Annotated in this window: 51 protein-coding genes, 1 tRNA gene and 3 pseudogenes; 40 read left to right on the top strand and 15 right to left on the bottom strand. The window is 44.1% G+C overall.

Going from position 1 to position 57,671, the window contains the following annotated elements:
• Positions 1 to 431: 431 nt before the first annotated feature.
• Both clpS and clpA read left to right on the top strand, forming a co-directional pair.
• Entirely contained in the window at positions 432 to 752 is a 321-nt protein-coding gene (gene clpS, locus QTN94_RS08515) for an ATP-dependent Clp protease adapter ClpS (protein WP_006879492.1), read from the top strand.
• 42 nt (positions 753 to 794) lie between these two features.
• Positions 795 to 3,065 carry an ATP-dependent Clp protease ATP-binding subunit ClpA gene (gene clpA / locus QTN94_RS08510; protein WP_331427442.1) on the top strand — a complete coding sequence of 757 codons (2,271 nt, stop codon included), beginning with the start codon at positions 795 to 797 and terminating at the stop codon, positions 3,063 to 3,065.
• A gap of 67 nt (positions 3,066 to 3,132) precedes the next feature.
• Here clpA and QTN94_RS08505 read toward each other — a convergent pair whose 3' ends face one another.
• From QTN94_RS08505 to QTN94_RS08495, 3 genes are read right to left on the bottom strand one after another with little or no spacing between them, the layout of a single operon-like run.
• Positions 3,133 to 3,768, bottom strand: a complete 636-nt coding sequence (locus QTN94_RS08505) for a YdcF family protein (protein ID WP_331427441.1) — start codon at positions 3,766 to 3,768, stop codon at positions 3,133 to 3,135.
• Positions 3,769 to 3,783: 15 nt separating this feature from the next.
• On the bottom strand, positions 3,784 to 4,605 hold the full coding sequence (locus QTN94_RS08500) for an NAD(P)H-binding protein (protein WP_331427440.1): 822 nt from the start codon (positions 4,603 to 4,605) through the stop codon (positions 3,784 to 3,786).
• Positions 4,605 to 4,958 carry a LysR substrate-binding domain-containing protein gene (locus QTN94_RS08495; protein ID WP_331427439.1) on the bottom strand — a complete coding sequence of 118 codons (354 nt, stop codon included), beginning with the start codon at positions 4,956 to 4,958 and terminating at the stop codon, positions 4,605 to 4,607. The genes QTN94_RS08500 and QTN94_RS08495 overlap by 1 nt, the downstream gene beginning before the upstream one ends.
• A gap of 38 nt (positions 4,959 to 4,996) precedes the next feature.
• Between QTN94_RS08495 and QTN94_RS08490 the strand changes: the two are divergent.
• Together QTN94_RS08490 and QTN94_RS08485 are read left to right on the top strand one after the other, a co-directional pair.
• Positions 4,997 to 5,215 (top strand): annotated as a pseudogene (locus QTN94_RS08490) (chlorhexidine efflux transporter); the annotation flags it as partial.
• A gap of 85 nt (positions 5,216 to 5,300) precedes the next feature.
• Positions 5,301 to 5,486 (top strand): hypothetical protein, encoded by a 186-nt coding sequence (locus QTN94_RS08485; protein WP_331427438.1) that lies wholly within the window; start codon positions 5,301 to 5,303, stop codon positions 5,484 to 5,486.
• On the opposite strand, the gene QTN94_RS08480 is transcribed toward QTN94_RS08485, so the two are convergent.
• Positions 5,479 to 5,712, bottom strand: a complete 234-nt coding sequence (locus tag QTN94_RS08480; protein WP_138972437.1) for a TIGR02647 family protein — start codon at positions 5,710 to 5,712, stop codon at positions 5,479 to 5,481. The genes QTN94_RS08485 and QTN94_RS08480 overlap by 8 nt on opposite strands.
• Before the next feature lie 545 nt (positions 5,713 to 6,257).
• On the opposite strand from QTN94_RS08480, the gene focA reads away from it, so the two are divergent.
• Positions 6,258 to 7,100 carry a formate transporter FocA gene (gene focA, locus QTN94_RS08475; RefSeq protein WP_269377350.1) on the top strand — a complete coding sequence of 281 codons (843 nt, stop codon included), beginning with the start codon at positions 6,258 to 6,260 and terminating at the stop codon, positions 7,098 to 7,100.
• Positions 7,101 to 7,158: 58 nt separating this feature from the next.
• Here the strand turns inward: focA and QTN94_RS08470 are convergent, their stop codons facing one another.
• Complete coding sequence (locus tag QTN94_RS08470; RefSeq protein WP_331427437.1) at positions 7,159 to 7,284, bottom strand: hypothetical protein; 126 nt, start codon at positions 7,282 to 7,284, stop codon at positions 7,159 to 7,161.
• A gap of 220 nt (positions 7,285 to 7,504) precedes the next feature.
• Entirely contained in the window at positions 7,505 to 8,005 is a 501-nt protein-coding gene (locus tag QTN94_RS08465; RefSeq protein WP_331427436.1) for an ABC transporter permease, read from the bottom strand.
• A gap of 441 nt (positions 8,006 to 8,446) precedes the next feature.
• On the opposite strand from QTN94_RS08465, the gene torE reads away from it, so the two are divergent.
• The 3 genes from torE to torA are packed head-to-tail and all read left to right on the top strand — an operon-like array spanning position 8,447 to position 12,347.
• Complete coding sequence (gene torE / locus QTN94_RS08460; RefSeq protein ID WP_004413423.1) at positions 8,447 to 8,626, top strand: trimethylamine N-oxide reductase system protein TorE; 180 nt, start codon at positions 8,447 to 8,449, stop codon at positions 8,624 to 8,626.
• Between the two features lie 49 nt (positions 8,627 to 8,675).
• Positions 8,676 to 9,860 carry a pentaheme c-type cytochrome TorC gene (torC, locus tag QTN94_RS08455; protein ID WP_331415999.1) on the top strand — a complete coding sequence of 395 codons (1,185 nt, stop codon included), beginning with the start codon at positions 8,676 to 8,678 and terminating at the stop codon, positions 9,858 to 9,860.
• A gap of 24 nt (positions 9,861 to 9,884) precedes the next feature.
• On the top strand, positions 9,885 to 12,347 hold the full coding sequence (gene torA, locus QTN94_RS08450; RefSeq protein ID WP_331415998.1) for a trimethylamine-N-oxide reductase TorA: 2,463 nt from the start codon (positions 9,885 to 9,887) through the stop codon (positions 12,345 to 12,347).
• Between the two features lie 64 nt (positions 12,348 to 12,411).
• On the opposite strand, the gene QTN94_RS08445 is transcribed toward torA, so the two are convergent.
• Positions 12,412 to 13,119, bottom strand: coding sequence for a substrate-binding periplasmic protein (locus QTN94_RS08445; protein WP_443088788.1), 708 nt, complete (start codon positions 13,117 to 13,119; stop codon positions 12,412 to 12,414).
• A gap of 508 nt (positions 13,120 to 13,627) precedes the next feature.
• Between QTN94_RS08445 and ruvC the strand changes: the two genes are divergently transcribed.
• The 16 genes from ruvC to QTN94_RS08365 all read left to right on the top strand — a co-directional run bounded on the left by ruvC (position 13,628) and on the right by QTN94_RS08365 (position 27,416).
• Positions 13,628 to 14,149 carry a crossover junction endodeoxyribonuclease RuvC gene (gene ruvC, locus QTN94_RS08440; RefSeq protein WP_138972445.1) on the top strand — a complete coding sequence of 174 codons (522 nt, stop codon included), beginning with the start codon at positions 13,628 to 13,630 and terminating at the stop codon, positions 14,147 to 14,149.
• 165 nt (positions 14,150 to 14,314) lie between these two features.
• Positions 14,315 to 14,932 carry a Holliday junction branch migration protein RuvA gene (gene ruvA, locus QTN94_RS08435; protein WP_138972446.1) on the top strand — a complete coding sequence of 206 codons (618 nt, stop codon included), beginning with the start codon at positions 14,315 to 14,317 and terminating at the stop codon, positions 14,930 to 14,932.
• Between the two features lie 12 nt (positions 14,933 to 14,944).
• Positions 14,945 to 15,949, top strand: a complete 1,005-nt coding sequence (gene ruvB, locus QTN94_RS08430; RefSeq protein ID WP_269377207.1) for a Holliday junction branch migration DNA helicase RuvB — start codon at positions 14,945 to 14,947, stop codon at positions 15,947 to 15,949.
• 457 nt (positions 15,950 to 16,406) lie between these two features.
• Positions 16,407 to 17,993: a cytochrome ubiquinol oxidase subunit I gene (gene cydA / locus QTN94_RS08425; protein ID WP_331427435.1), complete on the top strand. Its 1,587-nt coding sequence runs from the start codon at positions 16,407 to 16,409 to the stop codon at positions 17,991 to 17,993.
• Positions 17,994 to 18,008: 15 nt separating this feature from the next.
• On the top strand, positions 18,009 to 19,145 hold the full coding sequence (gene cydB / locus QTN94_RS08420) for a cytochrome d ubiquinol oxidase subunit II (RefSeq protein ID WP_331415994.1): 1,137 nt from the start codon (positions 18,009 to 18,011) through the stop codon (positions 19,143 to 19,145).
• Positions 19,146 to 19,157: 12 nt separating this feature from the next.
• Complete coding sequence (gene cydX / locus QTN94_RS08415) at positions 19,158 to 19,265, top strand: cytochrome bd-I oxidase subunit CydX (RefSeq protein ID WP_000270284.1); 108 nt, start codon at positions 19,158 to 19,160, stop codon at positions 19,263 to 19,265.
• A complete protein-coding gene (gene ybgE / locus QTN94_RS08410; protein WP_331415993.1) occupies positions 19,258 to 19,560 on the top strand; it encodes a cyd operon protein YbgE in 303 nt (100 codons plus the stop codon). Before cydX ends, ybgE begins: the two co-directional genes overlap by 8 nt.
• A gap of 168 nt (positions 19,561 to 19,728) precedes the next feature.
• The gene (gene ybgC, locus QTN94_RS08405) at positions 19,729 to 20,148 is read left to right on the top strand and encodes a tol-pal system-associated acyl-CoA thioesterase (protein WP_331427434.1); all 420 of its coding nucleotides are present in this window, start codon (positions 19,729 to 19,731) and stop codon (positions 20,146 to 20,148) included.
• Entirely contained in the window at positions 20,138 to 20,833 is a 696-nt protein-coding gene (gene tolQ / locus QTN94_RS08400; protein ID WP_138972451.1) for a protein TolQ, read from the top strand. Before ybgC ends, tolQ begins: the two co-directional genes overlap by 11 nt.
• 5 nt (positions 20,834 to 20,838) lie before the next feature.
• Positions 20,839 to 21,282, top strand: coding sequence for an ExbD/TolR family protein (locus QTN94_RS08395; protein ID WP_138972452.1), 444 nt, complete (start codon positions 20,839 to 20,841; stop codon positions 21,280 to 21,282).
• Positions 21,283 to 21,294: 12 nt separating this feature from the next.
• Positions 21,295 to 22,362 carry a cell envelope integrity protein TolA gene (tolA, locus tag QTN94_RS08390; protein WP_331427433.1) on the top strand — a complete coding sequence of 356 codons (1,068 nt, stop codon included), beginning with the start codon at positions 21,295 to 21,297 and terminating at the stop codon, positions 22,360 to 22,362.
• Between the two features lie 52 nt (positions 22,363 to 22,414).
• Complete coding sequence (gene tolB, locus QTN94_RS08385) at positions 22,415 to 23,728, top strand: Tol-Pal system beta propeller repeat protein TolB (protein WP_443088787.1); 1,314 nt, start codon at positions 22,415 to 22,417, stop codon at positions 23,726 to 23,728.
• A gap of 34 nt (positions 23,729 to 23,762) precedes the next feature.
• Positions 23,763 to 24,290 (top strand): peptidoglycan-associated lipoprotein Pal, encoded by a 528-nt coding sequence (gene pal, locus QTN94_RS08380; protein ID WP_138972454.1) that lies wholly within the window; start codon positions 23,763 to 23,765, stop codon positions 24,288 to 24,290.
• 14 nt (positions 24,291 to 24,304) lie between these two features.
• On the top strand, positions 24,305 to 25,078 hold the full coding sequence (gene ybgF, locus QTN94_RS08375; protein ID WP_331427431.1) for a tol-pal system protein YbgF: 774 nt from the start codon (positions 24,305 to 24,307) through the stop codon (positions 25,076 to 25,078).
• 136 nt (positions 25,079 to 25,214) lie between these two features.
• A complete protein-coding gene (gene nadA, locus QTN94_RS08370) occupies positions 25,215 to 26,276 on the top strand; it encodes a quinolinate synthase NadA (protein ID WP_331427430.1) in 1,062 nt (353 codons plus the stop codon).
• Between the two features lie 105 nt (positions 26,277 to 26,381).
• Positions 26,382 to 27,416 (top strand): potassium channel protein, encoded by a 1,035-nt coding sequence (locus QTN94_RS08365; RefSeq protein ID WP_331427429.1) that lies wholly within the window; start codon positions 26,382 to 26,384, stop codon positions 27,414 to 27,416.
• Positions 27,417 to 27,460: 44 nt separating this feature from the next.
• Here the strand turns inward: QTN94_RS08365 and QTN94_RS08360 are convergent, their stop codons facing one another.
• Positions 27,461 to 28,030: a UPF0149 family protein gene (locus QTN94_RS08360; protein ID WP_331415987.1), complete on the bottom strand. Its 570-nt coding sequence runs from the start codon at positions 28,028 to 28,030 to the stop codon at positions 27,461 to 27,463.
• Positions 28,031 to 28,157: 127 nt separating this feature from the next.
• On the opposite strand from QTN94_RS08360, the gene QTN94_RS08355 reads away from it, so the two are divergent.
• The 3 genes from QTN94_RS08355 (at position 28,158) to QTN94_RS08345 (ending at position 31,519) form a co-directional block, all read left to right on the top strand.
• The gene (locus tag QTN94_RS08355; RefSeq protein WP_331427428.1) at positions 28,158 to 30,590 is read left to right on the top strand and encodes an ATP-binding protein; all 2,433 of its coding nucleotides are present in this window, start codon (positions 28,158 to 28,160) and stop codon (positions 30,588 to 30,590) included.
• Positions 30,591 to 30,818: 228 nt separating this feature from the next.
• Positions 30,819 to 31,268, top strand: a complete 450-nt coding sequence (locus QTN94_RS08350; RefSeq protein ID WP_138972460.1) for an L-alanine exporter AlaE — start codon at positions 30,819 to 30,821, stop codon at positions 31,266 to 31,268.
• A gap of 163 nt (positions 31,269 to 31,431) precedes the next feature.
• Positions 31,432 to 31,519, top strand: a tRNA-Ser gene (locus QTN94_RS08345).
• Between the two features lie 502 nt (positions 31,520 to 32,021).
• Here QTN94_RS08345 and QTN94_RS08340 read toward each other — a convergent pair.
• The 5 genes from QTN94_RS08340 to QTN94_RS08320 all read right to left on the bottom strand — a co-directional run bounded on the left by QTN94_RS08340 (position 32,022) and on the right by QTN94_RS08320 (position 38,878).
• Positions 32,022 to 32,432 (bottom strand): hypothetical protein, encoded by a 411-nt coding sequence (locus QTN94_RS08340; protein WP_138972463.1) that lies wholly within the window; start codon positions 32,430 to 32,432, stop codon positions 32,022 to 32,024.
• Positions 32,429 to 33,568, bottom strand: a complete 1,140-nt coding sequence (locus QTN94_RS08335) for a PAAR domain-containing protein (protein ID WP_138972464.1) — start codon at positions 33,566 to 33,568, stop codon at positions 32,429 to 32,431. The genes QTN94_RS08340 and QTN94_RS08335 overlap by 4 nt, the downstream gene beginning before the upstream one ends.
• Before the next feature lie 38 nt (positions 33,569 to 33,606).
• Positions 33,607 to 33,975 carry a hypothetical protein gene (locus QTN94_RS08330; RefSeq protein WP_331427427.1) on the bottom strand — a complete coding sequence of 123 codons (369 nt, stop codon included), beginning with the start codon at positions 33,973 to 33,975 and terminating at the stop codon, positions 33,607 to 33,609.
• Between the two features lie 255 nt (positions 33,976 to 34,230).
• Positions 34,231 to 37,989 (bottom strand): hypothetical protein, encoded by a 3,759-nt coding sequence (locus QTN94_RS08325; RefSeq protein WP_331427426.1) that lies wholly within the window; start codon positions 37,987 to 37,989, stop codon positions 34,231 to 34,233.
• A 115-nt stretch (positions 37,990 to 38,104) separates the two neighbouring features.
• Positions 38,105 to 38,878, bottom strand: coding sequence for a helix-turn-helix transcriptional regulator (locus QTN94_RS08320; protein WP_331427425.1), 774 nt, complete (start codon positions 38,876 to 38,878; stop codon positions 38,105 to 38,107).
• A gap of 350 nt (positions 38,879 to 39,228) precedes the next feature.
• Here QTN94_RS08320 and QTN94_RS08315 point away from each other — a divergent pair, with 350 nt between their 5' ends.
• Positions 39,229 to 40,653 (top strand): ubiquitin-like protein, encoded by a 1,425-nt coding sequence (locus QTN94_RS08315; protein WP_331427424.1) that lies wholly within the window; start codon positions 39,229 to 39,231, stop codon positions 40,651 to 40,653.
• A 285-nt stretch (positions 40,654 to 40,938) separates the two neighbouring features.
• On the opposite strand, the gene QTN94_RS08310 is transcribed toward QTN94_RS08315, so the two are convergent.
• Positions 40,939 to 41,436, bottom strand: coding sequence for a lecithin retinol acyltransferase family protein (locus QTN94_RS08310; protein WP_331427423.1), 498 nt, complete (start codon positions 41,434 to 41,436; stop codon positions 40,939 to 40,941).
• A 95-nt stretch (positions 41,437 to 41,531) separates the two neighbouring features.
• Between QTN94_RS08310 and QTN94_RS08305 the strand changes: the two genes are divergently transcribed.
• The 12 genes and pseudogenes from QTN94_RS08305 to QTN94_RS08250 form a co-directional block, all read left to right on the top strand.
• Positions 41,532 to 41,921: a helix-turn-helix domain-containing protein gene (locus tag QTN94_RS08305; protein WP_331427422.1), complete on the top strand. Its 390-nt coding sequence runs from the start codon at positions 41,532 to 41,534 to the stop codon at positions 41,919 to 41,921.
• Between the two features lie 79 nt (positions 41,922 to 42,000).
• Complete coding sequence (locus QTN94_RS08300) at positions 42,001 to 42,906, top strand: restriction endonuclease (protein WP_331427421.1); 906 nt, start codon at positions 42,001 to 42,003, stop codon at positions 42,904 to 42,906.
• A gap of 28 nt (positions 42,907 to 42,934) precedes the next feature.
• Positions 42,935 to 45,751 (top strand): type I restriction endonuclease subunit R, encoded by a 2,817-nt coding sequence (locus QTN94_RS08295; protein WP_331427420.1) that lies wholly within the window; start codon positions 42,935 to 42,937, stop codon positions 45,749 to 45,751.
• Positions 45,748 to 47,490 carry a restriction endonuclease subunit S gene (locus tag QTN94_RS08290; RefSeq protein WP_331427419.1) on the top strand — a complete coding sequence of 581 codons (1,743 nt, stop codon included), beginning with the start codon at positions 45,748 to 45,750 and terminating at the stop codon, positions 47,488 to 47,490. Before QTN94_RS08295 ends, QTN94_RS08290 begins: the two co-directional genes overlap by 4 nt.
• Positions 47,490 to 49,241 (top strand): AAA family ATPase, encoded by a 1,752-nt coding sequence (locus tag QTN94_RS08285; protein ID WP_331427418.1) that lies wholly within the window; start codon positions 47,490 to 47,492, stop codon positions 49,239 to 49,241. Before QTN94_RS08290 ends, QTN94_RS08285 begins: the two co-directional genes overlap by 1 nt.
• Positions 49,241 to 50,116, top strand: a complete 876-nt coding sequence (locus QTN94_RS08280; RefSeq protein WP_331427417.1) for a hypothetical protein — start codon at positions 49,241 to 49,243, stop codon at positions 50,114 to 50,116. Before QTN94_RS08285 ends, QTN94_RS08280 begins: the two co-directional genes overlap by 1 nt.
• Positions 50,117 to 50,159: 43 nt before the next feature.
• Positions 50,160 to 51,698 carry a class I SAM-dependent DNA methyltransferase gene (locus tag QTN94_RS08275; protein WP_331427416.1) on the top strand — a complete coding sequence of 513 codons (1,539 nt, stop codon included), beginning with the start codon at positions 50,160 to 50,162 and terminating at the stop codon, positions 51,696 to 51,698.
• Between the two features lie 560 nt (positions 51,699 to 52,258).
• On the top strand, positions 52,259 to 52,867 hold the full coding sequence (locus QTN94_RS08270; RefSeq protein ID WP_331427415.1) for a class I SAM-dependent methyltransferase: 609 nt from the start codon (positions 52,259 to 52,261) through the stop codon (positions 52,865 to 52,867).
• A gap of 2 nt (positions 52,868 to 52,869) precedes the next feature.
• Complete coding sequence (locus QTN94_RS08265) at positions 52,870 to 53,997, top strand: HNH endonuclease (RefSeq protein ID WP_331427414.1); 1,128 nt, start codon at positions 52,870 to 52,872, stop codon at positions 53,995 to 53,997.
• Positions 53,998 to 54,231: 234 nt separating this feature from the next.
• Positions 54,232 to 54,705 (top strand): Hcp family type VI secretion system effector, encoded by a 474-nt coding sequence (locus QTN94_RS08260; protein WP_138970264.1) that lies wholly within the window; start codon positions 54,232 to 54,234, stop codon positions 54,703 to 54,705.
• Positions 54,706 to 54,770: 65 nt separating this feature from the next.
• Positions 54,771 to 55,481, top strand: coding sequence for a DUF4225 domain-containing protein (locus QTN94_RS08255; RefSeq protein ID WP_331427413.1), 711 nt, complete (start codon positions 54,771 to 54,773; stop codon positions 55,479 to 55,481).
• Between the two features lie 1,052 nt (positions 55,482 to 56,533).
• Positions 56,534 to 56,650, top strand: a pseudogene (locus tag QTN94_RS08250) (LysR family transcriptional regulator); the annotation flags it as partial.
• Between the two features lie 62 nt (positions 56,651 to 56,712).
• Here QTN94_RS08250 and QTN94_RS08245 read toward each other — a convergent pair.
• A pseudogene (locus tag QTN94_RS08245) lies at positions 56,713 to 57,522 on the bottom strand (methyl-accepting chemotaxis protein); the annotation flags it as partial.
• Positions 57,523 to 57,671 lie beyond the last annotated feature (149 nt).

The raw sequence follows: 57,671 nt of genomic DNA, 5'->3' as shown, positions 1-57,671 counted from the left end.
GTTGTTTGAATGTTTACATTGATTCCTTGTAAACAGAAAGTGAATTTCCATTCAGCCGCTGCCAAATTTTCAGTCACTATTTGACCAATGTAGCCAATGATTGAGCACAGTCAATAGGAAAAAGGTATTACAGTCTACATATTTACAAACAAATCACTTTTGAGATTTACATTTTTGCAACGATTTGGCTTGATAAATATCGATAATCTATAAGTGGCTGTTATTGTTTTTGGTTTCTTTTTAATCAATTAGATACATCTCTTACGCCGATAAAAATCTTTTATTTGCAGCGACGCAATTGCTGCATTAGTCTCTAAGTAAGAACAAAATTTAATTGCAGCGTTTTGTTCGGAATAGTAAGAACTAAATTCAAAACTTCTGCTCTGTGAAGTGGTAAAATTAAAAGAGTCAAACATCAACGTCTAATAGTCATGAGCAAACATTTTGAATGGGTTACTCCAGATTCAGATCTGCTGGAGTTAGAGAAAACAAAAGTTAAGCCACCGTCCATGTATAACGTTGTCCTAAACAACGATGACTACACACCAATGGACTTTGTGATTGAGATCCTAGAGCGCTTTTTCTCTATGGATATCGACAAAGCAACGCAGGTGATGCTCCAGGTGCATTATGAGGGAAAAGCAATTTGTGGCACGTATACTGCAGAAGTTGCTGAGACCAAAGTAGCGCAAGTTACAATGTATTCTAAGGAAAACGAGCACCCTTTGCTTTGTACAATGGAACAAGCCTAGCGCTTGTTCGAGCAACCTAAGTTGTTCTTATAGGAGGTACTTATGCTGAATAAAGAATTAGAGTCGAGTCTAAACGGCGCATTTGCTCGCGCTAGAGACAAACGACATGAGTTTATGACTGTCGAGCACCTCCTGTTAGCATTGTTGGAAAACGATGCAGCGAGAGAGGCTTTGCAGGCATGTCAGGCAGATGTAGATTCGCTTCGTAGTGAACTGGATGTTTTCATTGATCAAACTACCCCTCTCATTCCAGAAAACGACGAAACTCGCGAAACGCAACCCACTTTGAGTTTTCAACGCGTTTTGCAACGCGCAGTATTCCATGTTCAATCTTCTGGCCGCAGTGAAGTAACAGGGGCAAACGTCCTTGTGGCGATTTTTAGTGAACAAGAGTCTCATGCGGCTTATCTACTCAAGAAAAACGACATTAGCCGCCTAGATATTGTTAACTTTATTTCTCACGGTATTACCAAAGCGTCGAGTTCGAGTGATGACTCTCATTCCTCTGACTCTTTCAGCGACAACGTCGAGGATACTGGTTCAGAGGAGCGCCTAGAGAGCTTTGCAACGAATCTTAACCATATTGCAAAACAAGGGCAGATAGACCCACTGATTGGTCGCGAGAAAGAACTAGAACGAACGATTCAGGTATTGTGCCGTCGTCGTAAAAACAACCCATTACTGGTCGGTGAGGCAGGGGTTGGTAAAACGGCGATCGCTGAAGGTCTTGCATGGCGAATTGTGGAAGGCCAAGTGCCTGAGATTATCGCTAACAGTGTGATTTACTCGTTGGATATTGGCTCGCTACTTGCGGGTACTAAATACCGTGGTGACTTTGAGAAACGTTTTAAAGCGATTCTTAAACAGCTAGAAAAAGAAGACGATGCCATCCTGTTTATCGATGAGATTCACACAATTATCGGTGCAGGTGCCGCCTCTGGTGGTCAAGTCGACGCGGCAAACCTAATCAAGCCATTACTAAGCAGCGGCAAACTGCGTTGTATCGGTTCGACAACTTATCAAGAGTACAGCAACATCTTTGAAAAAGAGCGTGCGCTATCGCGTCGCTTCCAAAAAATCGATGTGGTTGAACCGTCTCTTGATGACACCACTAAGATACTTATGGGCTTGAAACCTAAGTATGAAGCACACCATGAAGTGCGTTACACCAATAAAGCGCTTCGTGCGGCGGTTGAGCTATCGGCTAAATACATTAATGAGCGTCATTTGCCAGATAAAGCGATTGACGTTATTGATGAAGCAGGTGCTCGCAGTCGTTTGGCTCCAGCGAGTCGTCGCAAGAAAACCGTAGGTGTTGCGGACATTGAAGCTATGGTTGCTAAAATGGCACGTATACCTGAAAAATCTGTCTCATCTTCAGATAAAGAGATACTGCAAAAGCTCGATGAGAAGATGAAGATGCTGGTGTTTGGTCAAGATGATGCCATCGATGTACTTAGCGAAGCGATCAAGTTGACTCGCGCGGGTCTTGGTGCAGACCATAAACCAGTGGGTTCATTCTTGTTTGCAGGCCCGACGGGGGTAGGTAAGACTGAAGTCACGGTTCAATTATCGAAATTACTTGGTATCGAGCTACTTCGCTTTGATATGTCTGAATACGGTGAACGTCATTCGGTGAGCCGTTTGATTGGTGCGCCTCCGGGTTACGTCGGATATGATCAGGGTGGTTTGCTGACGGACGCCGTCATCAAACATCCTCACTCAGTCGTTCTGCTCGACGAAATCGAGAAAGCGCATCCAGACATCTTTAACCTGCTACTGCAAGTTATGGATAATGGTACCTTGACGGACAACAATGGCCGTAAAGCTGACTTCCGTAACGTTATTTTGGTGATGACCACCAATGCCGGTGTTCAGGAGACCGTTAAGAAATCTATCGGTTTGATCCAACAAGATCATAGTCATGATGCGATGTCGGAGATCAAGAAGGTCTTTACGCCAGAATTCCGTAACCGTTTGGATAACATCATTTGGTTTAACAGCTTAGATGAACATGTGATCCATCAGGTTGTCGACAAATTCATTGTTGAGCTACAAGCGCAGCTTGATGCTCGTGGTGTATCGCTCGAAGTTTCGGATGATGCTCGCCATTGGCTGGCAGTTAAAGGTTATGACAAAGCCATGGGTGCTCGTCCTATGGGGCGTGTTATCCAAGAGCAACTGAAGAAACCACTCGCGAATGAACTGCTATTTGGTTCTTTAGTGGATGGTGGTACAGTGAAAGTTGATCTCAATGATGATGAGCTAAAGTTCGAGTATCACAGTGAGAAAGAAGCGGCCATTCATCCTTAAGACGCGGAAATGTTAACAAAGCCAGAGCATTGCTCTGGCTTTTTGTTTATCGGCTTAAAGCTGGTCGTTAACCAAAAACAGATTTCACCGCCTGATAAGCACTTTCTACACTCGTTGGAATGGATTGTTCAATTTGGAAACCGAGCTTGGGGTAGTCTTTAATTCGCTCGAAATCTCCCAGCATTGCTGTCACTGTCGTTGTCAGGTCAATGTCCTCGTTGAAGTAATCACAGAAAGTGGTTTTGGATGACGTGACACAAATGTGCTGACAAGAAGCAGGCCATTGCTTAACGAAAGTCGCGTAGGTACGTCGCTCCATGTACGGTTTTTGAACCAAGATAAACGACTTAAAATTTAGCCCTAGATTTTGCAATAACTGGTAGGTGAAACGAACATTTTCACCGGTGTTGGTCGCTTTATCTTCAACAATAATGTCAGCCGCTGGTACACCAAGATCTTTCGCGTAATCGGCAAAAGTCTGGGCTTCACTTGAAGTAAAAACACCTTCAGTCAATCGGCCAGTGCCCCCCGAAAAGATGATTTTAGACGCCCATCCTGCAAGGTAGAGATGAGCCGCATACTCCGCAACGCGGATATCGTTACTTCCAAGCACAAAGATGCAATCAGACCGCTGTAAGGTGTCTGAAAGCTGCATGTACTGCCATAAATGTTCAATCTGCTGGTAGAGTTTTAATTGACTCATAAGAGGTTGACCTTTCTAGAGTGCATCTAAGGTGTGTTGAAAATGAAAGCGATAACCTAACGAAACAAGTTTATCAGCGATGATGCGTTTGTCTGGGACATGCACGAGAGTGGGTAACTTGTTATCGCTTGCGACACTGTCTAACGCCGCCTGATAGTATTCTGCCTTATTCACCGTGTTCGGGGTGGTGGCGTTGACGGTGGTATCTATGCTGTTCAAGGCCATAAAACTTACGACACCTACAGCATCGTGCAAATGAAGCATGTTAGCAGGAGCTTGGTCGCTAACTTGTTTTAACATCGCCGCAAATCGAGAGGGATGTCGGTTGGGGCCAACCAATCCACTGCAACGAACAATTGCGTAGCTGAGTCTAGAATCAATTAGGTGCTGCTCAGCCTGCAACATGATCTTGGCATTGTCACTAAACTCAGGATTATCGATACTTTTATCGAGAGTCGCATCCGCCTCGATCATCTCTTGAGCTAGGTTAGGGTATACAGTGGTGGAACTAACCATAACAACCCGTTGAACCCCATTGTTTTGCGCAGATGCAATCAGCGTTTGCCAGTTCCCAACGTAGTCTTGACCACTCTGTTTGCGAAACCCCGGAGGAAAACAGCCAATCACGATGTCAGTTGGAGTTGAGCTAAGCTGTTGGTCGAGATCGTTACTGCCATTCGCTAGGTTCGCGACGAAACTATTGATACCGAGTTGTTCAAGTTCCTTAACGCCTTCTGGTGTCGTTTTACTGACATAGACACTGTGTCCAATAGAGGTCAAGTACTGGCCAAGCGGCTTACCTAACCATCCTCCACCTACGATAGTTATCTTTTTCATTATTTCGTCCCTGATAGGAGCGTACGAAGCTCTGTACGAAGAAGCTTGTGTACTGGTTTATTTGCGAACCCTTGGTGCTGAACCACATCGACATTGGCTTGCCATTGCAGCCGCTCAAACTCGATCGGAATTCGCTTAATCTGATTTTCTTCACAAGCATTGGCGGCGATATGAGTGGGTAAAAATCCCCAGCCAAAGCCTTGAGCGATTAAGCCTAATAATACGTGGTAGCTATCTGCGTACCAAATATCGGGGCTGTATGCCTGCTGAAATCCACTGACTTTGTTATTTCTAGAGCGTAACAACAATTGGCGGTGAAGCAACAGTTGATCGACATTAGCAGATGTTTGCATTGCAAGTGGATGTTTCTAACTCACCGCAGACTGCACTTCAACGAACGTTACGAGTGCGCTTGCTACATACATGCGGTTTTGAAGGAGGGCTGATTTTTATTACGGTGCCGAGCATTGCGTGGTTTTTAGCCATAGGAGTTCTAGAAGCGATAATGTTGGAAGCAGGATTTCTCGTGTTCTTCTTTTTCTACGCGACTGGATTTAACAGGTGTTATGACCGAGTGCAACCTTATAGATGGTTAACAGCAAGAGTTTAGCGCAATGCGGAGAGCGTCCTATTATTTAATCCGTATTGACCCGCGTGAGAAGATGTTGTCGAAGATGATTAGGATGAACAGTAGGATGTTGGAGAGTAAGTTACTCTATCTTGCATTCAAAAACACGCCAGAAGGGAACAACTGGCGTGCTATCTTCAATCAAGGTCTAGAGAAGATCGATGTTGAGGCAATCATAGAACAACATAACCAGACCCAACTACTTGGGGTCACATTGCCTGCCTCAGAGCAAAGGATGCAAGAAACTAACTAGAAAGTACGCGCAGAGCTTTGTCTGCGTGTTCAGCCATTTCAATACCTTCGTCAGTTAAGTAGCCACCATCAGGAAGTGTGCACAACCCTTTCTCATATAGGCGCTGTACAGCCGCCTGCATCTCTTCAGAAGCGTCATGGTGAACTTTAATACCGGTTGCAGCACTACTGATATCAAACTGAAGCAAGAGATTAAGTTCAGCCATATGGTCAGGCGTAAATTTCATAATTAATTCCTTATCGAACGTACTGGATTCAAGGTAATCAGGATGATGTGAATCGGCAACTCAATGAGTTGAGAAATGTTATCCAAGCCTTACTTTAACAACAGGATAGAACGAAATTGGTTATCTGCTGTGCAATCGAAGAGAGACTAGATCAGAATCAAAGAATTATCTGCTAAGCGGAATATTGGCTTGTCATTATTAGGGGTAATCTTCCTAATGTTAGGGATTTAAGTTATGGCGAAATGGGTCAGTATACTAATGTCTAATAGCCAACAAGCATAATAAAGTTTGTTATTATGGATATTCAAACTAAAACAATAATCAGCTCTCTACTTTAGTAGTAATTGATGTTTAAGCTATTGATTTTGAATGCTATTTTCAATTGATTTAATGAGCATTTATCTAAATTTATCTTTGTATTAGCCTTAGTTTTCATGAGGTGAAAAAGATTTTGTCTACTTGAATGATTTAACGCTTGAATTTGATCACAATTCACGTAATTATCCGCGCCCACTAACCCATATGTTGCAAAATGTTTCCCGATGATAAATCTCAATCAGTTTGATTCATTATTACCTCCTCAAATGGCTGAGCGTGCGGCAGAAATTGGCGTAGGCAAAGCAACCAAAGACCCTGTTAAATCATTCCTATTGGCGATCTCCGCAGGTATCCATATTGGTATCGCATTTGTGTTCTATACCATAGTAACGACAGGTGCAGGTGACCTGCCTTGGGGCATCACACGCCTGCTGGGTGGCCTTGCCTTCAGCTTAGGTCTGATCCTTGTGGTGGTGACGGGTGGAGAGCTGTTTACCAGTTCTGTTTTGACCTTAGTGGCGCGTGCCAGTGGCAAGATTACGTGGAAAATGCTGTTTAAGAACTGGCTGGTTGTCTACGGTGGAAATCTTATTGGTGCCTTGTTGCTTGTTGTTTGTATGTTGATGACCAAACAGTACATGTTTGACCATGGGCAGGTTGGTCTTAACGCAATGGCGATTTCCCAGCATAAGCTACATCACACGTTTTTATCCGCTGTTGCTTTGGGGGTAATGTGTAACGTACTAGTCTGTGTCGCTGTATGGATGACCTTTAGTGGACGTACACTTACCGACAAGATTGCAGTGATGATTTTACCTGTCGCGATGTTCGTATCTGCCGGATTTGAACACTGTATTGCGAACATGTTCCAAGTGCCAATGGCTATCGGCATCAAGTATTTTGCGCCAGCTGAGTTTTGGCAGATGACGGGGGCGAATATTGCTGATTATGCCGACCTCAACATGATCGATTTTATTACTAACAACCTAATTCCAGTGACACTAGGTAACATTATTGGCGGCGGAGTGTTTGTCGGAATGTGGTACTGGTTGATCTATCTAAGAGACTAACCGCATATCTCTTGATATAAGGCTCACATTTGTGAGCCTTTTTTAGTAGCAAAACCGCTTATCGATATTCGATACCCAGCCATTCATCTAACGCCTGAATCTCTCTTGGCTCATCTTTTAGCCAGTCACGAAAATCACTATTCTCGCTATCAGTATTGGTAGCGTCACTGCCATTGAAATACATTACTTTATCCCTCTAGTAAGTCCTGAGTGACAACCTAAGTGGGTCAGATGACAAGATTATTACGTTGCGTGAATTAAATTTTATGCGCATGAATGCAAAGAAATTTTTTTATTGACCTCTCTGTAAGCTCTGGATAGACCAGTTGTAATGGATGTATCACCACGGTTATCCACAGAATCTGTGGATAAGATCTAAAATCCCATTGAGACAACTTACGAGATCATTTAGTAGATGGGATGTGAACCAGTATACGTCCTTCCTTGCTAATACAGTTTCTCACCGTCAGCTTGAGCGCAGAGACGATAGAAATCGTCATCATCACAAAGATCGCAACCATGATCATTAACTGATATTTAATGGCGATAATAGGACTTGCGCCGCCTAAAATTTGCCCAGTCATCATTCCCGGTAGGGTAACCAAACCTGTCGTGATGGGCAGCATGAGCCTAGAGGCGGGTAATTTGGCTTTGCTAATGATGGCACTGGAACCAATGAGCAACATGAGTATCAGCCAAAGTAAATTTACAATTAAGCTATTGATAGTAAATAAGTATTCTAGATAGATGCCGACCAGTATAAGCTGCAATGTCATACGTGCCACACTGATGAAAATATCCTTTCCTAGATCAAGCTGGTAGTAGCGATCGCAAAGTAGTGGGACAGCTAGCAAGCTGAAGAATATCGCCAAAACCAGCCAATCTATGTCTATAACACTGTCCATAATTTTCCCTCAATTAGTCCGTCGCTAGTTTATCAGACTACAGAACAACCTCACCTTGTCTTGAATTCGGTAAACATAAGAAAAAGCACTCATTTTAGCTACATCACCGTTACAAATGGGCTAAAATTGGCACGATAGATGTGTGCCTCTAAAGTGGTATATGTTAATAAATGTTATCTAAATGATGCGCATAATAGGATGATTTAACAGTTTGTTTACTGTTAATAATTCTTCATATTTAGGCGTATATTGACACATCAGAATGCAATTAAACACAACTCTGGATGAGCTCAAAAAAGTGTTGGATAACAAGGGCAGAACGTCCGGAATTGATTGAACCCTACTTATAGTATGGTCTAACATTTCTGCTTAGAGATAGAAGAAATTTAGCTCAATCATAAGAGCTATCCAAATAACACTAGATACAAAATAGGCAAATGTATGAGTGATGTTAATAAAATCGAGAGTGGTGAAAAACGCTCTTTGGAGTGGAAGTCATTCCTCTTCATTGCGGTCGTTCTCTTCCCTGTTTTAAGTGTGGCATTTGTTGGTGGTTACGGATTCCTTGTATGGGCAATGCAAGTGTTCTTCTTCGGACCTCCAGGTGCACACGGCATGTAAGCCGTGTGCTCATTTCCACATTTTTGAACAGATTTTAAGAGAGCAAACTATGAAATCATTTATCATCAAGCTGTGGCGTACAATGACGCGCCCTGCAGTTCATATCAGCCTTGGTGTGCTGACTATGGGCGGCTTTATTGCTGGTGTTATTTTCTGGGGTGGCTTTAACACAGCACTGGAAGCGACCAACACAGAAGAGTTCTGTATCAGTTGTCACACAATGCGTGACAACGTATACGTTGAGCTACAAGAAACCGTTCACTGGAAAAACAACTCTGGTGTTCGTGCGACATGTCCTGACTGTCACGTACCACATAACTGGACTGACAAAATTGCACGTAAAATGCAGGCATCTAAAGAAGTATTCGCTCAAGTATTTGGTAATTACGATGAACCAGGTGCGTTTGAAGAGCGTCGTATCGAACTTGCTAAACACGAATGGGATCGTTTCTCTGCAAACAAATCTCTAGAGTGTAAAAACTGTCACAACTACGAATCGATGGATTTCGAGCAAATGTCTCCTACTGCTCGCATCCAAATGAAGCAAGCGGCTGAGAAAGATCAAAGCTGTGTTGACTGTCATAAAGGTATTGCACACAAACTTCCAGCTGGCATGGACAGCATCGGCGGTATCGTTGGCGATTTAGAAGCATTGGCATCAAATACCAACTATGGTGTTGGTCAGTCATTAGTGAGTGTTCGTCACTTGCCAGTGTACTTCGATGCTGAAGGTACTCAAGAAGCGGGTCTACTAAACCCTGCATCTACGGTAAAAGTGATTGCAGACAAAGGTGACTTTGCTGAAATCGAAATCGATGGCTGGCGCAAAGCGAAAGGCTTTGGTCGCGTGATTCAAGAAGATTTCGGCAAAAACATTGCGGTGGCTTCACTTCTTAAAGAAGCATCAACTGACAGCAACGTGGTGACAACAGGTGAGAAGCGAGTAGACGAGCTAACGGGTCTTCCTTGGGAGAAAGTGGCTGCGAAAGTATGGATCAAGAAAGAATCTATGCTGAACGATATCACTCCAGTGTGGGAAAAATCGAAGGAAGCGTACAAGACAAACTGTTCAGTCTGTCATACACAGCCAGCTGAAGCGCACTTTGATGCCAACACATGGCCTGGTATGTTCGACGGTATGCTTGCGTTCGTTAACTTGGATACAGATAGCGAAGCACTTATCCTGAAATATCTACAGAAGCACTCTTCAGATTATGCTGAAGGTCACCACTAATAAGCGTCGGATGGAGTAATTTAAATGGCTATTACACGAAGAAGTTTTCTTAAAGGCGTTGCAACGACAAGTGCGGCGTCAGTAATCGGTCCGAGCTTATTAGCGTCTGCTTCTGCAAACGCAGCTGAGACCGTAGGTACTTGGAAAGTAACAGGTTCACACTGGGGCGCGTTCCGCGCCCACATCTACGCGGGTAAAGTTCAAGAGATCAAGCCGCTAGAGTTAGATAAGAACCCAACAGAGATGCTTAACGGTATCAAAGGCATTATCTACAGCCCATCACGTGTGCGTTACCCAATGGTACGTCTAGATTGGTTGAAGAAGCACAAATACAGTGCGGAGACACGCGGTAACAACCGTTTTATCCGAGTGACTTGGGACGAAGCGTTAGACTTGTTCTACCGTGAGCTAGAGCGCGTACAGAAAGACTACGGTCCATGGGCTTTACACGCGGGTCAAACTGGTTGGAACCAAACTGGTTCGTTCAACAACTGTACAGCACACATGCAACGTGCGGTTGGCATGCATGGTAACTTCATCACTAAAGTGGGTGACTACTCTACAGGTGCAGGTCAAACCATTCTGCCATACGTTCTAGGTTCTACCGAGGTATACGCGCAAGGTACATCTTGGTCAGAGATTTTAGATAACTCTGACAACATCATCTTGTGGGCAAATGACCCAGTGAAAAACCTCCAAGTAGGTTGGAACTGTGAGACTCACGAGTCATACAAGTACCTCGCTCAATTGAAAGAAAAAGTCGCTAAAGGTGAGATCAACGTTCTGTCTGTTGACCCAGTTAAGAACAAGACTCAACGTTACCTAGAAAACGACCACCTGTACATCAACCCGATGACAGACGTTGCATTCATGCTGGCTGTAGCGCACGTGCTTTACAACGAAAACCTTTATGACAAGAAGTTCATTGAGACTTACTGTCTAGGTTTCAACGAGTTTATTCAGTACGTTCAGGGTGAGACAAAAGATAAAGTTGTTAAGACGCCTGAATGGGCAGCGGAAATCTGTGGCGTTAAAGCAGACAAGATTCGCGAATTTGCTCGTATGCTGGTTAATGGTCGTACTCAGATCCTTATGGGTTGGTGTATTCAACGTCAACAACACGGTGAGCAGCCATACTGGGCAGCGGCTGTTGTTGCCGCTATGGTCGGTCAAATCGGTCTACCTGGCGGCGGTATCTCTTACGGTCACCACTACTCAAGTATCGGTGTACCTTCGACTGGTTTTGCTGGCCCTGGTGGTTTCCCACGTAACCTTGACCAAGGTATGAAACCGAAATGGGACAACAACGACTTCAATGGTTACAGCCGTACTATTCCGGTTGCGCGTTGGATCGACTGTCTACTAGAACCAGGTAAAGAGATCAATTACAACGGCGGTAAAGTTAAGCTACCAGACTTCAAGATGATGGTGATTTCGGGTAACAACCCTTGGCACCACCACCAAGATCGCAACCGCATGAAGAAAGCATTCAAAAAGCTTCAAACTGTGGTAACGATTGAGTTTGCTTGGACAGCAACGTGTCGTTTCTCAGATATCGTGCTACCTGCTTGTACGCAGTGGGAACGTAACGACATCGACGTGTACGGTTCATACTCAAGCAAAGGTCTGATTGCGATGCACCGCTTAGTGGATCCTCTGTTCCAATCTAAGCCTGACTTCCAAATCATGAGTGAGCTGACTCAACGTTTTGGTCGCCGTGAGGAGTACACTCGTGGCATGAGCGAAATGGAGTGGATTGAGAGCCTTTACAACGATTGTCGTGATGCCAATAAAGGTAAGTTCGAAATGCCAGAATTTGCAGAGTTCTGGGAGAAGAGCGTACTAGACTTTGGTGAAGGTCAGCCTTGGGTTCGTCACGCAGATTTCCGTAAAGATCCGGAGCTCAACCCTCTAGGTACTCCTTCAGGTTTCCTAGAGATTACTTCTCGTAAGATCGGTCGTTACGGTTATGAACACTGTCAAGAGCACCCAATGTGGTTCGAGAAGACAGAGCGTTCTCACGGCGGTCCAGGTTCAGACAAACACCCGTACTGGCTGCAATCGTGTCACCCAGATAAGCGTCTTCACTCTCAGATGTGTGAATCGGAAGAGTTCCGTGCGACTTACGCGGTTCAAGGCCGTGAACCTATCTACATCAATCCTGCCGATGCGAAAGCAAAAGGCATTAAAGATGGCGATTTAGTTCGTGTATTCAACGACCGTGGCCAACTTTTAGCGGGTGCGGTTGTTACAGATAGCTACCCTCGTGGTGTTGTTCGTATCGAAGAAGGTGCTTGGTATGGTCCTCTGAACGAGAAAGAGGGCGCAATCTGTACTTACGGCGATCCAAACACATTGACCATGGACATCGGCTCATCTGAGCTTGCTCAGGCAACATCTGCGAACACATGTATCGTAGACTTTGAGAAGTTCACAGGCAAAGTACCGCCAGTCACCTCATTCGGTGGTCCAATCGAAGTGGCTTAATCGCGTCGAAGAGATAAAAAATACCAGCCAAAAGGCTGGTATTTTTTTGCTCGTTTTTTAACATTTAGCGCTTATTGTTCAGTCCGTAGCGCGTTTTTAGGCTCTGCAATTCTTGTGCGGCTTGTTGGTCGAAGTATTTGTTCAGTACCTCGACAATTTGTTCTGCTTGTGGGTGGCTCTTGCGCACCGCAGCGTACAAGGGTGTCGAGTCGAGGTAGACGTCGCTAAAAGCGAGTTGCCCTCTATCAATCCCCATTTCTTTAATCGTCCATTCTCCTACCACTTCATCGGTAACCAAAGCATCGGCTCTTTCTGTCAGGACAAGGCGAATGCTGTTCGGAAGGTCGATCGATATAACTGGCTTCATTTGGTCATACTCAAGTAGGCTTCCCGCATAGGCGTAGCCGTTAATCAGAGCAACGCGCTTATCTTTAAAGCTCTCTAAGGACTTGAACTTGAAGTCGCTCTTTCGTAACGAAACAACGGCCATTTGGTTATACATGTAAGGTTGCGTAAACAGAAAGGTCTTTTCTCGCTCTTCCGTTTTCCATATTGCGATAATGACGTCGTTTTTGCCTTTGATGGTCTCTTTAAGAATTCTTGCCCAAGGTTTCTGGGTAAATTGGACTGTGTAACCTGAAGAGGTGAGCGCATTAACGACCATGTCATGGGCGATGCCTTTGCCAATGGGAGAATCCATAATAAATGGAGGCCAAGCTGTTTGGGCTGCATGCAAGGTCTCTGCCGCAGTGGAGCTTGCCCATAGACTCAATGTGATGCAAACGGTGATCTTAAGACGGCTTGTAAACAAAAGGGTTACTCTTTATTGACTGTACTTTGAGTTTAGTCGACGCGTGTCAAACGAAAGAGTTTTTCTTGATTGTCTCATTGGCTGAGAAAATGAATTAATTAATTTTGAACTTTACCAACCCATTGGTTTTTTAAATGTTTAGATAAAAACTTACAATTATTGTGATCTTTATCTAAATTTATTGCCATTAATGGCGAAAAGGTGAGCTATTTTTAGCTTTTGTTAGGTTTTTATCGATTGTTTTATTTGTTAATTATCAGCAAGCGGCACGTGACATCACTTTAACTGCGGATCAACCTGTCTATTGGTACGACTACTGGAGCGGAGAGAAGCTGGTGGCAGAGCCAACCCCTGTTATTGAAGTGAGTCTTGAGTCTGGCTTATCAAGCCGAGCGATAATTACCTCGATATAGCACAAAGAGTGCTTTAACATGTGTCACTGAACAAAAAACATATCGATTAGGTATCAATGTCAGTAATACTTGGTATTGACCCTGGCTCTCGAATCACGGGATACGGGGTCATACGTCAAAATGGTCGTCATCTCCAGTACCTTGGTAGTGGATGTATACGCACCTCAGAAAAAGAGCTCTCTGGGCGATTGAAGCAGATTTACGCCGGAGTTTCAGAAATCATCACTCAGTTTCAACCGGACGTTTTTGCCATTGAACAAGTCTTTATGGCACGAAACGCGGATTCAGCATTAAAGCTTGGTCAAGCTCGTGGTAGCGCTATTGTGGCTGCAGTTAATGCTGAACTGCCCGTTTATGAATACGCGGCAAGATTGATCAAACAAGCGGTGACAGGAACGGGCGGGGCAGACAAAGAGCAGGTTCAGCACATGGTACAACAGATGCTGAAGTTACCTGGTCGTCCGCAAGCTGATGCTGCCGATGCACTGGGCGTGGCAATTTGTCATGCCAATACCAATAAAACCCTGATTGCAATGGCAGGAAAGGCAAGCAGTGCCCGTCGAGGTCGTTATCGATAGACCTACCAATGGTGCCGAGCTCAACATACAGGTCGATGCAGTCCGCACACTGACCTCTCAACTTGATCAAGTTGTCTCAAAAATCTAGTCAATAATGATAAAGAACTGGATGTCTATCCAGTTCTTTATTATCCTGTCGCAAATTCATTTCTAAGAGTATCCACTGTGATTGGACGTCTGCGCGGCATTCTAATTGAAAAACAACCACCTGAATTATTGATTGAAGTTAACGGCATTGGCTACGAAGTTCAGATGCCGATGAGCTGTTTCTATGAGCTACCAAATGTTGGTGAAGAAGCAATCATCTATACTCACTTCGTGGTACGTGAAGATGCGCAGCTACTCTACGGTTTTAATACAGTCAAAGAACGTGCGTTGTTTAGAGAAGTGATTAAAGCAAATGGCGTTGGTCCTAAACTGGGTCTGGGCATACTATCGGGTATGACGGCGAGCCAGTTTGTTGCCAGCGTCGAAAGAGAAGATATCTCGACACTGGTTAAGCTACCAGGGGTGGGTAAAAAGACGGCAGAGCGACTTGTGGTTGAGATGAAAGACCGTCTCAAAAGTTGGAGTGCTGGTGATCTCTTTACACCTTACACTGACGCCGCACCAATTGACTCAGTGCCAGAAGCTGCTCAGTCGAGCGCAGAAGAAGAAGCGATCAGTGCACTGCTCGCGTTGGGTTACAAACCCGTCCAAGCCTCAAAAGTGGTTTCTCAGGTAATGAAACCAGAGATGAGTAGCGAGCAATTGATTCGTGAAGCCCTGAAGTCGATGGTTTAAAAGGTATCAGTCATGATTGAAGCGGATCGCTTAATAGCACCAGACAATACGATCTACAAAGAAGAAGATGTTATCGATCGTGCGATACGCCCTAAGAAGTTAGAGGACTACAAAGGGCAAGATCACGTCCGTAACCAGATGGAAATCTTTATTAAAGCGGCTCAGTTGAGAAATGAAGCACTGGATCATCTGCTGATATTTGGTCCTCCGGGTTTAGGTAAGACGACCTTAGCCAACATTGTCGCGAATGAAATGAACGTAAATATCCGTACAACTTCCGGCCCTGTGTTGGAGAAAGCGGGCGATTTAGCCGCCTTATTGACCAACCTTGAAGAGAACGACGTGCTCTTCATCGATGAAATTCACCGCTTGAGCCCAATGGTTGAAGAGGTACTCTACCCAGCGATGGAAGACTATCAGTTAGACATCATGATCGGTGAAGGCCCAGCGGCTCGCTCAATTAAAATCGATTTACCACCGTTCACATTAATCGGTGCGACGACGCGTGCTGGCTCTCTGACCTCTCCTTTGCGAGATCGTTTTGGTATTACGCAGCGTCTTGAGTATTACAAGATCCCAGATCTACAAAACATTGTTCAACGCAGTGCGGATTGTCTCGGTCTTTCGATGGAAGCTGAAGGTGCTCTAGAGGTTGCGCGTCGCGCACGTGGGACACCGCGTATTGCTAACCGCTTGCTTAGACGTGTACGTGACTACGCGGAAGTGAAGGGGAACGGTCACATTTGTGCTGAAGTGGCAGACAAAGCGCTCAACATGCTTGACGTGGATGCTCAAGGATTCGACTACATGGACAGGAAACTGCTCTTAGCCATTATGGAAAAATTTGGCGGTGGTCCCGTTGGGCTCGATAACATGGCGGCCGCGATTGGCGAAGAAAAAGATACGATTGAAGATGTTCTTGAACCTTATCTTATTCAACAGGGTTATCTGCAACGGACACCAAGAGGGCGAATCGCTACCGATAGAGCGTATCTTCATTTCGGAATTGAAAAATAAGTTTTCACGGCCAGCAAATTCTTGCTGGCTTTTTATTATTAGTGATCTAAATCACATTAAACTAAATTGCCTACCACTAAATAGGTAATGTAAATGAGTGATTTGTTAACCACTTGTTTTGCATAAATAGTAATTTACAGCCGTATGCAACCCTCTCTTAACAAATGAGTTTTAAAATGCTTGATTCAGATCAAGGTGATGCTTTTTTAATCACAAATGCCGTGCAAAAGTTGATGTAAATCAAAGCGAACTCTGTCCATAAATCTTTTGAAACAACCTGTTTTTAGCAGTAATATTAGTCCTAGCTATATTAGCTGATGCTTAACAATTAACTAACCGTTACGGTACATTTTTGCAACACATTACCTATAACTGGTAACACGGGTTAAGTTCGTTCAACGATTAATAACAATGCATTAATGGAAAGAGTGTCTTCAGCCGACACATAGGAGTAAACATGATTGACGTAGTTGATCTGTCGCGATTGCAATTTGCACTGACAGCGATGTATCACTTCCTCTTCGTACCACTGACTCTAGGTATGGCCTTCCTATTAGCCATCATGGAATCTCTGTACGTAATGACGGACAAGCAAATCTACAAGGACATGACAAAGTTCTGGGGTAAGCTTTTCGGTATTAACTTCGCTCTAGGCGTGGCTACCGGCCTAACCATGGAGTTCCAGTTTGGTACCAACTGGTCTTACTATTCACATTACGTAGGTGATATTTTCGGTGCACCTTTGGCGATCGAAGCACTAGTAGCCTTTTTCCTAGAATCGACATTTGTTGGTCTGTTCTTTTTTGGCTGGGATCGCTTATCAAAACGTCAACACTTAGCCGTAACTTGGCTTGTAGCCCTTGGGTCTAACTTCTCAGCACTTTGGATTCTCGTGGCAAACGGCTGGATGCAAAACCCAGTTGGCGCGGAATTTAACTTCGAAACCATGCGTATGGAGATGGTGAGCTTTGCTGAGGTTGTTCTAAACCCAGTTGCTCAGGTTAAGTTCGTTCATACGGTTGCTTCTGGTTACACGACTGGCGCAATGTTTATTCTAGGCATCAGCTCATACTACCTATTAAAAGGTCGTGACATTGCGTTCGCTCGTCGTTCATTTGCTATCGCTGCCTCTTTCGGTATGGCTGCGATCCTATCCGTTATCGTCCTAGGTGATGAATCTGGTTACGAGCTTGGTGAAGTTCAGAAAGTGAAACTTGCTGCGGTAGAAGCAGAGTGGCACACAGAACCTGCTCCAGCAGCATTCACTCTGTTTGGTCTGCCAAATCAAGAGACAATGCACACCGATTACGCCATTAAGATCCCTTACGTGATGGGTATCATTGCGACTCGTTCATTCGACGAGCAAGTGACTGGTCTACGTGATTTACGTGACCAGCACGTTGAGCGTATCCGAACGGGTATGTACGCGTACGAGTTGCTAGAGAAACTGCGTGCTGGCGACAAGACTCCAGAAAACATGGCAGCGTTTGATGAAGTGAAAGGTGACCTTGGTTACGGTCTACTTCTGAAACGTTACACCGACCAAGTTGTTGATGCGACAGAAGAACAAATCCAAGCGGCAGCGGATGATTCTATCCCTAAAGTTTGGCCACTATTCTGGTCATTCCGCATCATGGTCGCGTGTGGCTTCATCATGCTGTTCGTATTCGGCGCGGCGTTTATTCAAACATGTCGTCAGAAGATCGAACAAAAGCCTTGGATTCTTAAAGCGGCACTATTTAGCATCCCACTACCTTGGATTGCTGTAGAAGCTGGGTGGTTCGTTGCCGAGTACGGTCGTCAGCCATGGGCAGTGGGTGAAATCTTACCGACCCACGTAGCCTCTTCTGCGCTCACTGTTGCGGAACTATGGACGTCACTGTTCGCCATTCTGGCGCTCTACACGGTGTTCCTCATCGCTGAAGTTTACCTAATGGTTAAGTTCGCGCGTAAAGGGCCGAGCAGCCTGAAAACAGGCCGCTACCACTTTGAACAAAACGCTAGCTCTGTTGAAGACAAAGTCGGCCGTTCAGTCGAAGTTTAAGTGAGGGATGATTAAATGTTTGATTACGAAATCTTACGCCTTATCTGGTGGATCCTAATTGGTGTCCTAATGGTAGGTTTCGCTGTGACCGATGGTTTTGATATGGGTGTTGCTGCGCTTTCACCTGTTATCGGTAAAAGCGACACTGAGCGTCGTATTATGCTCAACACGATTGCCCCTCACTGGGATGGCAACCAAGTTTGGCTAATCACTGCTGGTGGTGCGCTATTTGCGGCGTGGCCATTAGTGTACGCAACGTCGTTCTCTGGTTTCTACCTAGCAATGTATGTAACTCTGGCTGCGCTTTGGTTACGTCCACTTGCTCTTGATTACCGTTCAAAGATCGAAGAACCAAAATGGCGTAAAGCTTGGGACTACGCACTTTGCTTTAGCGGTACCGTACCACCAATCATCTTTGGTGTGGCATTTGGTAACCTGCTACAGGGTGTACCATTTGAGCTGAACGATCTGCTAATGTCTCAGTACAAAGGGACTTTCTTCGCGCTACTTAACCCATTCGCTCTGCTCTGTGGTGTGTTAAGCCTGATGCTATTTGTCCTGCAAGGTGCAACATGGCTACAGATGAAAACCACTGAAGCGTTACATGAGCGCGCACGTAACGTTGCTCAAATCGCAGGCCTTGTTGCGGTGGCACTATTTGTTGCTGGTGGCTTCTGGGTGCAAAACATCGAAGGTTACGTGTTAACGAGCACAATCGATACGTTTGCAGACTCTAACCCACTAAACAAAGAAGTGGCTCTACAAGCAGGTGCTTGGATGACCAACTTCGAAACTTACCCTGCAATGTGGATTGCGCCAGTTCTTGGTGTATTCATGCCATTGCTCGCGGTAGTAGCATCTCGTTTTGAGCGTGGTGGTTTTGCATTCCTATTCTCAAGCTTGTCTAACGCAGGTGTCATTCTTACTGCTGGTTTTGCAATGTTCCCATTTGTCATGCCTTCAAGTTTGGTACCAAACCACAGCTTAACCATGTGGGATTCAACGGCTAGTGAGCTCACTCTCGGTCTGATGACGGTGGTTGCGGCGGTAATGGTTCCTGTGATTCTTGGCTACACGACTTGGACTTACTACAAAATGTTCGGTCGTCTAGATAAGAAACATATCGAAGACAACGACGTTTCAGCTTACTAAGGAGCATTGACTATGTGGTATTTTGCATGGATTTTAGGTGTACTACTCGCGTGTGCATTCGGAATCATCAACGCTCTTTGGTTAGAGCACTCAGAAATGATGGACAAAGACAGTGAGTAATCTCGCTGCGCAGGTCGCTAAGTTACATGCACCTGTCGATAAGACTCTGTTTAGAGTCTTATCCCTAGTTCTGGGTTTCTATCATGTTGCTATGGTAATGTGGGATCCAGAACTCTATTCCGCCTCAATTGGTGGCTTTAATGCGATTATCTCTCCACTGATGATCTGGGCGATCTGCTCTAGCATGGTGTTTGGAGTAGGATTTAAACCACGCAATTGGTACTGGCAGCTTTTGTTCAGTCCATATTGCTCATTGACGATACTGATTTACTTAACGGTTATTCGTCTCTTGTAGTGAGGTGGGGTTAAACTCCATACATTTTGTATAAAAAAAGCGCGACTCCTTGAAGGGGTTGCGCTTTTTTTTGTTTCAAGCATTGAAAACACTCAATTACGCTTGCACAGGTAGTGACGAGTTGCGTTATAGTATCCCTTTAGCAAAAACCAAGTTGTGGACACAAACGTGCAGGATACCAACACAAAGTTTGAGTGGCCGGTGACGGTTTATTATGAAGATACCGATGCGGGAGGAGTGGTTTACCATTCTAACTATTTAAAGTTTTTCGAACGTGCTCGTACCGAGCTACTTCGTACAATTGGTGTATCGCAACAACTGTTATTGGAACAAAACCTCGGCTTTGTAGTCCGACACATGGACATCGATTTTTTACAAGGTGCTCGTCTTGATGATCACCTGACGGTAACAACTCAAATTGCTGACCTTAAAAAAGCATCCTTAACCTTCTGTCAGGAGATCGTTAATCCTGACGGTAAAATATTGTGTAAGGCAATGGTTAAGGTAGCATGTATCGATAATAAGAAAATGAGGCCAAGAGCTATGCCTCAATCAATAGTTATGGAGTTAACTAATAGTGACCGCTGATATCTCGATGCTTGACCTATTCTTACAGGCCAGCCTGTTAGTCAAAATGGTTATGCTGATTTTGTTAGGTATGTCGATCGTCTCTTGGGCGATGATCATCAAGCGTAGTAAAGTGCTTTCTCAGGCTTCTAAAGAAGCAGAAACGTTTGAAGACAAATTCTGGTCTGGTACTGATCTTTCGATCTTGTACCAGAACGCAAAGAAGCGTAAGGACGAACTGGGGGGTACAGAAGAGATTTTCTATTCTGGCTTTACCGAGTTTGCTCGTCTACGCAAATCCAATGCAGATTCTCCTGACTTTATTATGGAAGGAACAGGACGTGCAATGCGCGTTGCGGTTTCTCGCGAAGTGGATGAACTTGAGACTAATCTGCCGTTCCTTGCGACGGTAGGCTCAATCAGCCCGTATATCGGTCTTTTTGGTACGGTATGGGGTATCATGCATGCCTTTATCGCGCTAGGTGAGGTGAAGCAAGCCACGCTCGCTATGGTTGCTCCGGGTATCGCAGAAGCATTGGTTGCAACGGCAATGGGTCTATTTGCTGCTATTCCAGCAGTGATGGCGTACAACCGTCTAAGTAACAAAGTCGGTAAGTTAGAACATAACTACGCGACCTTCTCAGAAGAGTTCCACAGCATCCTACACCGTCAGGCTATGGCGGGCAGAGAATCGGGTAAGGAATAACTGCGATGGCTGGTTACCAACCCAAAAAGCGCAAAATGACTGCCGAAATCAACGTGGTGCCGTACATCGATGTGATGTTAGTACTGTTGATTATTTTTATGGTGACGTCACCTTTTGTTACCCAAGGCGTTGATGTTGAATTGCCAAAAACAGCAACAGCACAGCCCGCTTCCGAATTAGCGGGCGATAGTGATGCGAGCTTTATCATTGTCGAAATCGACAGAGAGGGTAACTTGGGCTTGAGCGTGAATGATGAAGAAGTCATGCGTGGTATTTCACTGCAAGATCTTATTGTCCGTGTCAAAGCGGAACTGTCACTCAAACCCGATTCGCCTGTTGCCGTAGGTGGTGACGCTGCAACGCCATATGCTGACGTTGTTTTGGTACTGGATGAATTAAGCCGTGCTGGTATTCCTAAGGTTGGATTGCTAACGGACATAAAGGAATAGCTTTCGTTGTCCATGAAAGAAACTAAATCTAAACAGAACGACTACAAGAAGCCGATAGCGATATCGGCGGCTTTGCACGCACTCTTAATCGTCGCCTTGATCTGGGGGACTGATTTTACCATGTCGAAACCTGAGCCAACGGGCAATATGGTACAGGCTGTGGTGATTGACCCAAGCCTTGTTAGGCAGCAAGCGCAGCAAATTCGTAGTCAGCGTGAAGAAGCGGCGAAAAAAGAGCAAGACCGTTTGGATAAGCTTCGTCGTGAAAGCGAGCAGTTAGAAAAGAACCGCAAAGCTGAAGAAGAGCGGATCCGTAAGCTAAAAGAGCAGCAAGCGAAAGAAGCGAAAGCCGCTCGTGAGGCTGAAAAACAACGTATTGCTAAAGAGAAAGAGCGCAAAGCGGAAGAGCAACGTGCGCGTGAAGAGAAGCAACGTGTCGCTAAGCTCGAAGAAGAGCGCAAAGCAAAAGAGCAAGCGATCAAAAAAGCGGAACAAGAACGATTAGCCAAAGAAGCGGCGATTGCCAAAGCAGAGCAAGAGCGAATCGAACGTGAAAAAGCGGCCAAAGTGGCTGAAGAGAAAGCACGTCGTGAGCGTGAAGCAGCGGAAAAAGCGGAACAAGACCGCATAGCCAAAGAAAAAGCAGCGAAAGAAGCCGCGGAGAAAGCTCGTCAAGAGAAAGAACGCTTAGAGCGAATTGAACGTGAGCGTAGAGAGCAAGAAGCGGCACTGAACGATATTTTTGCTGGCCTAGAGACGGAGGCTGAAGCCAATACTTCAGCTCGGTCAAGCCACGTTGCAAACGAAGCGCAGCGCTATGGGGCGATCTATAGCCAACTTATTCAGCAAAATCTCCTACTGGAGGACAGCTTTAGGGGAAAGTCTTGTCGAGTTAACTTGCGTCTGATCCCTACTGGAGCAGACGCAATATTAGGTAATTTGTCGGTTTTAGGCGGAGACAGCCGTTTGTGCGCAGCTACGAAGCGCGCGGTGGCACAGGTGAACAGTTTCCCGCTGCCTAAAGACCCTGACATTATCGAAAAAGTTAAGAATATCAATTTAACCGTAGTACCTGAGTAATAAGGAAAAGCTTGTGTTAAAGCGACTAGTATTAGGATGTATGCTCACCGTGATGAGTGCGTTTCACGTAGCCAATGCGGCACTGGAACTTGTGATTACAGATGGTATCGATTCGGCTCGTCCAATCGCTATTGTGCCGTTTAAATGGGAAGGCAGCACTAAGTTACCTGAAGATGTCTCTGCGGTGATCGCATCGGATCTTCAACGCAGTGGTAAATTTAGCCCAGTGGCGACCAGCAAAATGCCACAAACACCCTACAGCGATGCCGAAGTAGACTTTAATGCTTGGACTGGTTTAGGCGTGGATGCTTTAGTTACCGGCTCAATCTCGCAAGATGCCAAAGGCGACTATGTGATTAACTACCAACTTGTTGATGTGGTTCGTGGTCAACTGACTCAAGGTCAAAGCAAGGCGCTTAGCGATGATGGTCAGTTGGTACTATCGAAAGATCATGTACTATTTAACAAGCGAGCGACGGTACCGGGTAAACGCATGAGAGAGTATGCTCACCGTATCTCTGATCTGGTTTATGAGGCACTTACTGGTGAGAAGGGCGCGTTCCTGACTCGTATCGCCTATGTGGTGGTGAATGATAAAGATCAGTTCCCGTACCAGTTACGTGTTTCTGACTATGACGGTTACAACGAGCGCCTTGTGCTTCGTTCTAAACAACCTTTGATGTCACCAGCATGGTCACCAGATGGTAAAAAACTGGCTTATGTTAGCTTCCAAAATGGCCAAGCTGAAATCTTCATCATGAACATCTACACAGGTGAGCGTGAGAAAGTTACGTCATACCCTCGTCACAATGGTGCGCCAAGATTCTCTCCGGATGGTTCTCAGCTCGCACTCGTGTTGTCGAAAACAGGCAGCTTGCAGGTATACACGCTAGACCTGAATACTCGTAAATTGACTCAAATTACCAGCGGTCGAGCGAACAATACTGAACCGTTTTGGCATCCAGATGGTAAATCTCTCATCTTTACTTCGGATCGGGGTGGAAAACCTCAGATTTATCAAGTAGATTTGGCAAGCGGCTCAACCAAACGTATTACATGGCAGGGGAGCCAGAATCTAGGTGGTCAAATTACCCCTGATGGTCGCTTCTTGGTAATGGTCAATCGTAGCAACACAGGTTTCAACCTAGCCAAGCTAGATCTTGAAACGGGCGCTATGCAGACGTTGACTAAAACGTTGCTAGATGAGTCACCAAGTATCGCTCCGAATGGTGGCATGGTGATTTACAGCTCTATCTACAACAAAACCAATGTTCTTTCTATGGTGTCTATTGATGGACGCTTTAAAGCAAGGTTACCGGCAACAAATGGTCGAGTTCGTGCTCCAGCATGGTCACCGTTTTTGTAGCAAGTAAGTATCAATAATAAAGGAAACTATAACAATGCAACTAAACAAAGTTCTTAAAGGGCTTCTAATTGCGCTACCAGTTCTAGCGGTTACAGCATGTAGCTCAAGTGACGATGCGGCAAATGCTTCTGGTTCTACTGAGACAAACCAAACTCAAACTGTAGACAACACAGTTGTTTCACCAATCGACCAAAACGGCCTATTGTCTGAGCAAGAGCTAAAAGAGCAAGCACTACGCGAAACTCAAACTATCTACTTTGCTTTCGACAACGCAACTATCGCTAGTGATTACGAAGAAATGCTAGCAGCACACGCAGCATACCTAAGCAAAAACCCAGCTCTAAAAGTCACTATCGAAGGTCACGCGGATGAGCGTGGTACTCCTGAGTACAACATCGCACTAGGCGAGCGCCGTGCTAACGCAGTTGCTAAATACCTAGAAGCTCTTGGTGTTCAAGCTGACCAAATCTCTATCGTAAGCTACGGTGAAGAGAAACCACTTCTTCTAGGTCAATCAGAAGATGTATACGCTAAGAATCGCCGTGCAGTTCTAGTGTACTAATTGAGGAAAACCTCATGTTCAGTAACCTTAAGCGCATTGTTACGCTAACGTTACTGGCAAGTGCAGCGAGTACTGTTCTCGCTGCACCAGCTCCAGTATCCGACCTAAGCGGTAGCAATTCCGCCACTTCTTCGTCTTCAGTTCGTAGTAACGAAACTGATGTTCAGCGCTTAGAGCGCCTATTGGAAAACCGCAATCGTGTTCAGTTGCAAATGCAGCAGCAATTAGACGATATGGCTAATGAAATTAGCGATTTGCGTGGCCAGCTTGAAAAAAGTACCTATGACATGCAGCAGATGTTGCAGCGTCAGCGAGAGTTATTTATTGAACTCGATAAAGTACGAGCTCAAGCGGCAGCCCCAGTAGCTAAGACAGAACAGACAGATTCAGCGGCTAACACTGGTGGTACATTTAGCTCTGATATCGATGAGCAAACAGCGTATCAAAACGCAGTAGACTTGATTCTTAAGAAACGAGACTATACGGGTGCGATTGCTGCTTTTCAGCAGTTCCAGAAAGACTATCCAGATTCGAGTTTCACGCCAAACTCTCACTATTGGCTTGGCCAACTTTACTTTGCTAAGAAGCAAGATAAAGACGCAGTGAAGAGCTTTGCTGCCGTGGTGACTTACAAAGATTCAAACAAGCGTGCGGATGCACTGGTTAAACTTGGTGAAATCGCCGAGCGTAACAACAATGCTGCGCAAGCGAAAAAGTACTTCCAACAAGTGGTTGACGAGTACCCGAACAGTGCTTCGGCTAAGCTAGCGAACACCCGCTTGAATTAATAAAAATTGCCATGAAAAGGAGCGCTCGTCGCTCCTTTTTTCTTTCCTGTCTATCTTATTACTAGGGAAACTGGAATAGACTCGCTTGTTGAGGTTACAATACGCGGATTACCGGAAGTTGCGTAGAGCAAGAGCAATGAGCCACATATTAGATACGATTGAAACAGTTTACCCTTTCCCTCCAAAGCCAGTACCGCTGACATCTGAACAAAAACAAGCGCATGTTGAAAACATCAAAGCGCTGCTTAAAGAAAAAGATGCGGTCCTAATTGCCCACTATTACACTGACCCTGAAATTCAGGCGTTAGCAGAAGAGACGGGTGGTTTTGTTGGCGACTCCCTCGAAATGGCTAAGTTTGGCAACCGCCACCCAGCGAGCACCCTAATCATCGCTGGTGTTCGCTTTATGGGTGAATCTGCCAAGATTCTTACGCCTGAAAAGCGTATTTTGATGCCGACCTTAGAAGCCGAGTGTTCACTTGACCTTGGTTGTCCAGCGGATAAGTTTACTGAATTCTGTGATGCACACCCTGACCACACCGTTGTGGTTTACGCCAACACTTCGGCGGCGGTTAAAGCACGTGCTGATTGGGTTGTGACATCAAGTATCGCACTAGAGATTGTTGAGCACTTAGATTCTGAAGATAAGCCAATCATCTGGGGTCCAGACCGCCATTTAGGTTCTTACATCGCGAATAAAACTGGCGCAGATATGTTGCTTTGGCAAGGTGAGTGTGTGGTTCACGACGAGTTTTCCGCCGACGCTTTACGCAAGATGAAAGGTCTCTACCCAGAAGCCGCGATTTTGGTTCACCCTGAGTCTCCGGCAAGCGTTGTTGAACTCGCAGACGCAGTGGGTTCAACCAGTCAGCTAATCAAAGCGGCAAAAGAGTTGCCACAGCAGAAGATGATCGTTGCAACGGACAAAGGTATCTTCTTCAAGATGCAACAGTTGGTTCCTGAGAAAGAACTGATTGAAGCACCAACAGCAGGGGCGGGCGCGACATGCCGCAGCTGTGCACATTGTCCTTGGATGGCGATGAATGGCCTGAAAGCGATCGAATCGTCGCTACGTGATGGTGGTAAAGAGCATGAAATCTTTGTTGATGAAGAAGTTCGTGTTAAGTCACTGATCCCATTGAACCGTATGCTCGACTTCGCTGAGCAACTGAATATGCAAGTGAAAGGCAACGCGTAAACGTAGAGTGTTGTCACAGATATAAAAACCAGCTTTCGTGGCTGGTTTTTTTATACTTGTGTTTGGGTTTAAATAACCATTCGTGAGTTAGAGGTAAGGAGCACCATGTCTCTTTGGTTAACGTTTAAAAAATGGTTGAATTCCAACCTGTTTAATCTGAGCAATCGCAACCTTGCGCTCTTGGTTGTTGCCTATATTGTTGTTTCTTGGGCGCTACTTAGCCTGAGTGGTGAGCATGCACTCACTTCAGAACCTTCGACCTTTATCTATTTTTTGATGGTGACGGCATCAACGGTGGGTTATGGCGACCATTCACCACAAACCTCGCTCGGTAAGTGGATTGTCGTATTGCTTGTTATTCCGGGTGGATTAACCCTGTTTGCGGCTTTAATTGGACGCTTAGCAGGCGGCGCCGTGGATTACTGGCGTGCAGGTGTATTAGGAAAACGGAGAGTTGGTGTGGAAAATCATATATTGCTTTTAGGATGGAATGGACAACGAACTATTCACCTGATTCGAATGCTGCAACATGAAGAAGAGGGAAAGCGTCCGATTGTGTTGTGTAGTCGTTCGGATATTGAAAACCCACTTCCTGGTGAAATTGGATTCGTCAAAGTGACCAGTTACACCGACACACAAGAGATGGAAAAGGCCGCAATTGATAAGGCTGGCTGTATTGTGGTTGATAATTTGGAAGACGATATTACTCTTTCGGCCGCTCTCTACAGCGCCAATGTCAATCCGAGTGCGCATCTACTCGCCTATTTTAAAGATGAGGCGTTGAGCCGACTGCTAAACCAGCACTGCCCGAATGCTGAGTGTATTCCAGCTGTAGGGGCAGAGATGCTTGCAAAGGCAGCGGTTGACCCAGGTTCGAGTGCGCTTCATCAAGAGCTGTTAGCGTCGACTCGAGGTATGACGCAATACTCCACCGTCTATCCGCAATCTATGTCACCGATTAAGGTCGAACTGGCCTTCGACTATATGAAGCGCCACTTTCACTCAACCTTGATTGCTTTAGATGTAGGAAAAGGAATAGAACTCAATCCGGATCTGGAGCGTGAGATTGTCGCCGGAGCCAAGATTTTTTATATCGCCGACGAGCGAATAGAGAATTTTGAATGGGAAAAACTCAGCTAGTATCAATGGCCGTTCGGATTTGCGAGCGGCCATTTTCAATAGTGTTACTCTTGTTCAGCCAGCATTGAGCCGCGCATAGCCAGTCCGCACAGCATGGTTGGAATTGCGTTGAAGATCTCTTCAAACTGTTCTAGACCTTCAATCCCTTGCTCAGACAATGTAGCGATTGAGGTCTCTGGATCGTAAAGCATACTTAGCGATAACAGCACGCCGCCAAGTAAGGCGTTGTCTTCGCTGTCTTCTGGCATAATGGTTTCCCAATCATCACGAGAAAGCTGCCAGCCTTGCAATACGCCTTCACAAAAGTCGCGAGTGGCTTCAGTAACGATATCTTCTTCATCTAGTGCGCAGCCTTCTGGCCACTGCCACTGGTTCGACAGTAGAGCAGGGCGGTATGCATTCCATAACGCTATAATCTGCTCAACATAGCTTTCGAGCTGCTCGCCATCACTAAAAGGCGCGACTTCTTCACCACCCCATAGGAAAGGTAGCCATTCATGGGGAGTAAGGATATGAGGCGCGGCTGCCATAGCAGTAATAAAACCATGGGTCTTCGCTTCGTTGATGAGCTTACCTTCAAGCTCTGGTAATGCGAGCAGTTGTTGTAGAGTCAATTTAGACACCCTATTAAAATCAGGACATGTGATATGGCAATGGTAACAGCCCAGACTTGGGAGAAAAAGGTTGCTGTCACGATATATTCGCTATAATTTTTTATAAACAGTCAAAATTCAAAGATTTATGGATATACGTTCATCACTGAAACGGAAGAGCATCGTCGCCCTAGCGGTTTACCTCGCTATGGTGATCACCTTAATTGGTACCATTAGCTATTTGGTGGTAGAGCCTCCTACGCGTGAACAACTAGAAATGAATCTCGATTTGCGAACTCAGCTCATCTCGTCGCAGATTGGGGAGCCAATTAACAGTTCTCTGGGGATCTTGCAGGGAATTGTGAGTTTGGGCAGCAACCCCGATGATCAAGAACATCAGGCCGAGATGCTATATAACCTCTTCTCTCTGATTGATGGCGTTACCGTTAGCGGCGGTTTGTGGCCAGTGCCGCCCTCCATTGATCAGGATACGGGGCTTAAAAGCCTTTTCTTTAACCGAGCTAATGATGGGCAGGTGGATCGGATTTTGTCGTGGGATAACCCTGAATCCGGTGGATACGATCAGGAATCGTGGTACGTCTCTGTCGTCGAAAAACCGATTGGTACCGTTTCTTGGTCCCCGGTTTATATTGACCCTTTTACCCATGTTCAGATGATTACCGCTTCTTCGCCTTACTACGTCAATGGTGTCTTTGCTGGCGTGGCGACGGTAGATATCTCACTACAAACACTCGTTGAATTTGTTCGCTTACATGCTGAGGAGTATGACTTAGGGGTTCTCCTGAGGGACGGCTACGGTGACGTGATCATGGAATATAACTTTCAGTTGGCAGATGGTATCTATATTAGCCAGTATCAGTTCGGGGATTTCAACTGGAGCGTCGATGTGGTCAACGCCAAACGCTTAGTGGACGAACAGGTTTATGATGTAGTGTCTAAGGTTGAAGCCGCGATCGTACCGATCATGCTTGTTTGTGTCATGCTAGGTTACTTCCTTATCAACCGTTTTCTCATTGCGCCAATCAGTGTCATCGCCCGCAGTGTTGATATGTCTAAAGAGGGCGGTAGCATCGACATCCGCTACAACAGCAATGATGAGATTAAGTATTTGATCGATTCGTTCAACCAAAAAACGGTCTACTTAGAAGCAGAAAAAATCAAGGCTCAAGCCTCTACAAAAGCGAAAAGTGCTTTTCTTGCGACTCTGTCTCATGAGATTCGAACCCCAATGAATGGGGTGCTGGGCACCGCGCAGATCTTACAGAAGACAGAGCTCAACCAAGAGCAGCGCAAACACCTAAAAACACTCTATGAGTCAGGGGAGCACATGATGACCTTGCTGAATGAGATCCTCGATTTCTCTAAAGTAGAGCAAGGGCACCTTGAGCTTGAGTACCATCCATTCCCGTTGGAATCGATCATCGGCAGCGTAAACAGCGTTTACTACACCTTGTGTGCAGAGAAGGGGCTGCAATTTAAAGTCTATTCTGAAGTTCCGACAACGCGTTGGTATAAAGGTGACAAAGCTCGTTTGCGGCAGATTTTGTTCAACCTGCTCAACAATGCAGTTAAGTTTACCTCACGAGGCTACGTTGAAGTCTATTTCAAAGAAGAACAGCGCAACGCTCGAAATTACCTACTGATCCGAGTGAGAGATACCGGCATAGGCATTAAGAAAGATGCCCAGAAGAAAGTATTTAAGCCGTTTGAACAGGCAGAATCTTCCACCACTAGGCGCTTTGGTGGTACAGGGCTTGGTCTAGCGATCGTAAAACAGCTATGTGAACTTATGGAGGGGGAAGTGCGGCTTACCAGTGAGTTAGGGATTGGTTCGAGCTTTGAAGTTTCACTCTGTATTGAGCAGTGCCAGCCAGTGTTCTCTGAGTTGATTGAACATCGCAAGCTGGATTACAACGGCTTAAAAGTACTGATTGTTGAAGATAATCGAACCAATGCAATTATCCTGAATACCTTTATGACCAACAAAGGGTTTACTTGTGAGTGTGTAGAGAACGGTGAACTGGCGGTACATGCTATTGCAACAGGAAGCTATGACTTGGTGCTTATGGATAACCATATGCCTGTCATGGATGGCGTAGAAGCAACTTCGGCAATCAGAAGCCTAGCGGGCTTTCAGAGTGAGATCTTAATCTTTGGATGTACTGCCGATGTGTTTAAAGACACGCGTGAACGAATGTTTGGCGCAGGAGTGAACTACATTGTTTCTAAACCGATAGACGAAACTGAGTTGGATGATGCCCTGCTAAGCCACTCAGATAAGTTATATCAGTTCAAGTCAGAGCTATTCCGCTGCTCAAAGGAAAATACTGCAATCAAGCTTGAAGAGCCTTTGATGATGTTTTTCATGGCGATTGAAAATCAAGAACTCGCAGAGGCGCAGGAACGTTTAGGCTCAATAAAACAGCAGCTTGAAGGCGTAGCTGTCCCTTTGCTTCAGGAAAATATCGATACCATTTCATCCTGTTTGGCCGCAGGAGAACTCCCCAACCAAGATGACTTAGATGTCCTTGCTGTACAAATGAAAGACTACTGTAACTAAATTACACCAAGTTGAGTGTTTTTTAATCTAGATTTCAATAGGTAGCGAATTTATCTAACTTTATCACCAAAAGTGGTTGTTTATTTACCACTTGAGTTTAACTTCAGCATCCAATTCTGAATAATTAGTGCTCTAATAGCGACATAAACCAGTGTGCTTTCTGGTTGTGGTTGAAAGTTTTATTGTGTCGTTGTTTTTGTAGTAATTTATGTTGAGGTAAGGGTAAAAATGAAAGCTCGTGGGCCTTTTTGCATCCGTAACGCGGCTGCAGATACGTTTGCAATGGTAGTGTTCTGTTTTGTATCTGGAATGATCATTGAGATCTTTATTTCAGGAATGACTTTTGAGCAATCGCTGGCATCAAGAACGCTTTCTATTCCTGTCAATATCGCCATTGCGTGGCCATATGGTCTTTTCCGCGACTTTATGCTTCGTCAGGGCCGACGCATTTCAGACTCTGGTGTGGCGAAAAACCTAGCTGACCTTATCGCTTATGTTCTGTTCCAGTCTCCGGTTTATGCTGCCATCCTGTTCACGGTAGGCGCTTCAACGGATCAAATTATTACGGCTGTAACGTCTAACGCTATTGTCTCTTGTGGCATGGGCGTACTATACGGTTACTTCCTTGATATGTGCCGCAAGTGGTTTCGAGTACCGGGCTACTATCAACAAGCCTAGTTGGTAAGCCGCAACCGCTTCAGTTGGACTAATCATGAACGAATTAGCTAGTAAGTGAGCAAACAAGCCAACAACAGCGCTTTTTTTAGGGATTGGGCTTGACCTAACTTAATAGAATCATTAAATTAGCGCCTCGTTGGTTAACGAAACCAACCTACAATACGGTGAGTTGTCCGAGTGGCTGAAGGAGCACGCCTGGAAAGTGTGTATACGGCAACGTATCGAGAGTTCGAATCTCTCACTCACCGCCACATTCTAAAAGGTCTGATTTATCAGGCCTTTTTTCATATCTGAATGTTCTAAAAGATAGCAAGAGCCCACACTGGAGCTCACACATGCTATCAAACCATCGATTACCCTCACGCAAAGCATTGTATCTTTTTACCAGTAGAACAGCAGCCTGTTCGACCAACTAAAGCCATTACCAAGCCAGAGCTTAAGTCGCTTTTACAGGCTCAGCGTCACCGTGAACCTTTTATGAGTAAGAACTCTTTCCTACCTAAAACTTTTCACACTGGCTGACATCTAGAACGTAATCTCGAAGTAAATTCTGATAGTCCATGAAGGAAAGTTGGCAACCTCAATACAGCATAACGTCCTTGTATTTGTTCATGTTTCTGTAGTTTTAAAACCGACCAAACCATAACGAATAAGAAGAAAAAGAATAGGTTCGATATTGCCAACCATCCAAAAACGATAAGAAACATTAAGACAATAATATTTTCCAAATTTGTTCCTAACTAGCTACAGTAGTTAATCATTTTGGGATTTTAGCGTTTGGCACAGATCTTCAGTTATGGCATAAGTTCGACTAGAGTATCGACTGGAGAGCTTGCGTTCACTTTTGCATTCCACATAGTTAGTTACGTTCGCGTGGGATTGATTATAAAGTCCTATAGCAAGCAATGGAGCCACAACCAAACCGAGGATCACTAAGACACGATTAGCATCTCCAATAGGTAAACGGAGAGTAAACTCATCTTTAATCACATAAATAATCAGGTATGGGCATATTAATAGCATCCCAAAGCTCGCCCAAATATTTAATAGGCCATCAAGCACAATCTTACCATCGTTTGAGAAAGCACTGGTGATTTGGTCACTGACCTGAATGTAAGCTCCAATAGTTACTAGAAGGCCAATTATTATTCGCACAAAGTTCATTCGAAATACTTTTCAGCCTCTTTTACAAAATCTTCAGAATAACCATACTCATTATCTATATGATCAAGTCCCTTACCGATGTAAAAAGAAGTTACCGTAAAAAATAATCCTGTTGCCAAAACGCCAATTGTTGCAGGGACAAAGGCTGCCGTAAGCAATGCTGCACCTCCCAATGAAATAAAGCCTTTAACCATATCGACAGAAGAGTTACCAACAAACTCTGCCATGGTAGCTTCATCTCGTAATGCATAGTCAAGGGCATTAATACCAATTGAAACAGCAAACTCTAAACCGACATTAAAGCGAACGTATCGAGTTGCTCCTTTTAGATCATTTAGCCCTAAGCTCATCTTAATAATTCTTGAGTTATTTGCTTTCCACTTATGACCACGCTCAAGAGTTTTCAGATGCTTGCGATAGTTTTTGATAATGATCCAGTCTTGACCATTAATTGTTTTTGTATAGGACTGGACTTTTAATCCACCTAAACCTTTAGCAACCATGTATGCATCATACGAACCTTTACCTAAGCCCAAACCATAATTTTTTATATCACCTAACGTACTTTTGCCCCCTAAATCTTCATAGAGATTTTGGGCAAACTCTTCAGCTTCTTCAACAGATAGCCAAGCATAATCTTTAATTGGCTGCTCATAGATCACTTTCAGCTCTTTCTTTCCTTCAGGCGCTAATGGATTATAAGGAGGCCAATAAGCATTTTTAGGGTCTATCTGAGGAGTAGCAGCTTGAGAAGCCGTAGATGCATTTGAGGGGCTTAATTGCTGGCTATTAAGGCTTTGGTTCGAAGGTGCTGACGTCATCGAAACACCTGAACCAAAACTTACATTTTCTCCCACATTAACCGAACTATTTGACTCAAGAATGAAGTTATCTGGGCAATTACACAGAATCTGATATCCACTTAATGCCGCTTGCTGCCCATTAGGAAGATAGACTTTGTTACCATTGCCGACAGGAACAATAATCCCTTTACCTTTACAGCTTTTGCGCCCAGAGGCGCAAGAGCCGTATTGATGAATAGAGGTCGCTGGCTTCCCTTCAACAATCACATCATTATGACCTTCGAGTACAACACCGCCTGTTGTGGTTCCTGTCCCTTTAGTAACAAACTTCATAACAATACTCTTTGGTTAATGTTGAATGGTTTTCCAGCCTAATAATAGGAAACACGACGAAGCGTAGCGCTCTTCTTGAATCGAGGGGGAGTGCTCTGGGCATTGAAAATTGATTTTTTTGAAATCGACATTTCTAAACGATTGAGATCGGAGAACGAATAAACCTTCCACTTTCCTTTTAAAGCTTCGTCACCATTTGCGTTCATACGTATACATTGAATATAAGCATCCAATTTTGAACAAAACAGAGCAAGCCCACTCCTATACCCCGCTGTGCCAATCCAAGAAGTTTCTAGCCAAGGCTTGTTAGAAATTGTTCGATCTTCTCTCGCTATACACCAAAGTGGCAGCTCAGCTTGATAGTTGTTGCCATTGGGCAGATAAAACGCGACTTTCTGATTCTTCATATGATTAATAGTGACTAAAACAAAAATCCCATCAGACTACAAAACCTGTTTAAAAGTAAGGTTAGCTTATACAAATAATTGAGTATTCCTTAGAGATAAAACTGAAAATGTGATTCCCATTCAAAGAGTTGAGCTAAGACTTAAGGTGTCTGATGTCCCTGCAACTTTCTGCAACTTTCTAGTGAGTCGTTTTTATGGCGCGGGATCAAGCGACCCAACGAAGAGGCTGCATATAAGCAGCCTCTATGGTATTGCCTACCGATAACCATCAAATCGATAAATTTGATCTAGGATTTCCCCTTGTCCGGAGCTGACATCGGGCCATGTGGTGTCATACCAGAAGGTTTTAAACGATAAGTCGCTACTGCCTGAATTAATTAGCTCGTTAAGTTCATACGATCCAGTGTAGTCTGGATGGGTCACTTCTATCGTTAAGCGCCCATCTACTACGTACCAAGTAAAACCAAACTCACCATCTTGTGCATCGACAAACGCACCTTCTCCATTGGGTTTAAAGTAGAGTTGCTCTTCTTTAACAAAGGTTCGTTGGCCATTATTATCTGCATAATGACCGACTAGCCAGTTGCCGCGAACATTGGGGTTTATACCAGCAAGCAACTCGGCGCTAAGCTTGCTGCCATCACCCATCTGTTGATAACAACTGGCCAAGGCTGAATCATAATCTTGCAATGTGCCATATGCGGCTGGTTTGTCGTTCTGTTCATCCCACGGGGAGTTTTGTGCAGAGCAACTTTCGGCCATGGATACATTCGGCTCGTAGGTGGTCAGTTCCATACCACTGATCTCGCTAAACTCTACACCATCGTCTTGCCACCTAAAGAAGCCAAGTAAACTAAACTTTCCTCCTTGTTGGGCGATGTAGGCGAAATACTCTTGGTCACCACCGTTATTAATCGACACTATACCATTCTCATCAATCGCCCAGCTGAAGGGAACTCGGAAACCATTTGATTCATAATAATCACCGCTGCCGTTGGCGAGGAACTTATAGCTAAGCCAGAAGGTATCGCTCTCCTGATAGTGCAACGTTAGCCCTTCTAAATAGCTGCTATCAATACCGATGTAACCGCACATATACGCTGCTGCCAGATAGTCACTGTATGTATCAACGTTACCTTGGAGCAGTAAATTCTGTGATTCACAAAGGTGATAGCTAGGATTTAGGACTTGATCTAAACGCTGCTCTGCCACCTGCTGATCGGTAAACAATTGACCAAGGTTGCTGGTCCAGCTAAAGCGTTGTGGATCCATGTCTAAGTTATACATATCTATGCGTTGGCGATAGTAAGCACTCGGTGTTGGCTGGATGTTATTAGCGTTAATCGGAGCGGTTAAGATAAGATCCGGACCGTTGCTGACAACATAGCTGTCGGGCAAAACACCATCGTCGGTTAAGGTAAGAGGAACCACGGTTGGCGTACCATCGGTCAAGCGTGGGTCTTGAGTAACCGCAAACCATTGACGTGGAGAGCCGTCTGCTAAGTATTGGAAAGTCTCGTTGGGCAATGAGGCGGCATAACGATTCAAGCCAGGGATGATTGAACCATCTATGTCGTACATCGATGTTCCACCAGAGCGAGCTGCTTCGATTCTTTCCGCAAGTTGAGAGACATCGGTGCTACCCCATTCATCAAAAGAGAGGGTTGTCCAAATATCATCTTGTTGGCGGCTGTAAATGCGATAAGCTTGACCTATGTTGTCACTTGCAGCTGTAAAGTTGTAGTCATCTAGCGCCAGATGTGCCCAAGTGACATACTCATTGCGTTCAGTGTCAGAAACATCATCAGAGTCCATTTGCCACCAGTGGAAGCGGTAACCTTCTGGCGACTGTCCATCCACTCGTTTGGTGTTGTCATCAGCAAGCACAAATCGTTGGCCGAAATGCTGCTGACTTCCATCAGATCGGGTAAGTAGCTGATAGTCGTACCAATAGCTAGTTAAGTTGTCCCAATTGTTCGCAGTGTAGTTAAAGTCGGCGTACTCCTCATGAATACCATCTTGTGGATTATCCCAGATCGGACGGGCATACCCATACTCGTAGCTACCATCCTGATTGTTGGTGAGGCTTAAAACTGTGTTAATGGTACCATCGGCCTCCCAATCTTGCTTATCTTCGACTTCAATATCGATAAGGTCCTGGATCACGGTACGATTATGGCTGATATAATCTTGTGGCTGTGTTTGGCCGTTATTTAAGTCGAATCCTGCTACCACAAACTGCTTCATTGTCGTGGTCACGACTTGCTGGTTGTTATTGGTCGCAATGTTTAGGTTAAAGTGCTGAATGGTATCGATGCCTGTTAATTCAGTGGGGTGCTGACGTGAGCTGAAGTCAAGTCGGTCAAACTCACGTTGACCATCACCATTGACTCCTCCTTCAGGGCTGGCATCGCTTTCGTCGACATAACGCCAAAATGTTTCAGTGTTACCACTAGGGCTGCGGCTGCCAATATCAAGCAGTTGCCCCTCGAACTGTGCGTTGCCATCGAGATTAAAGTCAAAGCTAAATTCGTGGACTCGGGTAAAGTTTCCTGCCAAAGCCCATTCGCGACTCTCGGTTTGACCATAGACTTGGTGGTCATCTGCGGTGTAAAGGTGGTTGAGCGTTGTGCGCAGCGAGCCATCATTTAATTGCTCGACTCGTTTGCTAACAGCAACATTAAGCAACATAGGTTGTCGATGATTGATGTTAAGTACGGCTCGATGTGCGTCGTTGCTTTGATAAGTGTCGGCGACGGATTTGGTGCTGTCATCAGGGTAGGCGTCGCTGTTATCACCCACGTTATCCTTATCTTGGTCTGCCCATTCGGTTGGATCGTCGTCGAATAGGTCGGCATTATCGCCTACTTGGTCTCCATCGTTGTCGGCCCACTCTTCGCTATCGTTGGGGAATAGATCGATAATACTGTCTACACCGTCACCGTCGTGGTCACCTGCGATATTGGGATTGTTGGCTTCACTGTCTTGTTCGTCTGGATAGCCGTCGTTATCATCATCCAAATCAGCATTGTCACCTACACCATCCAAATCAAAGTCTTTTGTCTCATTGGGGTTAAAAGCGAATGCATCTTGGTTGTTACCCACACCATCACCATCGCTATCCAACCATTCATCTCCGTCATTGGGAAAGGCATCGAGCGAGTTTGGCACACCGTCTCCATCATCATCCAAGGGGGGATTATCCTGACTAGGAGGCTGGACCGGCGCTGGTGTATTGGCGAGCTGGTCCTCTTCGGTGTTATCTAACACCTGTTTGATTTTGTTGCTCACCGCTTCAACGACCATGAGTTCAGGAACCGTTTGACTCGCGTTGCTTCCCGCACTTTGTACATCCTGAACCAGATTGACCATTTGTTGTGGGGTAGAAGGTAATACCTGCTCGGATTTGACGATGTTTTGTGCCGCAAATGTCGATTTCTCGTTGCGAGTGGCGGGGTCAAGGTAGTCATCAAATAGAGCGTCAGGATCAAGCCCAAGTAAACTGGCTGCTTCATTAGCCGCTTGTTGCTTGAGCTGCTGATATTGCTCGGGGTCAGATAGTGCCGTCGGGTTCTTGTTCATGATTAGGTTGACCATCGACGACAGTGGCGTAATGTTGGCTTCGCCGGCGGGCGCAGAAAGTACCATGCTGCCTTGCATCACTTGACCACCAGGATTTGAGTTATTGATGGTGTCTTCATCGATTGTTTCACCAGCAATAGCGTGCACCACGATTTGATATTTTTGATAGTCTGGGATCGCAGAGACATCGAGCAACGCCACGCCACCTTCACCGGTTATCGCGCTCGGTTCACTTTCTGCGTCATGCAGGAAGTCTTGGTTAATATCGAGCCATACCTTCGCGTTACGTAAGTAACCATCTATGGCTTTGACTGAGTATTGTGTTGCCGTGGTGGAGCCTGTGGAAGAGGGGTTATCTCCGCCACTGTCACACCCGACTAACAACAGGGCACCAGTTAATCCTAGCGCCAAGGCGACCTTGTTGACTCTCATTTTGCCTCCCTAGCAATTGCGCACTTCATTGGGTCACAATCAGCTTAGAAAGCAGTCAGTTAAAGCTCATCACCCATTTGGGGGATGAATGATTCTTAACTGCGCTCGGCTTGATTTATATCAATTCCGCTAGACGTGAAGGGGGACTTATCCATCGCTCAGTTGGTGCCGGTTTACGCTCAAAAAAATAACGACTCAGCAGTTGATTTTGATGGCGACAGTCGGTCTTGTGTAAGATTTGTTTGATTTGGCTGCGCACTGTCTCTTTCGATACATTACGTATTTTGGCGACCTCGCTGCCATCGTAGCCTTGTGACAACAAGTAGAGGACTGCCAACTCCGCGCTGGTTAACAGTTCTAATGGCAATCCTGAAGAAGTGTGTGTGGTTAATTGAGCAAAGCGGTTCTCCATCTCGCGCTCCGCTAACCAAAAGTTGCCCCAACAACCTAGAAACTGCCAAACGTTTTGCAACTGAGATTGGTCACGCGGGCTTAACCTCGCGTCGCCATGGCTACTTAGCATCAGGTAGTGTCCATGGTTTAGACGTACCAATCCACTATGAGAATGGTGAAGGTCGAGTGTAGGCACCAAGATGTCTTGAAAAATTGGGTCGCGAATGGTTTTTACCGGTAGCATCTGTTGCATGTACGTTAAGTCTCCCATCAATCCCATCTTCATGTAGTGGTGAAAAAAAACATCATGGTCGATGTGTTGCTGATAGATAGCCATTTGACGCATAGAAAAACCATGAACATATTGGTAGATGGGATTTTGACTGGCGTCGATAATCATTAGCACAAAATAATCCAATCCCAATCGATTCAGCTCGGTGGTGAGTAAATACTCTAAATTGCGGCCAGACAGATTGACGTATGTTGACCGTTGCATGCAGTCATTCATTGGCACCACCTTGATTTGCATCCCACCTGAATCGTGGGTATTGACTCGCTACCCTAATGATAAAACTAGCCAAAAATAAGCAATATCAATACAACCTAGATCAAACTATTGAAATACCAAACGTAAAAAGCCCCAATTGATTGACTTGCGTGCACCTTTGTGAACTAGACTGCAGCGGCTGTTCCGTTCCCTACCGAGCACGACTGTTCTGATCCTGATACACCCCACACAATACGAATTATTGAATGAATTGTTAATAGTGACGAGAGTTCTATATACTTCGCGCCTTATAACTGGTCGGAGCTATAACGCTCGCTTGATGATTTGAGATCCATAAAATGCAAAAAACTATTAGTGTTGTTGTTTCAATGCTTTGTCTACTCGCGCCCCTTCCTGCATTTGCTATGCAGATTTTTGTTAAAGTGCCTAGTGGAAAAACGATCACCTTGGATGTTGAAGCGTCCGATAGTGTTGAAAATGTAAAAGCCAAAATTCAAGATAAAGAAGGCATAGCGATTGATAGCCAGAGTTTGATGTTTTCTGGTCTTGTGCTTGAAGATGGCAGAACCCTTTCTGACTACAATATACAAAAAGAAGCCATTCTTCAGGTCACGTTAAAAAGTACTGATCCGGTTGAACCTCCAGCTATCGATCCTGATCTTGATAGCGTTCAGGACACTCCTCGCGCTCATGAGGTTGTTCAGCAACACATCGCAACTAACGCGACGCAACAAGCCAACCTTTTGCTGGCCGTGTTGCCTTCGACTGAACCGATTAAGAGTCAATCCAATCTTTCATCAAGTAGTTTCAATATAGCTAATCGAACGTCTGATAGTGGTGTTCGTATTTGGTCTAGTTTCACGGCGCAACAGACGGTGAAGGAGCGTGTTGGCTCTGTGGCTGGGTATGATGCAGAGACTAAGTACTTAGTCTTTGGCATGGACGCACCCGTCACCTCAACCTCTGTATCAGGGATCGCTTTGGGCGTGTTTGAAACTAAATTGTCGGCTGAAAATACCGCCAAATCGAGTGAAACTGGTTTTTCCGCTTTGCCATATTTTCAAGCCTGGGTTGATGATACCCTGTTTATTGAGTTCGCGGTTGGCAACCAACAAAGTCGCATTGAGCTTGAGTCACTATCCAATTCAGCGAAAGGTAAGACCGACGCGAGTACATGGTTAGCTTCTGCTCAAATACAGCAAGAGATGTTTAATGCTGAGCGTATCCCGTTGGCGTTATTTGTGACCTCAGATTGGCTCTATACACACAAAACACTAGAGGCTTATTCAGATTCAAGTAATGCTTTTTACGATGAAAGCTCGTTTCGTAACAGCTTACTTCGTATTGGTAGTGATGCAAAATACAGCCTTGAATATCAAGATTTCCTTTTAGACAGCGTTTTCGGGGTGAAATACCAAAAAGGGCTCTTAAGCGGCACACACCAAGACTACGATGCATTGGTAACACTGATGAAAATGAGTCTGGAGTGGCAGTCTTTCATCTCTCATCTTGAATATGAGTACTCACAAAGCAAGACGATACGCACCAAGCAACTTCAATTTGCGCTAGAGTATACCGCTCAGTTTAACCAAGATCTGACCATCAGCACATGGAGTAAAATGTCTTCTGCGCAACAATTTTCTCCTCAATATGCCAGTATTGGCACCAGATTCACTCACCGAGACTCGGGGATTAGTGCAGGATTCTCACTTCCCGTTATGACAACGGGAGAGGTGCTGTTGTCCTTTGACATCCCTTTGTGATGCCACACAGCAAGGCTCCTCACTCAACGCCCGCTTTCAATTAAAAAGACGTCCACGGACGTCTTTTTAATTGCCCAATACACCCACGGCCCACTATCAACAAACGGGTTAATGCTTCATCCCCTTCTCGTTGACGGGTTCTAAGGTATGTGTCCTTACAAGGTTTGTTACAAGGTTAAAAAATGTGGTATGCAAGTTATGCGATTTTTTGCGTGTTATTTGGGTACTCGTTTAGCCATACAAAAAAGTTAAGGAGTGGGTTCTATGCGTCCCACTCCTTTCTTTTCATACCACACAATCGTATCTACGAGCTGCATTGACAGCCATACACCCGATAAGACCACCAGCTAAAATATACAGCAAAGAGTTCTTCGATTGGTTGCAGTGAGCAAAAAGCAAACCTGCAACCGCGCCCAAGCCTGCCCCTTGTAGCTGCTCACTTGAAGGTTTGCCGTGTAGTACTGTAGAGGCTAAATGCTCACAGTTATTATCTAGCACCCCATATTTTCTCGCTTTCTTAATCAATTGCTCTGCTTGGTTGAACAGTTCATTTTTCTTTTCCTCACATAGGTGACTTAAGACTACTTTGATTGGCTTTCCATTTGCGTACTCTTCTAAGGTACAAATTTCTACGTTGCCATCTGGCGAGTTGTGAAGTACTCGCCCTTTACCTAGGTAGATTCCGGCATGCTCTACCAGCAGCTTTGAACGATAAAGTAGGTCACCAATACTAAGATTACTATTCATAATTTCCCCTTTTTGATTTAAAGTATGTGTATTCAAAATTAACAGATAAATACGTAAAACGCATATTGATGCGTTTAAGTTATACCTATGCGCTTAGTTGATCAAGTGTTATTTAGTTATTGGTGGCAAAAATGCAAGATAAAATGGTTTCTTACTCATCGATTCTGGGTGTGGTCGTCGCGAATAAGCGCAAAGAACTAGCCATAGAGCAGAGCGTATTAGCTGAAAAAATGGGGCTCTCACAAGCTAGCTATAGTCGTTTGGAATCAGGAAAGTCAACGTTCTCTGTTGATCAGATGTTTGAATGTGCTAAAGCTCTTGGTATTGCTCCAGATGAACTTTTTAATTCGGTTGTGAATACAGTTAATAATCTCAAGGAAAGTGAACAGGTGTCTGTTCAAGCCCAACCTAGAGGTAACGCCACAAAAGCTAAGTCTGAAGGGGGGAGCAATGTCGGTACTTTCATTGCGGGAGCGGCCTTGGGAGCATTAATAATTGGATTGGCTGGTAAGTCCAAATAAACGTAACGGATATCAATGTAACTGATTGTATATCCTGGTATATTGCCGAAAGTAAAAGTCAAAATGGTTAGGGTGTATAGTGCTTCCAAGTTATCAAGATTTAATGAAGCCAGTGTTAGAGGCTGCGAAGAATAAAGAAGTTAAGCTTAGCAACGTTGTAGACTTGCTAGCGGAGCAATTTAATCTGTCAGAAGACGAGAGAACTGAGCTGCTTCCTAGTGGACGACAAGCGGCTTTTACAAATCGCGTCGGATGGGCCAAAACCTATCTAGCGAAAGCAGGGCTTTTGGATTCGACAAGACGTGGTCATTTCGTGATAACTGAATTGGGGCAAGATGCTCTAAACAGTGGCGACGAGATTAATAACCAATACCTTAAACGTTTTGATGACTTCAATGCGTTCACGAAACAAAAGAACGGTGATTCAGACAAAGTTGAAGAGACAACAGTGTCTGATAGTGATGCGACGCCAGATGAAGTACTAAGGGCCGCTTACAAACAGATTAACGACGCGTTAGCCTCAGACATCCTGTCTCGAACACGTAAAGTGTCTCCAGCCTTCTTTGAGCAATTACTTATCGACCTGCTACTAGCAATGGGTTATGGCGGAAGCGATGAGGGTATGGCTCATACGCTTGGAAAGAGCGGCGATAACGGTGTAGATGGCGTGATTAATCAAGACCCACTTGGTGTTGACCAGGTTTACATTCAGGCCAAGCGTTATGCTGATGGAAACAATGTTAGTGCAGGTGAAATCCGAGACTTTTTTGGAGCACTTAATCTAAAGAAAGCACAGAAAGGTATTTTCATCACTACATCTGATTTTACCTCGTCAGCAACTCAGACAGCAAAAGACCTAGGTATGCGTATCGTGCTTATCAACGGTAAAGAGTTGGCTAAGCTGATGCTGCGTTACAACATTGGTAGCCGTAATGAAGATGTATTGTATTTGAAAAGAATTGATGAAGAATTTTTCGAAGGTTAATAAACGAAATAGAGCTTGGAACTGAACTATGGATATTGACGGACTAAAACCGGAAACGCAGGCGCGTTTATCAATTGATGAGCAATTGAAGGCCTCTGGTTGGAAAATACAGACTTGGCCCAAGGTGAACCTTGGTGAAGGCTTGGGCGTAGCGGTTCGTGAGTATCCAATTGACAGTGGGAAAGGACAATACACTGATAGTGCTGACTATTTATTGTTCGTTAACCGCTTAGCTGTCGGTGTTATTGAAGCAAAAAAAGATGAAACAATTCTTTCACAAGTGGAAGAGCAAACGCTTCGCTATGCCACTAGTAAAATCAAGTTCCGAAAAGAAGATACACCTTTATCTTTTCTATTTGAAGCAACAAGCCAAGTCATTCATTTTACTGACCTTAGAGATCCAGCCCCGAGAGCTCGCGAACTATTCCATTTCTTTAAGCCAGAAACATTACTAGCGTGGTCCAAGCAAGAACACTCTTTACGTTACAGCTTAAAGAACTCTATGCCAGAGCTAGAGAAAGCAACTCTTCGTGATTGTCAGGTGAGTGCCATTTCCGGACTAGAGAAATCGCTAGCTGAAAATAGACCACGTTCGCTGATACACATGGCAACAGGTGCAGGTAAAACCTTTACCGCCATTAATGCGGTCTACCGATTGCTTAATCATGGTGGGGCGAAACGTATACTCTTTTTGGTAGACACTAGAAACTTAGGTAAACAAGCACAGCAAGAGTTCCATGCGTTTAAACCGCAAGGTAAACAAACCTTCTTCCATGAGAATCACATTGTTCAACGCTTAAATAGCAGCACCATAGACGATGCGGCTGAAGTATGTATTTGTACCATTCAACGCATGTATTCTATCTTGAGTGGCAAGCCGATAGATGAAAGTGCTGAAGATGTATCTCTACATGAAATTAAACAAAATCAACAACAGGGAAAGCTGGTTAAGTATAACCCAACAGTACCTATCGAAACCTTTGATTTCATCATCGTTGATGAGTGCCACCGATCGATTTACAACTTGTGGAAGCAGGTACTCGACTACTTCGATGCCTTCACTATTGGTTTAACCGCTACACCAGATAAGCGTACTTTTGGTTTCTTTAATGAAAACATTGTTGCTGAATACAGCTATGAAGATTCGGTGCTTGATGGCGTAAATGTTGGCTACGACGTTTATGAGATAGAAACAGAAATTGGTAACAAAGGTGCTGAGCTAAAAGCTAAAGAGTGGCTCGATCACCGAGATAAACTCACCCGTAAAAAACGTTGGGCACAGGCCGAAGAAGATAGTAATTACACCAGCAAAGACCTTGACCGCTCGGTGGTCAATACAAGCCAAATTCGCCAAGTCATAAAAGCGATGAAAAAGGCGGTCGAAACAGAGATATTTCCTAATCGTAAAGAAGTACCAAAAACACTGATTTTTGCCAAAACAGATAGCCATGCTGATGATATCATTCAGATTGTCCGTGAAGAATATGGCCAAGGTAACGAATTCTGCAAAAAAGTAACCTATAGCGCGAAAGACCCTGATGGTATTCTTAATGACTTTCGTAACGACTTTAACCCAAGGATCACGGTTACCGTTGATATGATTGCAACGGGAACTGATGTAAAGCCACTCGAAATCTTGCTCTTTATGCGAGACGTGCGCAGTAAAGGCTATTACGAGCAAATGAAAGGTCGTGGTGTTCGTAGTCTAAGCTATGAGGACCTACATAACGTCAGCAAAAGCGCGACGACTGATAAGGACCGTTTTGTTCTTATTGACGCCGTTGGGGTGGAGAAATCTCTAAAAACAGAGAGCCGACCGTTAGAAAAAGCTCCTAATCTGTCAATGAAAGACTTATTGCAAGGTGTGGCGATGGGGCATAGAGACGATGACACCATCCAAAGTTTGGCCAGTCGTTTAACGCGCTTAGCTAAGCAGCTCGATAAACGGGGTTTAGATAAAGTAGAAAAGATCGCAGGTAAACCATTACCGCAGCTAGCTAGAGAGCTACTCACCGCGATTGACCCAGATGCTATCACTAAACAAGCATTGACCAACGCAAAAGAGGCAGGGATCACACGTAGTGAAGAAACCCTAACAGATAGCGAGCGTCAAACAGCGAAAGAGCAACTTGTCGATCAAGCTTGCCAAAGTTTTGATAATCCAGAAACCCGCGACGTGATTGAATCTGCTCGTCGTGACCGCGAACAGCTTATCGATCACATCAATCTAGATACTGTTACGTATTCGGGTTACAGCAACCAAGCCGCGGATGATGCTGAAAAGATGATTCAAACCTTTAAAGACTTTATTGAACAACATAAAGACGATATCCAGGCTTTAAGCTTCTTCTACCAGCAACCTTATCAACGTAGGGGGTTGACATTCGCCATGTTAGAGGAGTTGCACCAAGCGTTAAGCAAACCGCCTTTGTTACTAACAACAGAAAAACTCTGGACTGCTTACGAGCGACTCAATCAAAGTGGCAGTAAGAAGAAAACAGACACGAAACGCCAATTAACCGATATAATCTCGCTAATTAGGTTTGCTATTGGTTCAGATACGGAGTTGAAACCTTTTGCTGAACAGGTAGACGCCAAGTTTAAAAAGTGGATCTTCCGCCACAATGCCCAACGTTCCACAGCTTTTACCGAGCAACAGACCCAGTGGTTACGTTTGATCAAAGACCATATTTCCGCCAGTTGTTTTATAGAACGCGATGACTTTGACTACAGCCCTTTTTCCGATCACGGTGGCTTACAAAAAGCGTGGGGCTTGTTTAACAACGGCGACAGAAACGAATTAGATAGCCTATTGGCTGAAATGAATCAGGAATTAATTGCGTGAGAGAAACAAATGAACTTCCACAAGGCTGGATAACGGCTACCGTTGGAGATATTGCAGAGTATGTAAATGGATTTGCTTTTAAGCCTGCCCACAGGCAAGAGTCAGGTATTCCTATAATTAGAATTCAAAACCTTACTAACTCAGATAAGCCTTTTAATTATACTAATATTGAAGTGCCTGAAATTTATGAAGTAAATAATGGAGATTTGCTTGTAAGTTGGTCTGCAACGCTAGATGCTTTTCTATGGAGGGGAGAGAAAGCTTGGCTAAACCAACATATATTTAAAGTTGTACCAGAGCCTAGGTTGTTTAACGCGGGTTTACTATATTATTGGATGAAAATTGCTATTGGTGAAATGATTGAGACTGAGCATCTTCATGGTAGCACTATGAAGCACATTAATCGTGGTCCATTTTTAGCTCATGGTACTAAGATCCCACCAGTTAATGAACAAGTTCGTATTTACGAAAAGTTAGAGGAGTTATTTTCCGAACTCGATGCAGGTGTCAAAGAACTCCAAGCAGCGCAAGTGAAACTGACTCAATATCGCCAATCTTTACTGAAAAATGCAGTTGAAGGAGCGCTTACGCAACAATGGCGGGAGGCTAACAGTGGAAATGTTCAGGAAACGGGAGCGCAACTATTAGAGCGTGTTCTTATAGAGCGGCGCGAGCGCTGGGAAAAGCAAAAATTAGAAGAATTTAAAGCCAAAGATAAAAAACCACCTAAAAACTGGCAAGCTAAATACCCCGAGCCGTCAGATCCGGATGTAGAAGGCTTACCCGAGCTACCTGATGGGTGGGTGTGGGCGACCATAGACCAGTTGGCAATTAGTAAGCGCTATGGTTCCTCATCAAAAACAAATGATGATAGCTCAGGTGTACCTGTATTACGTATGGGCAATATTCAAGATGGCAAACTAGATTACGGCAACTTGAAGTACTTACCTGTTGACCATAATGAGTTTCCGGATTTATTTCTGAATGATGGCGATTTACTATTTAATCGCACCAACAGTGCAGAGTTGGTTGGCAAATCTGCTGTTTATAGAGATATTGGGAAACCAGTGTCTTATGCCTCTTACCTTATTGCTGTCACTTTTTCGGAGCATGTGCTACCTGAAATAGCAGTTCATTATATAAATTCTGTTCTTGGTAAAAAGTGGGTAGCAGAGGTAATGAATCAGACGGCAGGCCAAGCGAATGTAAACGGCACTAAGTTGGGGAATTTGGCTATTCCCCTTCCTCCAAGTGCTGAGCAGAAAGTGCTTATAGATAAAATCAGTAATGAGTTTGACTCTATTGATAGGCAGTTTGAATCAATTGCACTCGGATTAAAGCAGTCTGAAGCCCAGAGGAAAAATATTCTTAAGTCAGCATTTTTAGGGCAATTGGTGCCACAAGATCCTAATGACGAACCCGCCTCTACATTGTTAAAGAAAATAAAACTTGAACGTGAAGCTCTGGCAAAAATGCCCAAGTCTCGTACGCCGCGTAAATCTAAAAAAAAAGTTAATGTAATGGATACTTTACTCGAAGTTTTAACCGCAGAAGAGGGCTGGATTGATGCTCAGGAAGCCTTTGAAAAGTGTGGAATTGTTGATGGTACTGCAACGGATCGTATCGAAGAGATATACGCAGAACTTCGAAAGCTGGAAAAAGCACGCAAAATTGAAATTGAGCGAAATGATGGTTACGACCAACTAAAGTTGATTAAGCAAGAAAACAAGGAGGACTAATGCGTTTAGCCTCATTTACCATAGGCTCAGACCGAGAAGGTGATCGCCAAAGGTTTAAGAATCTAAAAAACGTTACTATCGACTTTGAAGAAGAAGAGTGGATTACCTTAGTTATAGGTTGGAATGGCACTGGTAAATCAAATGTGTTAGAGGCATTGGCGTTGCTTTTCCGTGATTTAATCATGGGAAAGAACGACAAAAATGAGAAAGATAAGCCTTCGTTTGCGTACACGTTGAGGTATTTTTGCCACGAAAAAGAAATACAAATCGACGCAGATCCTGATCGTTCTAAAGATATGTACAAAGTTAGTTATAAAGATTTAGGCGAAATAAACTCAGAGCATACTGTACAAGCTGATTTGTTGAGCTTGTTAACTGGTGAACCGGAATTAGTAGACATCAAATACACTACTTTTAAAAAACGAAAAGACGAGTTTTTACCCAAGTATGTGTTTGGTTACTACTCTGGACATAGCGATCGTATGCAGTCGGTATTTCGTCCGTATCTTCAGCAATATGACAAAAGGCTCCGAAACGCTAAGTCGGAAGACCCTGGTTTAAGACGGTTGTTTTATGCTTTACCTGTACATAGTCAATTTGTGCTTTTAGCATTTGTTCTAAAGCAAGATGATTTAGTTAGACATTTTCTTGATACTCAGCTCGGCCTAGAAACTGATGAAAATGCTGAAAGTATTGATTCTGTTTTGTTAGAGCTAAACGAGCCTTCTTGGAACTTGAATAAAAGTAAAGGTCCTAAAGGAACTCATGGAGCATGTAAGACAAACCCAGACATATTCTGGGGAGCAGAAGGTATTGTTCGCGAATTTTTGGATCGAGTACATGAAGTTTCGACAGCGCCGATAAAGATAAAAAGAACGGATGAAGCGACTCTATGGAACAAAAAGGACCGCGAATATCTTTATATGTTTATCAAGGATATCAACAAGCTAAACGAGTTGGTTGGCGAGCAAGAACCTAGAGAGTTTTTCCGTGACCTAGAAAGTACTTATGTATCAGAACTTATTAGCGAAGTGCGTATCCGCGTAAAACTTAAAAAGAATGATGGTACTGTAACATTTCGTGAACTCAGTGAAGGTGAGCAGCAATTACTGACTGTATTAGGATTGTTAAGGTTTACCGCAGAAGAAGAGAGCCTATTCTTACTGGACGAGCCCGATACGCACCTAAACCCTAAGTGGAGCGTTGATTACATAGACTATTTAAATAAGTTTATAACTTCTGGTTCTGATGGTGAAAACAACAGTCACATCGTTCTAACTACCCACAACCCTATTGCTATTGCTGAATTGACACGAGATCAAGTGCAGATTTTAAGCCGTGATGATGAGTCCCGAGTTATTGAGTCTCATAAACCTCACTATGATCCCCAAGGAATGGGCTATGCGGGCATTATTACCAGTGACATGTTTGGGCTCGGGTCGTCACTGGATAAGCGCACTCAAAAGCGTTTAGAAACATATAGAGCATTAGCAAGTATTGAAAACAAAACAAGATTCGAAGAACTGCGCTTTCAAGTCATTTCCGAATGGCTAGATAATGATCGGTTCAGTATGTCGCAACGAGACGATGACTATGAGCGCTACATAAAGATTCGTAATACTCTTCTAAATGAAAAGTCTGATGCGGATAGTTTGCAAGAGCTCGTGGATTTTGCATTAAGCTTGTCTCAAGAAGAGCGTGACGATGTTGCTAAGCAGGCGATCACAAAGTTACTAGGTGAGGATAATTAGTGAGGTTTGTAGATAACACATTTGTAGACTTACCTGATGGCTGGGAGGATAGAGCTGAAGCAGCTACAGAAGCATTAGTCGATGGTACTATTGTCGCTGATGATCGTAGCTCGGTCTGGAAGGAATTAAAAGAAAGTTTAGAAGCATTATCAAATGGAAGGTGTTGGTATTGCGAAACAAACATTCCTCGAACAGACAATGCGGTAGATCACTATCGACCCAAAGGGAAAGTTCAAGGCGTTGGATTTTCGGAAGATGAAAAAAGCTTGGTTAGATACGAAATAGAACCGGAGCATGCAGGCTATAAGTGGGCAGCTTTTAAACATGAGAACTTTCGTTTTTCATGTCAACATTGCAATGAATACAGAAAAGATTTGCAAGGGACAGGAGGTGGTAAGTGGAACTACTTCCCTCTAGTGAATGAACCTGAGCGTGCTTATGATGAGTTAGATGAAGACAACGAGGTCCCCGTTTTACTCGACCCGTGCAAAAGACTAGAATGGCGGCTACTTTCTTACGACAAATCCGGAGTTCCATTTTCAAGGTTCGAAAAGGGCAGCCCCGAGGATATAAAAGTAAGGTTCTCTATAAGGCTTTATCACCTTGATCAAAAACGACTAAACGAAGGACGTGTAGCTCAATGGAAGTTGTTTAAGCCTTTGATAAGTGATGCAAAGAAGTGGTATTTAAAAAAACTCCGACAGGACCAAGGTGCTGATGCCTGCTTTGAAAAAGAGCTGCGAAAAATAGGGCAATGGTTTCACTTCAAAAGCAAAAATACCTATCTGGGATTCCTAGTTTATCAGTTAGAGCAAGATAAAGATAAAGACACGTTGCATCCATGGATTGGTGAATTAATTAGAACCGTAGGTTGATAGTATCAGTGTGATGCTAGCCCATGATTATTGAGATTGATAAATGAATGCACCAGCATTAGTACAAAAAGTTTGGAATTACTGTCATACATTGCGTGACGACGGTGTGGGTTATGGTGACTACTTAGAGCAGCTCACGTACCTACTGTTTTTAAAAATGGCGCATGAATATGCCCAGCCTCCCTATTCAAGGGATACCAAAGTTCCTACAGAGTTTAATTGGGAAACATTGCAGGGCTTAACAGGCGAGAAGCTAGAAGAACAGTATCGTAAGGTACTAAAAAGCTTAGCCAAAGAAAGCGGTATGATTGGTGCTATTTTCTACAAATCTGAAAATAAGATCCCCGATCCTGCGAAGCTGGCTCGTATCGTTAAAATGATTAACGGTGAAAACTGGATAAGCTTAGACTCAGATGCTAAAGGTGATTTGTACGAAGGGCTATTGCAGAAGAATGCAGAAGACACAAAAAGTGGTGCAGGCCAATACTTTACGCCACGTGCATTGATTGACGCTATGTTGGCTTGTGTTCGTCCGGAGCCTAAGAAAACCATCTACGATCCAGCATGTGGTACGGGTGGGTTCTTCTTAACTGCTAATGATTGGATTACATATGGTGATGAGCAGTGGATTGAAAAGGGCATGAGCCATTGGAATCCATCAAAGCATGACGAAACTACCATAGCAAAATCAAAGTTAAACAAAGACGAAGTGAAGTTTTTACGTGATAAAACCTTCCGTGGTAATGAGATTGTTCCATCTACTCGCCGTATGTGTCTAATGAACTTGTTTCTTCACAACATCGGTAGTATTGATGGTGAGCCAGATGTAGAGCGAGCTGATGCATTGCTAACTCCTATTAAGGGGGAAGATAAAGTCGATTATGTATTGGCTAACCCTCCTTTTGGTAAGAAAAGCAGCATGACAATTACTAATACTGAAGGTGGTGAAGATAAAGATGCACTAACCTATGAGCGTCAGGATTTTTGGGCTACAACCACCAACAAACAACTAAATTTCTTGCAACATATTGTTTCGAGTTTAAAAGACACAGGTAAAGCCGCAGTAGTTTTGCCTGATAACGTGTTGTTCGAAGGAGGTGCAGGTGAACGTATACGTCGTAAGTGGTTAAGCAATTGCGATGTACACACGATTTTGCGATTACCAACGGGTATCTTTTATGCCAATGGTGTCAAAGCAAATGTAGTGTTTTTTGATAATGCTGCTCGTGATGAAAAAGTCCATACCAAAGGTATTTGGTTTTATGACTTAAGAACTAATAAGCATTTCACGCTGAAACAACGACCAATGATGTTGAGCGACCTTAAAGACTTTATTCAGTGCTATAACCCTGATAATCGTCACGAACGCAAAGAGACAGAACGATTCAAATACTACAGCTACGATGAACTAATCAATCGTGACAAAGCTAGCTTAGATGTGTTTTGGCTTAAGGACGATAGCCTAGACAACTTGGATAACCTGCCTGCTCCGGATATTCTACAGCAAGAGATTATAGATCATCTAGAAGCGGCATTAGCTTCATTCAAAGATGTAGCAGCAGGGTTGCCAACGTCTAAGTAACATAGCAGTTCATTTGCTTGGATGAATCACACTCCCCAACATTTGGCTGGGGAGTGTTTTTATACAGAGATCAACGTTCGTCAGTGTTGTAAATGTATTAGATATTGGTTTTAGGTATCGTTTTATATGCCCCACAAGTATTCAATGGATGTAGCAAAGTAATACCCAAGGTAATACTTTTGCATGATAGTGTATTTATTTTCTATAAATATTAGTTGGTTATGGTCCTAAGTGTGCTGTCTCACTCCCACATTCTAAAAGGTCTGATTTATCAGGCCTTATTTTATATCTGAAGGTTCTACATGTTAGCAATAGCTCACAATGGAACTAACACATGCTGCCACGCTCGTATCTTTAGTGGCGCTATTCGAGAGCAACATATGCTTGATTTGTGATCAGAGTAGGTGCTTAAACATCAAACTAGATTTACGGCGTTCAAAGTTCTGCGGATGGCTTTTGTATAAGATTTTCATCACAGAATCTAATTCATTTCTAATACTTTATCGCCTTATGCAACCTAGCCGTATATCATGCAGGAACAGTGATGCTTGGTTTGATATATGTCCGCAACTACTTCTTTTTACAACAACAATGCCTCAAAGCTAGCTCAGCAATACGATTCCCTAGAATTCGAATCTGTTCACCAGTCTTGGACTGAATATTGGCCTCAATCGGGTGATGTTGTTTTGGATGTTGGCGCTGGATCTGGAAGAGATGCAAGGTGGATGATCGCCCATGGCTGTGAAGTATATGCTGTTGAGCCATCAACTAGATTGCTTGAGATCGGCAACTATAACTGTTCGGAGCAAGTCGTCTGGTTACATGACTCATTACCTTATTTAAAACACGTGATAGAGCTAGAAAAGCAGTATGACTTAGTTCTGTTGTCGGCGGTTTGGATGCATCTTCCTGTTCAGCAAAGATCTATTGCTATAAAGGCATTGCGCAGTCTCCTGTCAGACGAGGGTGTCTTGGTTATTACATTACGTCACGGCGAGTTTCATGATGCTCGTGAGACTTTTGGTGTCTCCGTATTTGAGCTGGATAAATTAGCTAGTGATGTCGGATTGGTTATCTGCCATATCGAAGATGGCAAAGATTCGCTGAAGCGAGAAGGGGTTACTTGGCAAACTGTTGTGATGAAGAAAACCTCTGGTTTGGAGGTGTAAACATGTCATACGACTTTTATCCAGACAAGTTTCGTAACCTGAATATGAACATCTCGGGTGGTAAGAAAAGCCCTCATAAAGTATGCATGCTCCTAGCGGTTATGGATTTAATCCAAGCAGGGCATATCGCTTTAAACAAAATCGAACTCAATCAGCCGCTAAAAGAGAGATTCACAGAACACTTCAACAACTTTTCTCACGGCAAAGACAAAAACACACCAGAGAACCCATTCTTCCATCTGAGAAGCGAGGGATTCTGGCACCTTTCCTATCACGCTGGCTATGACGAAATGACGACCAGTCGCTATTCCTCAAAAGCGATCGCCTATGCGTACCTAGACGATGAGCTATTTAACGATATGAAAAGCTTTATCGTTAGCAATGAGCTGAAAGAAGCGCTGGTTTCAAATTTTACAGACTTTGCATCCCTTTACTATCAGTGGCTGATGGATATTGGTAAGTCGGAGAAAACCGCAAAAAATTATCTTGGAGCAATTCGTGGTTCAATTTCAAACTGGTTAATGGATACGGGGGAAATCTGTGAGCCATTGACCGAAGTGACTTCCTACCGTCGATTTACTCAGTATGAAGAGAAAGTCAGACAGTTAGAGGTTTTTAAACTAACGGATCGCAAGGGTAAAGGAATGTACAGCGCTGCGCTTACCCATTACAACAAGTTTCTAGCCGACTTAGCTCAAATAGATGTGAACGCAGACATTCGGCAGGTCATGGTAGACAAAAAGCTAACCGACACCGAAAAAAGCATCATGGTCAAAACCAGAATGGGTCAAGGTCACTTTAGATCTCAGTTGGTGCAGATGTGGGGAGGCTGTGCCGTTACAGGGTATCGCAACACACAACTTTTGCTCGCTTCCCATATAAAACCTTGGCGCGCTTCAAACAATAAAGAAAGGCTGGATAAGTTCAACGGATTGCTGCTGCTCGCTAACTTAGATAAAGCGTTTGACCTCGGTTTTATCTCCTTTGACGACAACGGCAAGGTTCTTATCTCAGAGTATCTTGAAGCGCCAGAAGTCATCGGCCTAAGAGACGATATGTCGTTTAGGATCGTGCGTGAGCATAAACCATATCTGGCACATCACCGAGGTGAGTTGTTTAAGGGGAGGTAATCTGCGTTCCTGAAAGCGCACTTGCTCATGTTCCCTTCATCCAACCTTAAAGGAGCGCATGGGTGTTTAGCATGATTTGCCACCCGTGCAGATATCTGATTTTCCATACCATTTTAAGGTGATTTCCGCGTAATTAATGAATATTGCTTCAAATCCCGCCAGTTAGCAGTCGTCCATAACGGATCTATTGATATACGATATGTTTACCGTCCCATAAATATAAACGAGTAAATTATGGCTCATACGGCATACTTATCTATCATGGGTAAAAAACAATACTGTATCTCTCAAGGCTGTAACACCAAAGATTCAATCGGCAACAAGGCTCAAGAATCTCATAAAGATGAAATCACGGTTCTGGCTTGTAACTTCACCTTAAACAAGCAGGGAGGCCCAACGGAAGTGGCGATTACCAAACCCGTAGATAAGTCTTCGCCATTACTCGGCAACGCCCTTTCCAAACAAGAGCATTTGCAATGCACTATCAAATTTTATCGAACCAATGAGCATGGTCATAACGAAAACTTCTACACGATTGAATTAGTTGATGCGTTGATTACCTCTCTGTCATTTGATCAACCAAACGTACTTACTTCCGGAGATGAAGATATGTCTGAGATATTCCATCTCACATACCGCGACATAATCTGGAAACATAACATGGCCGGCACAGAAGGTTATCAAATATGGGATAGATACTTAGGATGAGAAACCAAACCGCGCCAGACTCATGGGACATTCGTGAAGTCGAAAAAGCCGCTAAAGGGCTCACTATGCAAGCTGTTACGCTTTCACATCGCCACATCTCGAATGGCGGTCTGAAGATGCAGTTTGTTCGTGAAGTCGATCGGTTTGAGCAATGTCTGGTGAACGATTATAAAAGCGGTAAGAAGGACAAAGAGACAGTATTCAAAGAGCTTCAAAAAGAAAAACAAAGTCTTATCGAGCAAGGTAACTTGATCTTTAAAAAAGGGATTGGCTTTGTCGCTGGTGTCATGCAGGTAACAACAGGCGCCGGAATATGTTACGCCTCAGCGGCGGTCTTATGCTTAATTGGTGGTCCAATGATGGCTCATGGCACCAACAATCTGTATGAAAATGGCAAGTACTTTTGGGATGGCGATGAGAATGCAACAGGGCCAGTTCGCAAAGGTTATCAACATGCAGCGGAATCGCTAGGTTACTCAGAATCACACGGTGATATTGTTTACTATGGAGCAGATTTAGCCTTGTCTGCTTATGGGGTGCTAGCCAAAACCAACACAGCTAAAAACGCCTCCGAGGCTTATCAGATTGCATCCAAACCTAACTTAAATCCGATGCCGTGGACAAGAACTCAAAAAGCCAAGCAATTTAAACTATTTAGGTATAGTGCAGAAGATTATCTAAGAGGTTATCAAGCGTCTTCAAAAGTAGCGCTATTAAATCAAGCACTATCAGATGGTTATACTCTTAAAACAATGAAAGAAATAGCAGATGATTGATGTGGCCAAGTTTTTAATAGTAACCATTTTAATAGTTTTTATTTTCAGGAAAGTGGCTCGTTACAAGTTTACAAAAAATATTCTAAGATTAGCTTATTGCATTTTTGTCTTCTTTCCGATTCTTTTAAATTACTACTCTATTTTTATGAGTGGTTATCCATTTTTTGAAACGCTTGAGCCATTTATTCCTAATTACTCAAACAATGACCTAATTTCTTGGCTGAGCTTTGGTGTATGCATTTACTCAGGGTTCCTTATCCCTAAACATCCGGAAGAATCTGGATGAGAATCTCATACTTATATCGGATTGACTATGATTACATTAATTTTATTTTGGTTCTTTTCCATTATTCTTATTTATGTAGCAAGGAAGCTGTTTCGCTACAGCAAGAACAAGTTTTATGCTTTCTGTAAAATTTTGGTATATATAGCTATTGGTTCCCAATATTATTCTATTTTCAACTATGGTTCCTTAATCTATGGAACTACTCCATCTGTTATAAATCACTTTGAAAAAATGACAGTGGAAGTTCTTAATTTACCAAATGGACAGATACAATGGTCAAGCCTAGTAATAATGCTTGGTTTTTCTATTTTGTGTATCCCAAGATATATTAAACATTAGACAATTAATGTTGTTCTGAGTTGATTTTTACAACATCGATACCTTTAAAAGACAAGAAAGGCTGAAATAAATCTATTTAACTTTATAAGGATTTTGTGGCTTCATAATAATGATGTATAGAGAGGCTCGAAAATGATAACGGTTGTCTGGTTTTCTATAATGTCACTTGGCTTAATTTATCCACTATGGCGAATTAATCGTGTGCCATGCCAAAGTGTTGTATTACTGTGTAAATTCGTTTTACCTCTTCTGTTGGGGATTCAATTGTTTTCCGGAAGGTAGCTGACTATGATTCGACGCCTCCATCAAAGGCCTGAGTGAACAGGCCTTTATGATTTAAACTAAGGTGCTTAGAAGTATTCTTGCTCAGTTACCCAACCTTGGTTCTAACTCAGCCAACACAGATTTTTTGTTGAAGCGTGCTATATCGCAAGCAGGCGCAGACTTAAACGTCATCTATCAGAGTCGTCAGTATCAACCTAAGCGCTTGCGCCTGTTTATCGATTTCTTGATTGAACGATTCCATCGTCAGTTTCCCCAATAGCGGCTTAACCGAGGGCGATTCGTGTTGCTAAAGGCGAATTTGTATTTGTCACTGGCGACGAATCAAACCTTAAAGTATCTCAGTTGAGCGGTAAGGTGCTCTGCGGTATTCGCCATTAACTGGCTATCTTCCGCGAGCGACTGAGAAGCGTGCAATACTTCGTTGGCAGCCAAGTGGATGCCAGTGACGTTTTCATTCATTTCGGTCGCAACAGCGCTTTGCTGTTCTGAGGCTGCGGCAATTTGAGCCACCATATCATTGGCGTTTTGCATTTCTTCAACGATTAAATCAAGCTGCTTGCGTGTATTCTCTGAAGCTCGAACACTCTCCTCAACGTTTTCGTTACTGGTTTGCATCGCCGCGAAGGTTTTCTCTGCTTGGCGTGTGAGTTTTTCGATGGTCTGTTGCACTTCGTTGGTTGAGTTTTGCGTGCGACTCGCGAGGTTGCGGACTTCATCAGCCACAACTGCAAATCCACGACCTTGTTCACCCGCTCGTGCGGCTTCGATTGCAGCGTTAAGCGCTAGAAGGTTAGTTTGCTCAGACACCTCTCGAATCACACCGACCACATTGCTGATCTCTTGGACGCCAGATTGCAGGTCGCGCACCAGCTCGTTCGCTACTGAGATATTATCAGACACATGTGCAATTGACTCCGAAGTGCGTTTCATTGTCTCGTCGTTGTTGTGTGCATGGTCGACGACTTTGTTGGTGCTTGCAGCGGTGTTTTCAGCATTGGTCGCAACATCCGAGATGGTGGCGCTCATTTCTGTCATCGCGGTCGAGAGCAACTCTAGTTGAGCGTGTTGTGAATTGACACTGGTAGCGGCTTCTTCACTAGCCTGAGCAATTTGGCATGCCATGGTGCTAGATTGGTAAGCGTTCACCAGCAGTCCATTGACAAAAAGTGTGAGTTAACGCAATTGATCCAACATTCCTAATTGAGTGATCATTTCTAGCCGTCATGCTTAATGCATGAAGAAGAAAAAATCTAAATTCTCATCTTCGCCGCCCGTGGCCT

The organism is Vibrio sp. M250220 (assembly GCF_036533795.1).
GTDB lineage: Bacteria > Pseudomonadota > Gammaproteobacteria > Enterobacterales > Vibrionaceae > Vibrio.
Note: the sequence above shows the minus strand (reverse complement) of the source record. Positions and strands in the feature narration are given on the sequence as shown.

Bases quoted from the DNA above. Each gene is read 5' to 3' on its own strand.
- clpS (WP_006879492.1), top strand. From the start codon at position 432: ATGAGCAAACATTTTGAATGGGTTACTCCAGATTCAGATCTGCTGGAG.
- clpA (WP_331427442.1), top strand. From the start codon at position 795: ATGCTGAATAAAGAATTAGAGTCGAGTCTAAACGGCGCATTTGCTCGC.
- QTN94_RS08505 (WP_331427441.1), bottom strand. From the start codon at position 3,768: ATGAGTCAATTAAAACTCTACCAGCAGATTGAACATTTATGGCAGTAC.
- QTN94_RS08500 (WP_331427440.1), bottom strand. From the start codon at position 4,605: ATGAAAAAGATAACTATCGTAGGTGGAGGATGGTTAGGTAAGCCGCTT.
- QTN94_RS08495 (WP_331427439.1), bottom strand. From the start codon at position 4,958: ATGCAAACATCTGCTAATGTCGATCAACTGTTGCTTCACCGCCAATTG.
- QTN94_RS08485 (WP_331427438.1), top strand. From the start codon at position 5,301: ATGTTGGAGAGTAAGTTACTCTATCTTGCATTCAAAAACACGCCAGAA.
- QTN94_RS08480 (WP_138972437.1), bottom strand. From the start codon at position 5,712: ATGAAATTTACGCCTGACCATATGGCTGAACTTAATCTCTTGCTTCAG.
- QTN94_RS08470 (WP_331427437.1), bottom strand. From the start codon at position 7,284: ATGTATTTCAATGGCAGTGACGCTACCAATACTGATAGCGAGAATAGT.
- QTN94_RS08465 (WP_331427436.1), bottom strand. From the start codon at position 8,005: ATGGACAGTGTTATAGACATAGATTGGCTGGTTTTGGCGATATTCTTC.
- torE (WP_004413423.1), top strand. From the start codon at position 8,447: ATGAGTGATGTTAATAAAATCGAGAGTGGTGAAAAACGCTCTTTGGAG.
- torC (WP_331415999.1), top strand. From the start codon at position 8,676: ATGAAATCATTTATCATCAAGCTGTGGCGTACAATGACGCGCCCTGCA.
- torA (WP_331415998.1), top strand. From the start codon at position 9,885: ATGGCTATTACACGAAGAAGTTTTCTTAAAGGCGTTGCAACGACAAGT.
- ruvC (WP_138972445.1), top strand. From the start codon at position 13,628: ATGTCAGTAATACTTGGTATTGACCCTGGCTCTCGAATCACGGGATAC.
- ruvB (WP_269377207.1), top strand. From the start codon at position 14,945: ATGATTGAAGCGGATCGCTTAATAGCACCAGACAATACGATCTACAAA.
- cydA (WP_331427435.1), top strand. From the start codon at position 16,407: ATGATTGACGTAGTTGATCTGTCGCGATTGCAATTTGCACTGACAGCG.
- cydB (WP_331415994.1), top strand. From the start codon at position 18,009: ATGTTTGATTACGAAATCTTACGCCTTATCTGGTGGATCCTAATTGGT.
- cydX (WP_000270284.1), top strand. From the start codon at position 19,158: ATGTGGTATTTTGCATGGATTTTAGGTGTACTACTCGCGTGTGCATTC.
- QTN94_RS08395 (WP_138972452.1), top strand. From the start codon at position 20,839: ATGGCTGGTTACCAACCCAAAAAGCGCAAAATGACTGCCGAAATCAAC.
- tolA (WP_331427433.1), top strand. From the start codon at position 21,295: ATGAAAGAAACTAAATCTAAACAGAACGACTACAAGAAGCCGATAGCG.
- tolB (WP_443088787.1), top strand. From the start codon at position 22,415: ATGAGTGCGTTTCACGTAGCCAATGCGGCACTGGAACTTGTGATTACA.
- pal (WP_138972454.1), top strand. From the start codon at position 23,763: ATGCAACTAAACAAAGTTCTTAAAGGGCTTCTAATTGCGCTACCAGTT.
- ybgF (WP_331427431.1), top strand. From the start codon at position 24,305: ATGTTCAGTAACCTTAAGCGCATTGTTACGCTAACGTTACTGGCAAGT.
- nadA (WP_331427430.1), top strand. From the start codon at position 25,215: ATGAGCCACATATTAGATACGATTGAAACAGTTTACCCTTTCCCTCCA.
- QTN94_RS08365 (WP_331427429.1), top strand. From the start codon at position 26,382: ATGTCTCTTTGGTTAACGTTTAAAAAATGGTTGAATTCCAACCTGTTT.
- QTN94_RS08355 (WP_331427428.1), top strand. From the start codon at position 28,158: ATGGATATACGTTCATCACTGAAACGGAAGAGCATCGTCGCCCTAGCG.
- QTN94_RS08350 (WP_138972460.1), top strand. From the start codon at position 30,819: ATGAAAGCTCGTGGGCCTTTTTGCATCCGTAACGCGGCTGCAGATACG.
- QTN94_RS08340 (WP_138972463.1), bottom strand. From the start codon at position 32,432: ATGAACTTTGTGCGAATAATAATTGGCCTTCTAGTAACTATTGGAGCT.
- QTN94_RS08335 (WP_138972464.1), bottom strand. From the start codon at position 33,568: ATGAAGTTTGTTACTAAAGGGACAGGAACCACAACAGGCGGTGTTGTA.
- QTN94_RS08330 (WP_331427427.1), bottom strand. From the start codon at position 33,975: ATGAAGAATCAGAAAGTCGCGTTTTATCTGCCCAATGGCAACAACTAT.
- QTN94_RS08325 (WP_331427426.1), bottom strand. From the start codon at position 37,989: ATGAGAGTCAACAAGGTCGCCTTGGCGCTAGGATTAACTGGTGCCCTG.
- QTN94_RS08320 (WP_331427425.1), bottom strand. From the start codon at position 38,878: ATGCAACGGTCAACATACGTCAATCTGTCTGGCCGCAATTTAGAGTAT.
- QTN94_RS08315 (WP_331427424.1), top strand. From the start codon at position 39,229: ATGCAAAAAACTATTAGTGTTGTTGTTTCAATGCTTTGTCTACTCGCG.
- QTN94_RS08305 (WP_331427422.1), top strand. From the start codon at position 41,532: ATGCAAGATAAAATGGTTTCTTACTCATCGATTCTGGGTGTGGTCGTC.
- QTN94_RS08295 (WP_331427420.1), top strand. From the start codon at position 42,935: ATGGATATTGACGGACTAAAACCGGAAACGCAGGCGCGTTTATCAATT.
- QTN94_RS08285 (WP_331427418.1), top strand. From the start codon at position 47,490: ATGCGTTTAGCCTCATTTACCATAGGCTCAGACCGAGAAGGTGATCGC.
- QTN94_RS08275 (WP_331427416.1), top strand. From the start codon at position 50,160: ATGAATGCACCAGCATTAGTACAAAAAGTTTGGAATTACTGTCATACA.
- QTN94_RS08270 (WP_331427415.1), top strand. From the start codon at position 52,259: ATGTCCGCAACTACTTCTTTTTACAACAACAATGCCTCAAAGCTAGCT.
- QTN94_RS08265 (WP_331427414.1), top strand. From the start codon at position 52,870: ATGTCATACGACTTTTATCCAGACAAGTTTCGTAACCTGAATATGAAC.
- QTN94_RS08260 (WP_138970264.1), top strand. From the start codon at position 54,232: ATGGCTCATACGGCATACTTATCTATCATGGGTAAAAAACAATACTGT.
- QTN94_RS08255 (WP_331427413.1), top strand. From the start codon at position 54,771: ATGCAAGCTGTTACGCTTTCACATCGCCACATCTCGAATGGCGGTCTG.